Raw genomic sequence first — 55,912 nt, 5'->3', positions numbered from 1 at the left:
TGTTGCACACGGCGATCAAGCCGGCCGCCGACCGGGCCGAGCTGGTCGTGGTCGACGGGCTCGGCAACGAGGTCGGACGTTACGCCATCGACCCGGATGCGGAATCCATCGGATGGCCGTCGGCGGCGCAGGCCGGTTCCGTGCCGCCGGGCCTTTACAATCTGCATGTTGATTCCTGGGCGGGCGACCTGCAGCTCGACCGGACTCCGGTGGCGCATTACGCGTCCGTCAGCGAAGTTGTCCTGGGCGACGACGGCACGGAGATCGTCCTGAAGGGCGGCGTCCGCCTGCCGATGTCGGACATGCAATCGATCCGCGCGGCGCAGTAGGACCCGCCCTGTCGGACACGAACGCGCCTAATAGAGCGCCGCGACCAGTGCCGCGGCGGCGGTCGTGATGACGCCGGCCACGAACCAGACGGCCCGGTCGCTCCGTCTCGGCCGGCGGGGTTCGTCCCGGTCGGGCCGCCGCAGCGCATCCTCGACCGCTTGCGGCAGATGCGGCCCGAAGCGGGCCAGGACACGCGCAGTGCGGGCGAGGTCGCGCGCGAAGGCCTTGGGCCCCAGATTCTCGCGAATGTAGCGCTCCACTTCGGGCCGCGCGGCGGTCCAGAGGTTCATGCGTGGATCGAGCGTCCGCGCCACACCCTCGACCACGACCATCGTGCGCTGCAGGAGGATGAGTTCCGTCCGCGTCTCCATCCCGAACCGCTCGGTCACCTCGAAGAGATAGGCCAGAAGCCGCCCCATCGAGATGCGCGAGGAGTCCATTCCGAAGATCGGCTCCCCCACGGAGCGCAACGCCTGCGCAAAGAGGTCGATGTCGCGATCGGCCGGTACGTAGCCCGCCTCGAAATGGACCTCGGCCACGCGGCGGTAATCCTTCCGGATGAAGCCCATCAGGATCTCGGCGTAGACGCGACGCGTGTATTCGTCGAGCCGGCCCATGATCCCGAAATCGAGCGCCACGATGTCGCCGTTCGGCGCGACCTTCAGGTTTCCCTGGTGCATGTCGGCATGGAAGTAGCCGTCGCGCAGCGCATGGCGCAGGAACATCGCGACCACCCGCTCGGCCAGGGCGACGCGATCGTGGCCGGCGGCGTCGATCGCCGCCACGTCCGACATGCCGATCCCGTCCTCCCAGTCGAGCGTCATCACGGCCCGGCTGGAGAGGGTCCATTCCACCTGCGGCACCCGGAAGCCCGCATCGCGCGCCGTGTTGGCGGCGAACTCGCCCGCCGCGGCGGCCTCCGTGCGCAGATCGAGCTCCTGCCGGACGGTGTTGTCGAAATGGCCGATCACGTCCATCGGACGCAGACGCCGGGTAGAGGGCGAGAGCCACTCGATCATGCGGGCGGCGAAGTAGAACGCGTCGATGTCGCGGCGAAAGGCCCGGGCGATGTGGGGGCGCAGGATCTTGACCGCCACGCGGCGCCCGTCGGCGACGAGCCGGGCCTGGTGCACCTGCGCGATCGAGGCGGCGGCGACCGGCTCGGAGAACTCGGAGAAGATCGTCTCGACCGGCGCCTCGAGCTCGGCCTCGACCGTGGCGCGGGCAATCTCGGTCGGGAACGGCGGCAGCTTGTCCTGAAGGACGCGAAGCTGCACCGCGAGGTCGTCGCCGACGAAATCGGGACGGGTCGACAGGATCTGGCCAAGCTTGATGTAGCTGGGTCCGAGGGCCGTCACCGCGCGCGTGACCGGCGGCAGCGCCGGGTCGCCCTCGTAGCCCAGCCACCGGAACGGCCAGCCCAGCACACGGGCGGCGACGCGCAATTCGCGCGGCGCCCGCATCTGTTCGAGCACGACCTCCATCGCACCGGTCCGTTCGAACGTGCCCGCGGTGCGGATAAGCCGCCAGATGTTGTGCGGGCCGCGCACCTACAGCTTCCAGCCGGAATGCAGCGCGGCGATCCCGAAGGAGAGGTTGCGATAGCGGACCTGCTCGAAGCCGGCATCCACGATCATCGCGGCGAAGCGATCCTGGTCGGGGAACTTGCGAATCGACTCGACGAGATACTGGTAGCTGTCGCGGTCGCCGGCGAGCGCCTCTCCCATCCGGGGAATGACGTTGAAGGAATAGAGGTCGTAGGCACGCTGCAGGAGCGGGTTCGGAAGCTGACTGAACTCCAGCACCATGAGCCGCCCGCCGGGGCGCAGTACGCGATGGGCCTCCGCCAGCGCGTCGCCGATCCGGGTGACGTTCCGGATGCCGAAGCTGATCGTGTAGACGTCGAAGCTCGCATCCGGGAACGGCAGCGCCATCGCGTCGCCCACGACCCAGTCGAGCCGTTCCTCGAGGTTGCCTGCCTCCGCGCGGCCCCGGCCGGAGAGGAGCATGCTCTCGGTCATGTCGCAGACGGTCGCGCTTGCTTCCGGGGCACGGGCCAAAAAGCGGAAGGCGATGTCGCCAGTCCCGCCGGCCACGTCGAGGAGCCGCTGCCCCGAACGCGGGGCGAGCCAGTCGAGCATCGCATCCTTCCAGACCCGGTGGACGCCCATCGACATGGCGTCGTTCATCACGTCGTATCGCGACGCGACCGAAGTGAAGACGCCGTGGACGCGTCCGGCCTTCTCGTCCTCGCGCACGGTCTCGTTCCCGAAATGCGTCGTGCGGGCGGTCCCGTCGGGCGTGTCTTGCGTCATGGTCTGGCCGTCCTCATCTGTCGGGGTGACTTATAGGGCGCGACCGCCCGCCTGCAACGAAAGCCCCGATGCCCGAGCTTCCCGAAGTCGAGACGGTCCGCCGGGGGCTCGCCCCCGCACTCGAAGGCGCGCGGCTTGTGCGTGTGGAGGTGCGGCGCCCCGATTTGCGCTGGCCGTTTCCGGAAGCCATGGCCGAACGGCTGACGGGTGCGACGATCCGCGCGCTCGGGCGGCGGTCGAAATACCTGCTCATGCATCTCGACACGGGCGAGACGCTGATCGTCCATCTCGGCATGTCGGGACGGATGGTGGTCGACGACCTCGCAAGCGCGGCGACGCAGCCTGGAGCGTTCCATCGAGGCGCCGGCTGGCTGACGCAGCACGACCACGTGGTGCTCCACACAGCGACGCATCGCGTGACCTTCAACGATGCACGCCGCTTCGGCGCGATGGATCTCTGGCCCACCGAGGATCTCGAGAACCACTGGCTGATGGCGAAGCTCGGGCCGGAGCCGCTGGGCAACGACTTTCACGACGAATACCTGAACGCCGCGTTCCGGGGTCGCAACACGCCGGTTAAGGCTGCGCTCCTCGACCAGCGGATCGTGGCGGGCCTCGGCAACATCTATGTCTGCGAGGCGCTGCACCGCGCCGGTATCGCACCGACCCGGCGGGCGGGACGCATCGCGGCGAAGCGGATCGAACGACTGGTCCCCACAATCCGCGAGGTGCTGGGCGAGGCCATCGTGGCGGGCGGCTCAAGCCTGCGCGACCATCGGCAGGCGGACGGCACGCTGGGCTACTTCCAGCACGGCTTCCGCGTCTACGACCGCGAGGGGCGCCCCTGTCCCACCCCGGGTTGCAACGGAATCGTGCGCCGCATCGTGCAGTCCGGCCGCTCCACGTTCCATTGCCGGCTCTGTCAAAGGTGACTTGAACCCGGCTCGCGATCCATGCAGGCGTTATGGCTTCATAAGCAGACGCCCCGGGGGAGCGCAGATGGCTTACGAAACTCTGAAGGTCGACGTCACGAACCACGTCGCCGTGATCCGGCTCGATCGTCCCGACGCGATGAACGCGCTCAGTACCCGGCTGCTGGAGGAGCTCGGCCGCGCGCTCGGCGCGGCGCAGGCCAACGAGAAGGTCCGCTGCATCCTTCTGACCGGCTCGGAAAAGGCTTTCGCCGCCGGCGCCGACATCAACGAGATGGCCGAGAAGAGCTTCGTCGACGTCTTCATGGGCGACTTCTTCGGCTCGGAGGCGAAGACGATCTGCGCGACACGCAAGCCGATCATCGCGGCCGTGGCGGGCTACGCACTGGGCGGGGGCTGCGAGCTCGCGATGATGTGCGATTTCATCATCGCCGCCGACACGGCGAAGTTCGGCCAGCCCGAGGTCAATCTCGGCATCGTCGCCGGAATGGGCGGCACGCAGCGCCTCACGCGTGCCGTGGGCAAGGCCAAGTCGATGGACATGCACCTGACCGGGCGGTTCATGGATGCCGGCGAGGCCGAACGCGCCGGGCTCGTCAGCCGCGTCGTGCCCGCCAAGAAGCTTTTGGACGAGGCGATGGCGGCCGCCGGAAAGATCGCCGAGAAGTCGATGGTCACCGTCACCGCGATCAAGGAGGCGGTGAACCAGAGCCAGGAGATGGGGCTTAGCGAGGGCCTGCTCCTCGAAAAGCGCCTGTTCCACGCCCTCTTTGCCACCGAGGACCGCGCCGAGGGCATGGCCGCCTTCGTCGAAAAGCGCGAACCGCAGTTCCGCGACAAGTAACGCCCGGACGCCAGCGGACCGACGGTTGACGCGCCCCGCGCCTGCGGCTAAGGGCCGCCCATCATGCGTGTGAGGCCCGCTCTGGCCGGAATTGGCTTTGCGCCGGATCGGCGCGACAGGTCCTCGGACGCTTACGTTTGACACGAACCTCCGAGGATCAGACCCGACATGGCCAATTCGCCGCAAGCCAAGAAACGCGCCCGTCAGAACGAGCGCCGATTCGCCGTAAACAAGGCCCGCCGCTCCCGCATCCGCACCTACCTGCGCAAGGTCGAGGAGGCGATCGCCTCGGGCGACCAGAGCGCCGCGACCGAAGCGCTTCGCGCCGCGCAGCCCGAACTGATGCGGGGCGTGTCGAAAGGCGTCTTCCACAAGAACACGGCGGCCCGGAAGATGTCCCGTCTGTCGAGCCGCGTGAAGACGCTGGCCGAGTGATTCCGCGGCCGGGCGCCACGCCCGGTCACAGGTCAAGAGATTCGAGAGCCCGCCGAACGGCGGGCTTTTTTATTGTTACGGGACAAGAGCTTGGGGACATCGTAACGGATTTCTGACACCCCCCGGTAGAGTCAACAACGAAGTGTTGTTGAAGCCTCGCGTGACCGGGAGATATTCCAAGGACAGCGAGTCAGATCGCGATGATGGGGATGTCGATGAGCACGGACACGGGTCCGCGCGTGTCCGAGGTGGGACCTCGGGGCGCGTGGGAGATATTGTCGAACGACGCCGATGCCGTTCTGGTCGACGTCCGGACGAAGGCCGAATGGGGCTTCGTGGGGGGACCGGATCTGTCCGCCTTGGGCCGCGAGGCCGTCCGCCGGGAATGGCAGCATTGGCCCGACATGGCGCGCGACCCGGCCTTTGCGCCGGGGCTGCTCGAAGAGGTCGGCCGCGACGCGAGCCGCTACCTGTTCATCTGCCGCTCCGGCGCCCGATCGATGCAGGCCGCGCGGGCCGTGGCGGAGCTTCTGTCCGCCGAGGGTCGGCCCGGGGAATGCCTCAACGTGGCCGAAGGCTTCGAAGGGGACCTGGACGAACATGCGCACCGGGGAACCCTGAATGGCTGGAAGGCTTGCGGTCTGGCCTGGCGGCAGACCTGACGGTGATGAGAGACGGGACAAGGCGGGGGCCGAGACGATGACGAACGAGGCGTGGGACCGGGCGAAAGGCGCGATCCGGGAAGATATCGGTGCGCATAACTACACGACATGGATCGAGCCGTTGTCCTTCGCGTCGCTCGACGACGGGACGCTGACGCTCGCCTCGCCCACGGATTTCATCGGCAAGTGGGTGATGCAGAATTTCGAGGACGTGATCCTGCGCAACGTCTCCGGCGGCGGGGCCGATGTGGCGCGGCTCGTCTGCGGCGCGACCGGCCGCCGGATCGCCGCCACAGCCCGCCCGGTCACGCCCGACGAGTCGACACCGCGCACCCGTGCGCGGACGCTCAACAATCTCGACCGCCGCTTCACCTTCGACAGCTTCATCGTGGGCAAGTCCAACGAGCTTGCCCATGCCGCCGCCCGCCGGGTCGCCGCCGGCGGCTCGGTCAGCTTCAACCCGCTCTTCCTCCACGGCCGCGTGGGCCTCGGCAAGACGCACCTGATGCAGGCCATCGCCTGGGAATTGCAGGTGGCGAGCCCCGAGCGGAAGGTCATGTACCTTTCCGCCGAGCAGTTCATGTACCGCTTCGTGCAGGCGCTGCGCGAGAAGGCGACGATGGACTTCAAGCACCTGTTCCGAACGGTGGACGTCCTGCTCGTGGATGACGTGCAGTTCATCGCCGGCAAGGACAGCACGCAGGAGGAGTTCTTCCACACGTTCAACGCGCTCGTGGATCAGGGCAAGCAGGTGGTGATCTCCGCCGATCGCAGCCCCGCCGAGATCTCCGACCTCGAGGAGCGGATCACCTCGCGCCTGCAATCGGGGCTCGTGGTGGATTTGCACCCGGCCGATTACGAGTTGCGGCTGGGCGTGCTGCAGCACCGCGTCGACACCTACGCGGCGCAGCACCCGAATTTCGAGCTCGAGGACGGGGTGATCGAGTTCCTCGCGACCCGGATCAACGCCTCGATCCGCGTGCTCGAGGGCGCGGTGATGCGGCTCTTCGCCTTCGCCGAGCTCGTCGATCACCGGATCACGATGGAGGAGGCGCAGGATTGTCTGCTCGATCTGCTGAAGCAATCCGAGCGAAAGCTGACCATCGAGCAGATCATGAAGGTCACCTGTGAGCACTACGCGCTTCGGATGTCCGACATGACCTCGTCGCGGCGGGCGCGCAACGTCGCCCGGCCGCGGCAGATGGCGATGTGGCTCGCCAAGAAGCTGACGCCGCGCAGCTATCCCGAGATCGGGCGCAAATTCGGCGGGCGCGACCACACGACGGTCCTCTACGCGGTGCGCAAGATCGAGGAACTGATCGTCGAGGACCCGCAGGTCGCCGAGGACGCCCAGCTTCTGCAAAGAAAACTGGAAGGGTAAGCGCCGATCCGGGCACAGCCCGGCGATCGGTCCAGTGGACCGATCGAGGCGCGAACGGGCGGAGCCCCGAACCACGACTGGCGCCGGCCCCGATGACCGACCTGGCACAACCTCGGCGTGCGGCTTTGGCGGTCCAAGGCCCTCCTTCTCAGCACCGCGCTGACAAGCCAACGCCCCACGAACGCCCTGTCGCGGCCTCGACCGCAACAAGACGTTGCACCCGGCCACTTGCCCGCTATTCTGCGTGTCCGATCAGGCGAGGTTTGACATGAAGTTCTCCATCGAGCGCGCCGCGCTTCTCGACGCGGTCAACCAGGCGCAGGCCGTGGTGGAGCGCCGTAACACGATCCCGATTCTCGCCAACGTGCTGATGCAGGCCGAAGGCGATGGGGTGAGCTTCAAGGCCACCGACCTCGACATCGAGGTGATCGACCGCACCGTGGCGCAGGTGGAGCGCGCGGGCGCCACCACCGTTTCCGCCGTGCTGTTCCACGAAATCGTCCGGAAGCTGCCCGACGGCGCGCTGGTGCAGGTAATCGAGGACGCGTCGCATGGCCGGCTCGAGGTGACGGCGGGGCGGTCGCATTTCTCGCTGGCGACGCTCTCGAAGGACGACTTCCCGGTCATGGCCTCGTCGGATTATTCGGCGACCTTCACCTGCGAGGCGAAGCTCCTGCGCCGCCTCTTCGACAAGTCGCGCTTCGCCATCTCCACCGAGGAGACGCGGTACTACCTGAACGGCGTCTACATGCATGTCGCCGAGGCGGAAGGCGGCCGGACCCTGCGCGCCGTGGCGACGGACGGACACCGTCTGGCGCGCGTGGACGCCCCTCTGCCCGCGGGCGCGGAGGAGATGCCGGGCGTGATCGTCCCGCGCAAGACGGTGGACCAGGTTCGCAAGCTGCTCTCCGACGACGACACCCAGATCGAGGTTTCCGTCTCCGAGACGAAGATCCGCTTCGCCACGCCGCAGATCACGTTGACCTCTAAGGTGATCGACGGCACCTTCCCGGACTACGCCCGCGTCATCCCGACGGGAAACACGCGTGAGATGAAGGTCGACGCCAAGGACTTCGCCAAGGCCGTGGACCGGGTGGCGACAGTGTCGTCCGAGCGGTCGCGGGCAGTGAAGCTCATGCTCGACGAGGACCGGCTGACGCTTTCGGTTAACGCGCCCGATTCCGGCGCCGCCGAGGAGGAACTGGCCGTGGCCTATGCCGACGAGAAGCTGGAGATCGGCTTCAACGCCAAGTACCTCCAGGAAATCGCCGCGCAGGTCGACCACGAGATGGCGGTGTTCCTGTTCAACAACGCGGGCGATCCCACGCTGATGCGCGAGGGCGACGATCAAAGCGCCGTCTACGTCGTCATGCCGATGCGTGTCTGAACCCACGGCCGACAGGGTCGAGACGCTCGCCCTGTCGCATTTCCGCTCGCACCGCCGTACACGGCTCGCCTTCGACGGACGGCCCGTGGCGATCTCCGGTCCGAACGGCGCGGGCAAGACCAACCTTCTCGAGGCGGTGTCGCTGCTTTCGCCCGGCCGCGGCATGCGGCGGGCGGAGGCGGCGGAGATCATCCGTCGACCCGAGGAGATCGGCTGGCGCGTGGTGGCCGGTCTTGCCGGCCACGAGGTCGAGCTGCGCGCCGAGCCGGGTCAGCCCCGCACGACGCGGATCGACGACAAGGCCGCGCCGCAGGTGGCGCTGGCGCGGCTCGCCCGTATCCTCTGGCTCGTCCCGTCGATGGACCGTCTCTGGCTCGAGGGGGCGGAGGGGCGGCGGCGGTTCCTCGACCGGATGACGATGAGCTTTCGGCCCGAGCACGGCGAGGGCGTGCTGGCCTACGAGAAGGCGATGCGCGACCGCAATCGCCTGCTGCGCGACGGGGTGCGGGACGCGCATTGGTACGAAGCGCTGGAGGTGCAGATGGCCCGCCACGGGGCCGGCATCCATGTCCGCCGTCGCGACGCGCTCGAGCGCCTGCGTACGGCACAAATCGCGGACGGCCCCTTCCCTGCCGCCGATCTCAAGCTGATCGACCTGGGGGACGCGCCGGCGGACACCGAGGACGACCTCGCCGCCGCCCTCGCCGCCACCCGTTCGCGCGACATGGGGGCCGGGCGGACGCTCGTCGGACCGCACCGCGCCGATCTGCTGGCCGTCTACAGCGCAAAGGGCATGGAAGCGCGGCTCTGCTCGACCGGGGAGCAGAAGGCGCTTCTCATCTCGCTCATCCTCGCCAATGCCCGCGCGCTCCGCGCCGAGAGCGGCCGCGCGCCGATCCTGCTTCTGGACGAAGTGGCCGCGCATCTCGACGCCGACCGGCGCGCGGCGCTCTACGACGCGCTCCTGACGCTCGACGCGCAGGCCTTTCTGACGGGCACCGGACCGGAACTGTTTGCCGAAATGGGCGGCCGGGCGCATCATCTGCGCATTACGGAAACGGACGGCGACAGCCGGACGGAGGAGACGACCCCATGAAGGCAGACCGCATCAATCTCGTCACCCTCGGTGTCCGCGACGTCGCCGCGGCGCGCGCCTTCTACGAGCGGCTGGGCTTCCGCGCCGAGGAAAGCCCGCCGAGCGTGGCCTTCTTCGATCTCGGCGGCATGAAGCTCGGCCTGTTCGGGCTCGACGACCTCGCCGCCGAGCAGGGGCGGCCGGCGGGGGAACTCGGCCGCGGGGCCACCACGCTCGCGGTGAACTGGCGTTCGGCCGCCGAAGTGGACGCGGCCTATGCGCAAGCGATCGAGGCCGGAGCCACGGTGCTGGCGCGGCCGGTGAAGATGGATTGGGGCGGCTACTCCTCCTACTGGGCGGACCCGGACGGGCATGTCTGGGAATACGCGCACAACCCGTTCTGGACACTCGACGCGGACGGCAGGCTCGCCCCCGCCTGAAGCCACAAAATATGGTGCGTCCAGCGTGACATCGGCGGTTCGTGACCGTATATGTTGCGCAACAGGACGGAAAGCACACGACATGGCCGAGCACGACATGAAGCCGCAGGAATACGGCGCGGATTCCATCAAGGTCCTGAAGGGCTTGGAAGCGGTCCGCAAGCGTCCGGGCATGTATATCGGCGACACCGACGATGGGTCCGGCCTGCACCACATGGTCTACGAGGTCGTCGACAACGGCATCGACGAGGCGCTGGCCGGCCACGCGACGCAGGTGAGCGTCAAGATCCACGCCGATTCCAGCGTCTCCGTCCGCGACAATGGACGTGGCATCCCCGTGGGCATCCACGAGGAGGAGGGCGTCTCCGCGGCCGAGGTCATCATGACCCAGCTCCATGCCGGCGGGAAGTTCGACCAGAACTCCTACAAGGTTTCGGGGGGCCTGCACGGCGTCGGCGTCTCGGTCGTCAACGCGCTGTCGGACTGGCTGGAACTGCGGATCTGGCGCGACGGGCAGGAGCATGTCGCCCGGTTCGAGGGCGGGTTCACGGCCGAGCATCTGAGCGTCGTCGGCCCGTCGGACGAGACCGGGACCGAGGTGCGGTTCATGGCCTCGACCTCGACCTTCTCGAACCTCGATTACGTCTACAAGACGCTCGAGCACCGGCTGCGCGAGCTGGCCTTCCTCAATTCCGGCGTGAAGATCGTGCTGGAGGACGAACGGCCCGCCGAGGCGCTGCGGACCGATTTCTTCTACGAGGGCGGCGTGCGCGAGTTCGTCCGCTACATCGACCGCTCCAAGACCTCGGTGATGGATGCGCCGATCTACATGAACGGAGAGCGCGACGGGATCGGGGTCGAAGTCGCGATGTGGTGGAACGACACCTACCACGAGACCGTCCTGCCCTTCACCAACAACATCCCGCAGCGCGACGGCGGGACCCATCTCGCGGGCCTGCGCGGGGCGCTGACGCGGACGATCAATCTCTACGCGCAATCCTCCGGCATCGCGAAGCGCGAGAAGGTCAACTTCACCGGCGACGATGCGCGCGAGGGGCTGACCTGCGTGCTGTCGGTCAAGGTGCCGGACCCGAAGTTCTCGTCGCAGACCAAGGACAAGCTCGTCTCCTCCGAGGTGCGCCCGGCAGTGGAGAACCTCGTGAACGAGAAGCTCGCCGAGTGGTTCGAGGAGAACCCGACCGAGGCACGGTCGATCGTCGGCAAGATCATCGAGGCCGCACTCGCCCGCGAGGCGGCGCGCAAGGCCCGTGAGCTCACACGGCGCAAGACCGCGATGGACGTGGCCTCGCTGCCCGGCAAACTCGCCGATTGCCAGGAGAAGGACCCGGCCAAGGCTGAGCTCTTCCTCGTGGAAGGCGACAGCGCCGGCGGCTCCGCCAAGCAGGGCCGCGCCCGTCAGAACCAGGCGGTGCTGCCGCTGCGGGGCAAGATCCTCAACGTCGAGCGCGCCCGCTTCGACCGGATGCTGTCCAGTCAGGAAATCGGGACGCTCATCACCGCGATGGGGACCGGCATCGGCCGCGACGAGTTCGCGCTCGGCAAGCTGCGCTACCACAAGATCGTCATCATGACCGACGCCGACGTGGACGGCGCGCATATCCGCACGCTGCTGCTGACGTTCTTCTACCGCCAGATGCCGGAGATCATCGAAAGCGGGCATCTCTACATCGCGCAGCCGCCGCTCTACAAGGTCGGCCGCGGCCGATCGGAGGTCTACCTGAAGGACCAGACGGCGCTTGAGGATTACCTGATCCAGCAGGGCACTGACGGCGCCGTCTTGCGCATGCCTTCCGGGGAGGAGATCGCCGGCCGCGACCTCGACCGTGTGGTGCAGGCCGCGCGCAACTTCCGCCGCATCCTCGAAGCGTTCCCGACGCATTATCCGCGCCACATCCTCGAGCAGGCGGCGCTTGCCGGCGCCTTCGAGGTCGGGCAGGCCGACGCGGATCTGCAGGGCATCGCCGACGCGGTGGCAACCCGGCTCGATCAGGTCGCCGTCGAATACGAGCAGGGCTGGCAGGGCCGCATCACGCAGGATCACGGGATCCGGCTTGCGCGGATTCTGCGCGGGGTGGAGGAGGTGCGTACCCTCGACGGCGCCGTCCTGCGCTCCGGCGAGGCCCGCAAGCTGGCTGAAGTCGCGCGCGAGACGGCGGATGTCTACCGCGACCCCGCGAAGCTCGCCCGCAAGGACCGAGAGACGATCATTCACGGCCCGACCGACCTACTCGACGCGATCCTGACGGAGGGCGAGAAGGGCCTGACGATGCAGCGTTACAAGGGCTTGGGCGAAATGAACCCCGATCAGCTCTGGGAGACGACGCTCGATCCCGAGGCGCGCACCCTCCTGCAGGTGCGGATCGAGGACATGACCGAGGCCGACGACGTGTTCACGAAGCTCATGGGCGACGTCGTGGAGCCGCGCCGCGAGTTCATTCAGGACAACGCGCTGTCGGTCGAGAACCTCGACTTCTGATCCCGGTCCACCTTCTAAGGGAAAGGGCCAAGGCCCTCAGCTGATCAGGAACAGCGTGATCGCCGGAAACGCCACGAGCACGGCGATCCGCACGAAATCCGACGCCACGAAGTAGAGGATCGCGCGGTAGGTCGCGAGGATCGGCGTCTCCTGCGACATCGCGTTGATGACGAACAGGTTCATGCCGACTGGCGGCGTGATCAGCCCGACCTCCACCACGACGAGGACGAGGATGCCGAACCAGATCGCGACCTGCTCCGGCGTCATCCCGAAATTGAGCGCGGAGATCACCGGGAAGAAGATCGGGATCGTCAGCAGGATCATCGACAGCGAATCCATCAGGCAGCCGAAGACGAGGTAGAAGAGCAGCACGACCAGAAGCACGGTGATCGGCGCGAACCCCTGCCCCACCACCCAGGCGGACAGCTCCTGCGGAACCTGAGTGCGCGCGAGGAAGCCGTTGTAGATCGCCGCGCCCAGGACGATGAAGAATATCATCGCGGAGGCCTTGGCCGTCGCCACGAAACTCTCGACCAGGGTGCGCCCGGTCAGCCCGCCATTGGCGAGGGCGATCAGCCCGGTGCCGAGGGCGCCGACCGCCGCGGCCTCGGTGGGCGTGAAGACGCCGCCGTAGATGCCCCCCACGACTGCGACGAAGATCAGCAGCACCGGCCAGACGGCCGCGAGGTGGCGAAACCGCACCCGCATCGGGATCGGCGGCCTGGTGCCGGCGGAGCCGGGGTTCCGCCGCACGTAGATCGCGATCGCGCCCGCGTAGCCCAGGGCGGCGAGCAGGCCCGGCACGAAGGCCGCGAGAAACAGCTTGGCGATGTTCTGCTCCGTCAGGATCGCGTAGATCACCAGCACCACCGACGGTGGGATCAGGATGCCGAGCGTGCCCCCCGCTGCCAGCGTCGCCGTCGAGAAGCCGCCGTCGTAGCCGTAGCGGCGCAGCTCCGGCAGGGCCACGCGCCCCATCGTCGCCGCCGTGGCGAGCGAGGATCCGCAGATCGCCCCGAAGCCCGCGCAGGCCCCCACGGCCGCCATCGCCACCCCGCCGCGCCGATGGCCGAGGAACCCCTCGGCCGCGCGGAACAGCGCTTGGCTCATGCCGCCCAGCGTCGCGAAATGCCCCATCAGTAGGAACATCGGCACGATGGAGAGCGAGTAGGAGGAGAAGGTCGAGTAGGTCTCATTCTTCAGCCGGCTGAACGCCATGTTGTTGCTGCCGGTGACGAGCCAAAGACCGACCACGCCCGCGACGAACATGGCGAGCCCGATCGGCATCCGCAGGAAGATGAGGAGCATCAGCGCGGGGAAGCTCCACAGCCCTATCTCGAAATCGCTCACCGTCCGTCCCCGTCCGGCAGCAGGATCGCCTGCCCCGTCGACAGCTCGACCGCGCGTAGAATGGCGACGTAGACGGCGACGAGCGCGGCTGCCACGGCGCCGGTGAGTGAGGCCGCGTAGGCCCACCAGAGCGGAAACTGAATGAGGTAGGTCGTCTCGCCGTAGCGCATCTTCGCTTCGGTTCCGAGCCAGAGCTGCCAGGCAATGAGGACCAGGACGCCCGCGAAGACGACGGACCACAGAAGCCCGAACACACGGTTCGCCCCCTCCCCCATCCGCGCGGTAAAGACGTCGACCGCCGCATGCGCGCCTCTGAGCTGCGTGATCGGAAGGAAGGCGAAGATCGCGAAGGCCATACCCGCTTCGATCAGTTCGAAATCGCCATCGATCGGCCCGATCCCGAGGGCAAGCAGCGCCTCGGCCGGCCCCGTTCCCGCGAGCGGCTCGAGATAGAGAAGCCCGTTCACGAACCGCCCGGCGATCGACAGACAGGTTATCACGACCAGCCCGGCAAGGACGAGGCCGCCGAGGATCGCCATGATCCGGGCCAGCGCATCGACGAGGCGGGTCAGCATGGCGTGGCCTCCTGCGGTGCAGCGGCGTTCAGCGACCGCCGGACTCCATCAGGGCCCGGGCGTCGTCGATCAGCGCCTGCCCGTCGATCCCGAGCGCCTCCATCCCCGCGACCCAGGCCGTGCGGACCGGCTCCGCCGCCGCGACCCAAGGTTCGAGCGCGTCGCCCTGTACCGTCACGATGGCATTGCCCGCCTCGACTGCGACGGCCCGTGCGGGCGCATCGGCGGCGGCCTGCGTCTCGCCGGCGAAGATTGAGAAGTCGAGGCCGGAATTGTCGTCGATGACCTGCCGCAGATCGTCGGGCAGGCTCTCGTAGCGGTCCCGGTTCATCGCCAGCACGAAGGTCAGCGTGTAGAGCATCGGACCCTCGAACTCGGTATGGTGCGTCACCAGCTCGGGTACGCGGAGCGAGCCGGTCACCTCCCAGGGGATCGTCGTCCCGTCGATCACGCCCTTCGACAGCGCCTCGGGCACGGCCGGCACCGGCATGCCGACGGGCGTCGCGCCGAGCGTCTCGAGCATCGTGTTCACGATCCGCGAGGGGCCGCGAACCTTCATGCCGCGCAGGTCGGACGGGGTCGCGACCTCCCGGTCGGCATGGATCACGCCCGGGCCGTGGACCCATGTGGCGAGCAGGCGGACGCCGGCGAACTCCTCCTGCATGTCGCGCTCGTAGAGCTGCCAGAACGCGCCGCTCGCCGCGCCGGCCTCGGAAACGAGGAACGGCAGCTCGAAGACCTCGGCGCGGGGGAAGCGGCCGGGCGTGTAGCCGGTGGCGGTCCAGACGATGTCGGCCACGCCATCGATCGCCTGGTCCATCAGTTCCGGCGGACGGCCGCCGAGCTGCATCGACGGATAGCGCTCGATCTCGATCCGGCCCTCCGAGGCGGCCTCGATCCGGTCGGCCCAGACGTCGAGGATGAGGCGCGGCACGTTCGCGTCCGCCGGCAGGAACTGGTGCAGCGTCAGCGTCACCTCCTGCGACGCGGCGGGCAGGCCCGTCAGCGCGAGCATGGCCGCGGTCAGAAGCGCGCGTGCGTGTATGATCGGCATCGTCCCGTCCCCCATCGTTCCGGTCCGCGCGGAAGACATCACAAATCCGGCGCGATGCAAGCGGGAATGCGCCCCCGTCGGCTCAGCGGCGCCCTTCGCGCAGCCACGCCCAGGTGGCGAGCCCGGCGGCGAGGAGAAGGAACAGCCAGGCGGGCACGAGCGACAGGATGCGGATGTCGGCGGTCAGGTAGGCGTTCCGCGGCGTCCAGCCGATCCAGCCGCGCCCGGCGGCATTGCGGCCCTCCCGGACGGAGCGCAGGTCCGGTTCGCCGTCCTCCAATGCGATCGCCCCGCCCTCGCGGGCGTCGATGGCGTTCGCGAGGACGGCGTCGGTCGCGATGGTCTCGACGAATTCGCGCGGTGCGGCGGGGCCGAGCCCGATCACCGCGGTCCGCTCGCCCTCGACCATGCGGTAGAGGCCCTGCGCCTCGCCCTCGAAGCGCCCCACATGGCGGCCCGGTGCCTCTTCGGTCAGCTGCAGCACGCTCTCGGTGCCGTCCGGTGCGGTCACGGTCACGGCGCCCGGCGCGTCGCCCAGCGTGCGGCGCGTCACCGTGATCTCCTGACCGAGAGCCTGCGCGGTCAGCGCCTCCTCCTCGAGCTCGGGCTCCTGCATCAGCCAGTGGGCGAGCCGGCGCAAAAGCTCCGCCTGCGGTCCGCCGCCCTCGAAGCCGCGGTCCCAGAGCCAGACATGGTCGGAGCCGAGCAACGCCACGCGCCCCGCGCCGATGCGGTTCAGCACCAGAAGCGGCTCGTCCTCGGCCCCCTCCATCAGCGTCTCGCTGTCCGGGGCCGCCTCGACCTGCACCTGACGGAACCAGCGGCCCCAGGGCGCGCCGTCCTCGCCGTAATCGCGCGGCAGGCCCTCGGTCACGGGGTGCTTCTCACCAGTCTCGGAGATTACCGGCTCGAACCCTTCGTCGAGCACGATCGCCGTCGGTGCGGCGGGCAGGATGGGGGCCAGCGGTGAACGGAAGATGCTGTCGGCGGTGGCGAAGTCCGGACCGGCCGCGACCAGCATCGCGCCGCCCTCCTCCACGTAGCGGCGCACGTTGTCGAGATAGATCGACGGCAGGATGCCACGCCGCTGGTAGCGGTCGAAGATGATGAGATCGAACTCGTCGATCTTTTCGGAGAACAGCTCGCGCGTCGGAAAGGCGATGAGCGACAGTTCGGTCACCGGCACGCCGTCCTGCTTGCCCGGCGGGCGCAGGATGGTGAAATGCACGAGGTCCACCGCGCTGTCGGCCTTCAACAGGTTGCGCCAGGTCCGCTGTCCCGGATGCGGTTCGCCCGAGACGAGGAGCACGCGCAGCCTGTCGCGTACGCCGTTGATCTGGATCACGGCGGCGTTGTTGCGGGGGGTGAGCTCACCCTCGGCCTCCGGCACCGTGAACTCGATGACGTTGAGGCCTCCGTGCGGCAACGTCACCGGAAGTTCGAGGTCTTCGTTGACCGGGATCGTGTAGGTACGCGGCTCGCCGCCGTCGATGGCCAGCACGATCTCCGCCTCGTCGCCCATCGCGTCGGGCACGTCGCCCTGATCCTCGATGCGCAGCGTGATGGTGAACTCTTCGTCGAGGATCGCGAAGCTCGGCGCGTTCGACACGATCAGGCGGCGGTCCCAGTCGGTGTCGTGCCCCGTTTCCAGCAGGTGCAGCGGTGCCGGCAGGTCGGGGGCGAGCTCGGCGTCGTGGACGCGCCCGTCCGAGATGACGACCGCGCCGGCCACCCGGTCGCGCGGCACGTCGGCCAGCATTTCCGAAAGCGCGCCCATCACGAGCGTGCCGCTGTCGCCCTCGCCGTCGCTGACACGGGCGACGCGGGTGTCGAGCCCGTCGCCCTGAGCCTGCTGCAGCAGGTCGGCCAGCGCCGCCTCGGTCTGTTCCGGCCGGTCGGTGAGTTGCTGGCTCGCGCTCTCGTCCACCGCGATCAGGAGGATGTCGGAGAGCGGCTCGCGATCCTCGGTCTGCAAGCTCGGGTCGAGCAGCGCGACGACGAGCGCCACCGCGGCGAGCGCGCGCAGCCACCAGCCGGGCAGGCCCCGGAACGCCGCGAGCAGGCACACGGCCAGCGCCGCAAAGCCCAACGCCGCGATCAGCGGCCAGGGCAGCATCGGATCGAGGATGATCTCGCGGGCCATGAATGCCCTCCTAGTTGCCGAGCCGGTCGAGCAGCGCGGGGACGTGGACCTGATCGGATTTGTAGTTGCCCGACAGGACGTGCATCACGAGGTTCACGCCGAAGCGGTAGGCGATCTCCCTCTGGCGCTCGCCCGCGAATCCGCGTCCCACGGGCAGGGTCGGACGGCCGTTCGCGTCCACCGCCCAGGCCGCGGCCCAGTCGTTCGCGCCGATCACCACCGGGGTCACGCCGTCGTTCAGGTTGCGGAACGGCATGCCCTCGACCGGCTCCTCCGGCGGGGCGGCCTCGACCCAGACGTCGTGGGAATTGTAGCGGCCGGGATAGTCCTGCAGCAGGTAGAAGGAGCGGGTCATCACGTGGTCCGCCGGCAGCGGCTCGAGCGGGGGGATGTCGAGCGGCGCGGCGAGCTCGCGCAGGTGCACCGAGGCCGGCGAGGAGGATCCGAAGCCCCCGATATCGGCGTCGCGGGTGTCGAAGACGATCATGCCACCGCCGCGCAGATAGCGGTTCAGCCGGGCATAGGCCTCGTCGGACGGGATCGGCTGATTCTCGGTCACGGGCCAGTAGAGGAGCGGGAAGAAGGCGAGCTCGTCGGTTTCCAGGTCCACGCCGCGCGGCGCTTCCGGCTCGACCGAGGTGCGTTGCAGCAGGACGTTCGACAGGCCCTGCAGCCCCGCCCCGGAGGTCGCGTCGAGCTGTGCGTCGCCGGTTTGCACGTAGGCCAGCGCGACCTCGCCCGGGAAGGGCGTCCCGCCCTCCTGCGCCCGCGCCTCGGGCGGCGCGACGAGGAGGAGCCCGGCAAGCGCCGCGACCGCCCCGCGGCGCAGGCGTCCGCCGAGAACAAGTGTGGCCAGCGCATCGAAGGCCAGCAGCACGAGGCTCGCGGCAAGGAAGAATGGCATGAGGTCTGTCTCCTCCGCACGTTCGAGGCCCTCCACCACTATCCCCGCGGGCCAGACGGACGGAGCGAGTTCCGCCTCCGCGTCGAGGACGTTGACGGCGAGGCTCTGCCCCGGCCCCTCGTAGATTCCGGGCGGCAGGTCGGCGGAGGGCTCGGGGTCGACGAAAGCCGCGCCTTCGATGCCGCCCAGATTGCCCGCGTCCCGCGCCGTGCCGAACCCGTCGAGCACCACGCGCGGCACCCAGGTCGTGCCCTCCAGCGCCTCGGGCGAGAGCGCGGCAGGGCGGGTGGAGACGGCGAGCCGCTCGAGCATCTGCACGAACAAGCCGGAAAGCGGCAGGGTCGACCACTCGGCGTTGGCGGTGACGTGGAACAGGACGACCTGCCCCTGCCCCAGAGTCTTGCGCGTGACCAGCGGCGTGCCGTCGGCGAGCGCCGCGAGGGTGCGGTCCGCGAGCGTCGGGTCGGGCTGTGCGACGATCTGGCTCGACACCGTGACCTCATCGGGGATTTCAAGCCCCCAGAAGGGCGAGGTCTCGTCGAAAGGCTGCAGCGTCTTCGGCTCGCCCCAACTCAGCGCGCCGCCGACCGAGCGTCCGCCGGAGCGCAGACGGACTGGCAGAAGCGCATCCTCGGTGTCGCGCGACAGGTCGGAGGCGGCGAGGTTCGGACCGGCGAAGCGCAGAAGCAGCCCGCCCTCCTCGACCCATTCGGTCACGTCGCGCGTCTCGGCAGGCGACAGCCGCGCGACGTCGGCCAGGACGAGCACGTCGGGCGAAGCGGGCAGGATCGTGGCAAGATCGCCCTCGATCAGATCGGCCGTCGGCTCCAACGCCTGACGAAGATAGTAGAGCGGCGAGAGCAGGTCCTGCGACTCGTCCTCGGCCTGCGTCAGCAGCGCGACCTCGCGCCGCGACAGGCTGTCATCGGCCAGCGTCACCGCACCGGCGGAGCGTTCGGCGGCGATCTCGAACCGGGTCGTGCGGTTGCGCAATTCGGGTGGCAGCGACAACTCCACCTCCGCTTCCGTCGCACCGGCGGCGAACTCGGCCCGCGCGACGCCCAACTGCGTCAACGCGCCGTTCGGTCCCGGCCCGATGGCGCGCAAGTCGACACCGCGCTCGGTCGTGTCGCCGGCACGGATCGCACGGAGCTGGATCAGCCCATCGGCATAGGTCGCTGGCGCGAGGCCTAGGATCGGCCGACCGCTCTCGATCACCCGCGCGTCGAGCGCGTCGCGCCCCGGCCGGTCGAGCCCGTCGGAGACCCAGACGATCTCCGCCCCTTCGGTGTCGAGATCGCCCAGCGCGGCGTAGTCCGGCGCCCACGGATGCGGCTGGATCGACGGCAGCCGCTCGACCCAGGCGGCGGCCGATTGCCACGGCATCTCCTCGGGCAGCGGTTCGGTCAGCGGCAGGACGGCGGCCAGCCGCCCAGCCCGCGCGGCGTCGCGCAGCATCTGCTCCACCTTCGCCATGCGCGGGGTCCAGTCCCGCGCGGACGCCCAGCTCGCATCCATCAGTACGAGGAGCGGCCCGGTCCCCGTCCCCGCCTGACGCGGGTTCAGGACGGGACCGGCGAAACCCACGATGACCGCGGCGAGCGCCAGCATCCGCAACGCAAGCAGCCACCAAGGCGTCGTCGCCGTCTGGCTCTCGTCGTCCTTCAGCCCGAGCAGGAGCACGATGCCGGGAAAGCGCCGCCGGATCGGCGCGGGCGGCACGGCACGGAGCAGCCACCACAGGATCGGCAGGACGATCAGCGCCAGCAGCAAGAGCGGCGTGGTGAAGGCAAGCCAGCTCAACGCCGCCGTTCCAGCGCGGTGTAGAGCGACAGCAGCGCGGCGCTCGCGGCGCCGTCGCTGTGGTGGAGATGGAAGCGCCAGCCGGTCCGCGCGCAGAGGTCGCGCAGCGCCGCGCGACGGGTGGCGAGACGGTCGAGATAATCGTCGCGGAGGCGCCCGGCCTTCAGCGTCTCGAAGCGGACGGCGCCGGACATGCTCTCGAACAATGTGCGCCCGTCATAGGGGAACGCCTCCTCGTCGGGATCGAGCACCTGCACGAGCACCCCCCCGACGCCCCGATCGGCGGCGGCGGTCAATGCCTCGGCGACCGGCTCCACGGGACCGAGGAAATCCGACAGGAACACGGCGCGGGAGCCCATCGGCATGACGCGCGGACGGGGCGCGCCGTAATCGGGCACGTCGCCCCCCTCCATCAGCGCGTCCGCCATGCGGATGAGCTGCGCCCGCCCGCCCCGTGCCGGTTCCGGTAGCGCGGCGAGGCCAGTCCGCTCGCCGGCCTTCACGGCGAGAACGGCAAGGGCTAGTGCCAGCGTCTGCGCGCGGCGCAGCTTGGAGGGCCTGTCGCCGGCGGCGAACCGCATCGAGGCCGCGTCGTCGACCCACAGCATCAGGGTCTGCGCCGCCTGCCATTCGGTCTCGCGCACGAAATGGCCGTCACTGCGCGCCGATTGCCGCCAGTCGATGCCGCGGCGTGCGTCACCCGGCTGCGCCGAGCGGTACTGCCAGAACGTGTCGCCCGGTCCGGCACGCTTGCGGCCGTGCTCGCCCAGAAGGATCGTCGCCGCCAGCCGCTCCGCCGCCATCAGGAGGCCGGGCAGACCCGCGGCGATCCCTTCCGAGCGCGCGCGCAGCGTCTCGGGCGTATGGAGCGTCGGGGTCAAGCGGCCTGCTCGACGCGGGTCACGCGCGCCGAAACCTCGTCGATGACCTGATCGAGCACCACGCCCTCGGCCCGCGCGGCGAAGGACAGCGCCATGCGATGTCCCAGGACCGGCCGCGCCAGCCGCGCAACGTCGGTCGGGTCGGGCGCGAGCCGCCCCTCGAGCAGCGCCTGCGCCCGTGTCAGCAACATCAGCGCCTGCGCCGCGCGCGGGCCGGGGCCCCAAGCGACGTGACGGCGCACGGAATCCGGCGCGTCGGTGCCCTCGGGCCGGCAGGCGCGGACGAGGTCGAGGATCAGGTCCACGACCGAGTCGCCCACCGGCATCCGCCGCACCACGCCCTGCGCCGCGATCAGAGCGGCCGGATCGAAGACCCGATAGGCCGGCTCGTCACTGGCGCCCGTCGTGGCCAGCACGATGTTCCGTTCCGTCGCGCGGTCGGGATATTCGACGTCGATCTTCACGAGGAACCGGTCGAGCTGCGCCTCGGGAAGCGGGTAGGTCCCCTCCTGCTCGATCGGGTTCTGCGTGGCGAGCACGTGGAACGGCTTCGGCAGGACGCGCGTCTGACCCGCCACCGTGACCTCCCGCTCCTGCATTGCCTGCAGTAGCGCCGACTGCGTGCGGGGCGAGGCGCGGTTGATCTCGTCGGCCATCAGGAGCTGCGCGAAGATCGGCCCCTCGATGTACCGGAACGCGCGGGTGCCGTCGGCAGCGGTCTCCAGCACTTCGGAGCCGAGGATGTCGGCCGGCATCAGATCCGGCGTGAACTGGATGCGACTGCCGTCGAGGCCCATCACCGTGGCGAGCGTCTCCACCAGACGCGTCTTGCCGAGGCCCGGCAGGCCCATCAGGAGCGCGTGACCGCCGGCGAGCATCGCGGCGAGCGACAGCTCGACCACCCGGTCCTGCCCGATGATGCGGGTCGCGACGGCGGTGCGCGCCTCGCCCAGCCGCGTTCCGAGGGCCTCGATCTCGCTCAGAAGGTCGTCTGCCATTGCATTACTCCCGCGCGGCTCATCTGTTAGGTGTCAGGGTATGGCTGACGGATGCGAGGTCAAAGGGCAATGGGCGGACAAGAACACGTGAACCCGTCGCCAGCGTTGGTGATGGACGCCGCGCAGCAGGCCACGAAGGGCAAGCGCGGCCCCGCACCCGTGCATTTGTGGGATCCGCCCTATTGCGGCGAGATGGACATCACCATCCGGCGCGACGGGACCTGGATCCACGAGGGGACGCCGATCGGCCGGATCGCCCTGGTGCGGCTTTTCGCCTCGATCCTGAAGCGCGAGGGGGATCGCCATTTCCTCGTCACCCCGGTCGAGAAGGTCGGCATCACCGTCGAGGACGCGCCCTTCGTCGCCGTCGATTTCGAGGCCGAGGGCGGTGCCATCAGCTTCGAGACCAATGTGGGTGACCGCGTCACTGCCGGGCCGGAGCACCCGATCCGCGTCGAACTCGGGGCGGACGGCGAGCCCTCTCCCTACGTCGAGGTCCGCCACGGGCTCGAAGCGCTGATCGACCGGAAATCGTTCTATCGCTTGGTCGAGATCGGGGAGGAGGAAGACGGCCGCTTCGGTCTGCGCTCCGGCGGCGCGTTCTTCCCAATCATCGACACGGACGCGTTGCCATAGCCGCCTTCCGCCGAACCGCCGCAGCCGGATCCGGGCGGCGCCGTTCTTCTTGGCGGAAATACTCCCGCCGGAGGCTCCACGGCTCTACATGCGATCCGCCGTCCGCGAACGTCTTGCCGGCCGCCTAGGCGGCCAGCGTCCCGCGCGGCGGGTAGTCCTTCTCGCGGATCATGTCGATCTTCGACAGGAGCAGCTTGAGGTCGGGGCGCAGGAACGGCGCGCTCGACGCTTCGGCAATGTAGAGCGTCCCGTCGGGCGTCACGAGCGCCAGGCCCGGCTCGCTGAACGTCTCCGGCTCCGCATCGGTGCGGCCCTCCGACAGGTAGAGGCCCCAGGCGCGGGCTTGCTCCTCGGTCAGGGCGTAGCCCATCGGGATCGGGTCCAGGCCCCATTCCTCGTGCGCCTTCGTCGCCTTCTCGTGCGTGTCCATCGAAACGTTGATGACCTCGACACCCTTCGACAGGAAGTCGTCGTACACGCCGCGCAGGTCGGTCAGGAAACTCCGGCAGATCGGGCAATGCACGCCGCGGTAGAACACGATCATCGTGAAGGCACCGGGATCCTGTTCGGCCAGATCCCATTTGGCGTCGATGATGAGGTCGAGCTTCAGGTCGGGTGCGGGTCGGCCGGGAACGGGTCGCGTATCGGGCATGTCGGGGCTCCTATCTGTCGCGGGGCAACGGGTGCGGCCCGGGCCGGTTCCGTTCAGAGCCTGCGCCATTCCCCCGCAGGCAGGCCGTCGAGGGTCCAGTCGCCGACCGACCAGCGGATCAGGCGCAGGACCGGCAGGCCGACATGCGCACACATGCGCCGGACCTGCCGGTTGCGCCCCTCGGTGATGGTGAGGCGCAGCCAGGCGTCCGGCACGGACTTGCGGAACCGGACCGGCGGGTCGCGCGGCCAGAGCCAGTCCGGCGCCGCGACCTCCGCCACCTCCGCCGGGCGGGTCGGCCCGTCCTTGAGCGCGACTCCGCGCCGCAACGCGTCGAGCGCGGCGGTGTCGGGCGTGCCCTCGACCAATGCGTAATAGGTCTTAGGCGTCCGGGAACCCGGCGCGGTGATCCGCGCCTGCAGCCGGCCGTCGTCGGTCAGAAGCAGCAAGCCCTCGCTGTCGCGGTCGAGACGTCCCGCGGCGTAGACGCCGGGCACGTCGATCCAGCGCGCGAGCCCGGGCCAGCGCCCCTCGTCGGTGAACTGGCTCAGCACGTTCATCGGCTTGTTGAAGGCGATCAGCGTCAATGCCCGATGGCCGCGGCATCCGGCGGGCAGTCGCCCGGCCGCTCGACCTCCAAAGTCGCGTGCTCGACCCCGAACGTGTCATGGAGGAAACGGCCCATCCGCGCGCGCAACTCGGCGGGATCGCCGGTCGTCACGACATGCGCGTCGACGGCGGGCTGGCCCTCCTGCACCTCCCACAGATGGAGGTGGTGGATCGCCCGGACGCCCGCGACGCCCTCCATGCCCGCCAGCACCTCGTCCGCGTCGAGCCCCGGCGGCGCGCCGAGCATGAGCATCCGTACCACCCGCGGCGCCCCTTCCCAGACATGCCAGAGGATGTAGGCGGCGATGGCCAGCGTGATGATCGGATCGACGATCGTCCAGTCGAAGAGGAGGATGAGCGTCCCCGCCACGATCACGCCCACGGAACCCAGCGCGTCGGCGAGGTTGTGCAGGAACGCCGCGCGGATGTTGGCCGAGGATTTCGACATCCCGTACACCAGGAGCGCGGTCGCAACATCGACGACGAGGGCGATGGCCGCGACGATCACGATGATCCAACCCGCGACCTCGGTCGGGTGGATCATCCGGTCGATCCCCTCCCAGACGAGCCAGAGCGCGATGATGGCGAGCGTCGTGTAGTTCACCAGCGCCGCGACCATCTCGGCGCGTCCGTAGCCGAAGGTCATCTGCGCATCGGATGGCTTGCGCGCGATCCGGCGGGCCGCGAAGGCGATGACGAGCGAGAGCGCGTCCGAGAGGTTGTGGACCGCGTCGGCGATCATCGCGAGGCTGCCGGAGACGATCCCGGCCACGATCTGCGCGACGGTCAGGCCGAGATTGATGGCGATGGCGACGAAGACCTTCCGGTCCCCCGCCTTCGGATCGATATGGGCATGGGAATGGCCATGATGGGAGTGGTCGTGGGACATATTCGTTTACCTCGTCCCCTTCATTTCGCTGACGTTGCTGGAACCCTCAGGTTCAACAGCTAACGGCTTCAGATTGTGGAGGGCCGCAACGACGAAGAATACGAACGTCACCGCATCCAGACTACCATCCGCCAGAATCCGCACCAGCGTAGCCCAAGTAAACTCATTCAGGATCGGACGGTGGAGAATTCCGATAAAGGACGGGACTACCAAAATGGCGATTGCGAGAACCCATCGCAGCATTGCGAAGAGAAGGACAGGCACAAGGTACGGGATGAACCCTGCCGTCCTGCATTCCGTCGTGACGACGAAATAGACCCTGACGATCAACGGGACGAACAAGGCAAGCGACAGCACAAAGCAGAACTCCGAAAGCGTCCAGTCGATCAGGGGGTCGGTCCGACCTACGGCAGATACAAACAGGAAGGACGCGAACATCATTATGAGAATAGCGGCGAAGCCGAAGAGGCTGGATCCTATCCGCCTTCTCTTCGTCGTTTCATCGACCACCACGAATCCGGGTAGAGAACCTAGGATAACGCCAAACGCCAAGAATCCCGAACCCCAACCCATATGAACCACGAAGCCCAGAACGGCAAAGATGAGGATGAGTGTTCTGCTGGTCCTCACGGTGTCACGAAACAGCCGCCCGAAGCCGGGCATACCGTCGTTTCGCGCGAAATGTGAGAGCGGCAGTCGCAAGGCAGGCCCTTCGCACTCATGTGGCCTTCGGCTAAAGGTACCAGCGCGACAGGCGAGAACTCAAGGTTGACAAGATCTTCCAACCTTGACGATCTGACCGGCAATCGCGCGGCGGCGTCGTTACGTGCACCGTTTGACCCGAAAAAAATGGTCACGTTTCGCCGCAGGACTACTCGATCAACTGATCGACCGGATCCGGACTATTGCGGAACATATAGGTGTCCCGGGACGATCCCCACTTGGCTGCATCGAAGGGCCCAGGCAGCGAATGCACCGCCGCCTGGGCTTGGACTCAGATCTGTTCCTTCTGCGCGCCGGAGCCGGGGCGCGCCTTGCCGAGATCGGGCTTCTGGCCCAGCGGCTCGACCTTCTCGCGAGCCGTGAAGGTGCCGCGCCCGTCGAGCGACTGGCCCCCGTTGGTCCAGACGCCTTCCGGGGTCGGCTCGTCGAGCGAGGTGTTGAGGAAGTAGTAGCTGTGCTCCGTCGCCTCGTGCTCCTCCGGCGTGGCGTTCGGGATCGGGAGCGCCGCGCCGATGCCGCCCAGCTCCTCGATCACGGCCAGCCATTGCTGCTGGTGCATCGTGTCGCGCGCGATCAGGAAAGACAGCATGTCCTTCATCCCCGCATCGTCGGTCATGTTGTAGAGCCGCGAAGCCAGCACGCGTCCGCCCGCCTCCGCCGTGGCATTCGCCAGCATGTCGGCGGCGATGTTGCCGGTCGCGTAGATGTGACTCATGTCGAAGGGCACGCCGTTAGCGTTCACCGGCATCGCCGACAGGCCCGACGACAGGACGTGCCGCGGGTTCATTCCGCCCAGGATCGCGCCGACGACGCTGTCCTGCGCGGCGGCCTCCTGCTGCGAAAGCGGCGCCTTCTCGAGGTTGAGCGCGACGGCATGGCCGAGGAACTCGATATGGCTGAGCTCCTCGGTGGCCGTCATCATCAACATGTCGCGGAACCGTGCGTCGCCGCGGGCGCCCATCGCCTGGAAGAAATACTGCATGGCGACGCGGATCTCGCCCTCGATCCCGCCGATGGCCTGCTGGAGATACTTGGCGAAGACCGGATCGGGATTGTCGACCCGGACCTCGTATTGCAACTTGCTGGAATGATGAAACATGATCTGCTCCGTTTGGTCATGTCGTACGCAACGAACAGACCGACCTTTCGGACCCGCAGTTCCATTAACTTTTCCTAATGCGCCGCCGCCCAGGTCGGTCCGCGGCCGGCATCGACGGTCAGCGGCACCGAAAGGTCGACCACGGGCATGTTCGCCCCCTCCATCACCTCGCGCGCCCGTTCGATCAGCGCGTCCACGGCGTTCTCGGCGACTTCGAACAGCAACTCGTCGTGGACCTGCAGCAGCATCTTCGCATCGAGATCCGCGATCGCCGCGTCCATCCGCACCATCGCCCGCCGGATCACGTCGGCCGCCGTGCCTTGGATCGGCGCGTTGATGGCGGCGCGGCGGGCGAAGCCGGCGCCGGGCCCCTTGGCGTTGATCTCGGGCGTGTGGATGCGGCGGCCGAACAGCGTTTCGACCCGGCCGTGTTCCTTCGCGAAGCGGATCGTGTCGTCCATGTAGGCACGGATGCCGGGGAAGCGTTCGAAATAGGTGTCGATGAAGGCCTGCGCCGCGTCGCGCGGGATGCGCAGGTTCCGCGCCAGTCCGAAGCCGGAAATGCCGTAGATCACCCCGAAGTTGATCGCCTTGGCCTGCCGGCGCACGTCCGGCGTCATCTCGTCCAGCGGCACGCCGAACATCTGGCTCGCGGTGATCGCGTGGATGTCCTGCCCCTCGCGGAACGCCGCCTTCAGCGCGTCGATCCCGGCGACGTGGGCGAGGATGCGCAACTCGATCTGGCTATAGTCGAGGCTGACCAGCACCCGGCCCTCGGGCGCGACGAAGGCCTCGCGGATGCGGCGGCCCTCCTCGGTGCGGATCGGGATGTTCTGCAGGTTCGGATCGGTCGAGGCGAGCCGCCCCGTATTGGCGCCTGCGATGGAATAGGAGGTGTGGACCCGTCCCGTCTCGGGGTGGATATGGGTCTGCAGCTTGTCGGTATAGGTGGACTTCAGCTTGTCGATCTGCCGCCAGTCGAGGATCAGCCGCGGCAGGTCGTGCACCGTCGCCAGATCCTCCAGCACGTCGGCCCCGGTCGCGTAGGCGCCGGTCTTCGTCTTCTTGGCGGGCTTGCCGTCGGGCAAGGTGAGGCCCAGCTCGTCGAACAGCACCTCGCCAAGCTGCTTGGGAGAGCCGATCTTGAACGCCCGCCCCGCCTTCTCGGTGATCTCCTCCTCCAGCGCCGCCATCTTCTGCGCGAAGGCGCCCGACATCCGGCTCAGCACCTCGCGGTCCACCAGCACGCCGGCCATCTCCATCCGCGCGAGCACCGGGACGAGCGGCCGCTCCAGCGTCTCGTAGACCTGCGTGACGCGCGCGGTATGCAACCGCGGCTTCAGCATCCGCCAGAGCCGCAGCGTCACGTCGGCGTCCTCGGCGGCGTAGGGCGCAGCCTTCTCGATGGCGACCCTGTCGAAGGTGACGGCGGACTTGCCCGTCCCGATCAGCGTCTTGATCGCGATGGTCTGGTGGTTGAGGTAGCGGTCGGCGAGCAGGTCCATCCCGTGGACGTGCAGCCCCCCGTGCTGCGCGTAGGAGAGCAGCATCGTGTCGTCGATCGGGTGCAGCGTGACGCCCTCGCGCGCGAGGATCTTGAAATCGTACTTCAGGTTCTGGCCGATCTTCAGGACCGCCGGATCCTCCAGCATCGGCTTCAGCATCTCGAGCGCCCGGGCCTTCGGCATCTGCCCCTCGGCCAGCGCGTCGCCCGCGAAAAGGTCGCTGTCGCCCGTGCGGTGCGCGAGCGGGATGTAGCAGGCCACGCCCGGCTCGGTGGCGAGCGAGATCCCGACGAGCTCCGCCTGCATCTCGTCGAGGGAGGTCGTCTCGGTGTCGACCGCGACGTAACCCGTCCGCGCGATCCGGTCGAGCCAGCCCTGCAGCGCGGCCTCGTCCCGCACCGTCTCGTAGGTCTCGTGGTCGATGATCGGGTCTTCGGGCAGGTCGGGCGCCGCCGTGTCCGGCGCGCTCTCCACGGCGGCGGGGGGCGTCCGGTTCAGCCGTTCGGCGATGCGCCGCGTGAGCGTGCGGAACTCCATCCGGTTGAGGAAGTCGAGCAGCCGCTCCGGCTCCGCGTCGCGGATTTCGAGGTCGTCGAGCCCGAAGGCGAGCGGCGTGTCGCAGTCGAGTGCGACGAGCCGCTTCGACGTCTCGATCTGGGCGCGGAACTCGATCAGCGTCTGCCGGCGCTTGGGCTGCTTGATCTCCTCGGCACGGTCCAGAAGCTCCTCGAGCGAGCCGAATTCCTGAATGAGTTGCGCGGCGGTCTTGATGCCGATCCCCGGGGCGCCGGGCACGTTGTCCACGCTGTCGCCGGCGAGCGCCTGCACGTCCACGACCCGATCGGGGCCGACGCCGAACTTCTCGAACACGCCGTCCGCATCGATGCGGCGGTTCTTCATCGGGTCGAGCATCTCTACCCCGTCGCCGACGAGCTGCATCAGGTCCTTGTCCGAGGACAGGATCGTGACCCGCCCCCCGGCCTCCCGCGCGCGGCAGGCAAGCGTGGCGATGATGTCGTCGGCCTCCCACCCCTCCATCTCCTCGCAGGCGATGTTGAAGGCGGCCGTCGCCTCGCGGGTGAGCGGGATCTGCGGGCGCAGGTCCTCTGGCATCTCCGAGCGGTTCGCCTTGTAGAGGTCGTACATGTCGTTGCGGAAGGTGTGGCTGCCCTTGTCGAAGATCACCGCCACGTGGGTTGCCGCGTCCGACCCGGAATTGCCCTCCACGTAGCGGTCGAGCATGTTGCAGAACCCCGCCACCGCCCCGATCGGCAGGCCGTCGGACTTCCGGGTGAGCGGCGGCAAGGCGTGGAAGGCGCGGAAGATGAAGGCCGAGCCGTCGATCAGGTGAAGGTGGTGGCCCTTGCCGAATGTCATCGCACGTCCTCCGGGAAATCGTCGGGCATGTCATGCCACGAACGCCGGGGGGGTGCCACACCGGGGCGGGCGGTCAGACGACGCGGGTCGCCAGGACGTGCAGCAGGATCGCCACGAAGAAGATGACCGAGGCCGCGACCACGAATCCGTGCCAGATCGCGTTGTGGAACCGCAGACGCTCGAGCACGAGGAACGGCGTGCCCAGCGAATAGAGCAGACCGCCGGCCAGCATCAGCACGAAGACCGGCCAGGAGGTCGTGGCGATCACCTCGTCACCGCCGATCAGCACGGCCCAGCCCATGCCGAGGCCGATCCCGATGGAGAGCGCGGTGGACCGCCGCCGCCGGAGGAAGGCCGTGGCCGTCGCGATGATCGCCACGGTCCACATCGCCGCGAGAAACAGCGTTCCCGTCCCCGACAGGAGCGCGAAGGGCGTGACCGTCCCCGCGATCTTGAGGTAGATCGCCGACAGGTCGAGCCGGCGCAGCCGATCCTTCCAGTCGGGATTGTCGATATGGTTGTAAGCCAGGGACGCAGAGAGCATCGCGATCAGGGTCGCGCCGTAGACCGAGACCGCGACGATGCCGAGCGCGTCACCGCGCAGCGTCGCGGTCAGCGTGATCAGCGTCGGGACGGCCGCCAGCGCGAGCACGAGCCCCGCCAAATGGACGACAGCGTCGCTGCGCAGTTCGGCCCGGTCGTAGACGCGGGCGGCATCCTCAAGATGGCGTTCGAGACTATCGGTCATGCGAGCGATCATAGCGCGACTTCGTTCACCCTTTCGTAACGAATCGTGGAAGCTACGCCGCGTCATGCAGGACGCGGCGCCGCAGGAATCCCACGGTTCAGGGACGATCAACGCATGAGGCGCGAATTGTTTCCGGCTCAGTGCCCGCCGTCGCCTTCGAGCTCGAACCGCTTGTCGCAATAGCCGCAATCGACATGCCCGATCTTCGGGTCGATCGTTAGCCAGACCCGCGGGTGGCCCAGCCCGGCCTCGCCGCCGTCACAGGCGACGCGCAGCGAGGTGACCTTCTCCACCTCGGGGGGCGGCAGGTCGTGCTGACGGTGCGGATAGCGCGGGGTTCCGTGGGTCATGTCCGGGCCTCGGGGGGTCGCTGGGTTGTCGCTGGATCGAGCCCGCAATAGGTGGGCCGTGACCGGCTTATGCCTGAGCGGCCGGGGCACGCGCAACACCCGGAGCCCGACATGACGAACGCAATCGAGATCGAAGCTCTGCGCAAGGTCTATGCCGGCGACGGGAAGTCCCCCGCGAAGGAGGCGCTGAAGGGCCTCGACCTGACGATCCCGACCGGCAGCATCTTCGGTTTGCTGGGCCCGAACGGGGCGGGCAAATCGACGATCATCAACATCATGGCCGGCCTCGTCCGCAAGACCTCCGGCAAGGTCCGCATCTGGGGCTTCGACCAGGACGTGAACCCGCGCCAGTCCCGCGCCGCCATCGGCGTCATGCCGCAGGAGCTCAATCTCGACCCGTTCTTCACGCCGCAGGCGGCGCTCGAGGTGCAGGCCGGCCTGTACGGTGTGCCGGCCCGCGACCGGACGACGAAGGACATCCTCGAGCTCGTCGGCCTCGCCGACAAGGCCGATGCCTATGCGCGCACGCTGTCGGGCGGGATGCGGCGGCGTCTCCTTCTGGCCAAGGCGCTCGTCCACCATCCGCAGATCCTCGTCCTCGACGAGCCGACGGCGGGCGTGGACATCGAGCTCAGGCAGATGCTCTGGCGCAACGTCCGGATGCTCAACCGCGAGCGCGGCATGACGATCATCCTGACGACGCATTACCTCGAAGAGGCACAGGACATGTGCGACGAAATCGCCATTATTGCCGAGGGGGGTTTGGTGGCGCGCGACCGGACAAAGAACCTTCTCAACCGGCTCGACGGCAAGACGATGGTGATCGTCCCCGAAGAAGCGCCGGGCGATTTCGCCCTGCCCGAAGGGGTGGAGCTCGACCGTCGCCCCGACGGCGCGCTGGCGCTGACCTACAACCGCGAAACCGTGTCCGCCGAGCGCCTGCTCGCGGCGGTCCATGCGGCCGGCATCTCGATCCGCGACGTGCGCACCGAGGAGGCCGACCTCGAGGACGTCTTCGTCTCGCTGACGCATCGCGACTAGCGCGTCGCGAGGCTTGCGCATGCCCGTGCGAGAGGTAGCGTCACCGTAAAGGAGGCGGTGCCATGTCCGAACGCGTCGTGATCGTCGGCGGGGCCATCATGGGCTCCTCGCTCGCCTGGTGGCTGACGGAACTCGGCCACCCGCCGGACCGGATCACCGTGGTCGAGCGCGACCCGACCTACGCCGCCTGCGCCACCGCCTTCACCAACAGCTGCATCCGCCAGCAATTCGGCAATCCGCTCAACGTCGCGATCAGCCAGTTCGGCGTGCGGTTCCTTCGCGAGTTCCGGGAGCGGATGGGCGACGACCGCGTGCCGCCGATCCACCTGCATGCCTTCGGCTATCTCTACCTCGCCGCCGATGCGGCGAAGGCCGCGCAGTTGCGGCAGGCGCATGCGGTGCAGGTCGCCGCCGGGGCGGGCACACGGCTGATGACGCCGGAAGAGATGGCGGCGCGCTGGCCGTTCTACGACCTCGACGGCATCCTGCTCGGCTCGCACGGTACGCGGGACGAGGGCTATTTCGACGGCACCACCATGTTCGACTGGTGGCGCCGCATCGCGCGCCAACGGGGCGTGACCTATCTCGACGGCGCGGTCGCCGGCATCGACACGCGGGGCGGCCGCGTCGGTGGCGTGACGCTCGCCGACGGTCGCGCCCTGCCCGCCGGCATCGTCGTGAACGCCGCCGGCACGCGCGGGGCGGAGGTGGCGCGCATGGCCGGGCTCGACCTGCCGGTGGAGCCGCGCAAGCGTTACACCTGGGTGTTCGATGCGGAGCGGCCGCTGGGACAGGACCTGCCGCTCACCATCGACCCGAGCGGCGTCCACGTCCGCACCGATGGCGCACTCTACATGGCCGGTTGCACGCCCGCGCTCGACCCGGCGGTCGATCCCGACGATTTCGCCGGCGAATGGGACCTGTGGGAGGAGCATGTCTGGCCCATCATCGCCACGCGCGTGCCGGCCTTCGAGCGCATACGGGTCAAGCGATCCTGGGTCGGGCATTACGATCTGAACGTGCTCGACGCCAATGCCATCGTCGGGCCGCATTCCGAACTGGACGGCTTCGTGATCCTTAACGGCTTCTCCGGCCACGGGCTGCAGCAATCGCCCGCGATGGGCCGGGGCGTGGCTGAATGGATCACGACCGGCGGCTACCGGACGCTCGACCTGTCGCCCTTCGCGCCGGACCGGATCCTGCGGCAGGAGCCGTTCCCGGAGCTCGCGGTCATCTAGCTCGTCTCGGAACCTGCGGATCGGGCGGGACGTTGGCGGACCAAGCAAGCCACGGAGACAACCATGCTCGAACTTATCCTCATCCTGCTCGCCGTCGCCGCCATCGCGGCCTTTCTCGGGATGGGACGTGTCTCCGGCATGGCCCTCACCGGCGCGAAGATCCTCATCGTCATCGCGCTCGTGATCTTCCTGCTCGTCGTGCTCGGCATCATCGCCATCGCGTGACGCTTCCGCTCGGTGCCGGTCCGTTATAGGGCCGGCGCATGGACGACGCTTCACGATCCCACGGCCGCAAGTCGATCCGCGCCTCCACGCGCCCGCGCGATCTCATGGCGGACGAAGTGCCGGCCGGAGCCTGGCAGGCACGCGTCGTCACGCTCCTGCCCGACGCCTTTCCGGGCATCCTCGGGCAAAGCCTGACCGGCACCGCGCTGAGAAACGGGATCTGGTCGCTCGAGGTGACCGACCTGCGAGACTACGGCCTGACCCGGCACCGCAACGTCGACGACACGCCCGCCGGGGGCGGCCCCGGCCTGGTGCTGCGACCGGACGTGGCGGGCGCGGCGCTCGAGGCGGCGCGCGGCCCCGGCCCGATGCTCTACCCCAGCCCGCGCGGCCGGCGCTTCGATCAGGCGATGGCCCGCAACCTCGCGCGCGGGCCCGGCGCCACGTTCCTCTGCGGGCGGTTCGAAGGACTCGACGAACGGGTGATCGAACATTTCGGCCTGATCGAAGTCTCGCTCGGCGATTTCGTCCTGACCGGGGGGGAACTTGCCGCGCAGGCGATGCTCGACGCCACGATCCGTCTCCTGCCCGGCGTCCTGGGCAACGCGGCCTCGACCGAGGAGGAGAGCTTCTCGCACGGGCTTCTGGAGCACCCGCATTATACCAAACCCGCCGAATGGGCCGGGCGCGGCATTCCCGAGGTGCTGACTTCCGGCCATCACGGCCGCGTCGCGGAATGGCGTCGGGCGGAGTCGGAACGACTGACCCGTGAGCGACGCCCCGATCTGTGGGAGACCTACGCCGCCCGCCACGCCCCCCTTGATCGGGGGACGGACTCGCAGTAGAGGCGCGCTACGCATCGCCCCGGTCCGCCGGGGCGCACTGCGTTGCAACAAAGAACAGCCGCGCCACCGGGCGCAGGACATCATCCGCGGGCAAACCGCGTCGTAGCCATAGGAGGGTCCAATGGACCTCATCGCACAGCTCGAGGCGGAGCAAGTCACCGCGCTCGATCACAAGATTCCGGACTTCAAGGCCGGCGACACCATTCGCGTCGGCTTCAAGGTGACCGAAGGGACGCGCACGCGGGTGCAGAACTACGAAGGCGTCTGCATCAGCCGCAAGAACGGCCACGGCATCGCCGGCTCCTTCACCGTCCGCAAGATTTCCTTCGGCGAGGGCGTGGAACGCGTCTTCCCGTTGCACTCGACCAATATCGACGAGATCACCGTGGTCCGCCGCGGTCGCGTCCGCCGCTCGAAGCTCTACTACCTGCGCACCCGCCGCGGCAAATCGGCCCGGATCGTGGAGCAGACGAACTACCGTGCCCCGAAGACCGAAGGAGAGGCGTCGTGAAGAAGGACCTGCATCCCGAATACCACACGATCGACGTGAAGCTCGTCGACGGCACGGTCGTCCAGATGCGCTCGACCTGGGGCAAGGAGGGCGACCAGCTCACCCTCGACATCGACCCCAGCGTGCATCCGGCTTGGACCGGCGGCACCTCGCGCCTGATGGATACCGGCGGCCGCGTGTCGAAGTTCAAGAACAAGTACGCGGGCCTCGGCTTCTAAGCACCTGCCCCGCGCAGCGAAGCGAAGCCGCCCCTCGGGGCGGCGTCTTACGTTCCGGGCGCGACGTTTTTGCTATCGGCCGGGCTTTTCCGTGGCGCCGGGGCTGGCGGATTCTGGGCATCGCGGGGCCGGGCGTCTAAGACGGGCGCGCGGGCGACGACCGGGGATCGCGGCATGGCGCACATCATCGTGTTCGGCAACGAGAAGGGCGGCTCCGGCAAGTCCACCTCCTGCATGCACACGGCCACCGCGCTCGCCCGGTCCGGCCAGCGGGTCGGCGCGCTCGACCTCGACCTGCGGCAGCGGACTTTCACGCGCTACCTTGAGAACCGGACGGATTACGCGGCGAAACACGACGTCTCCCTGCCCACGCCGCGCGTCATGGGCCTGCCCAAGGTGGACCGGGCCGAGCTCGACGAGGGCGAAAACCCGTTCGACAAGTCGCTCGCCCTCGCCGTGGCGGAGCTCGAGGCCGATTGCGACTTCATCGTCATCGACTGCCCCGGCAGCCACACGCGACTGAGCCAGGTCGCCCACAGCCTTGCCGACACGCTGGTGACGCCGCTGAACGACAGCTTCGTCGATTTCGACCTTCTCGCGCGGATCGACCCGGAAACGCAGCAGATTCTCGGCCCCTCCGTCTATTCTGAGATGGTCTGGCACGCCCGGCAGCTTCGCGCGAAGGCCGGGCTCCGGGCCATCGACTGGATCGTCCTGCGCAACCGGCTCGGCGCGCAGGAGATGCACAACAAGCGCAAAATGGGGCGGGCGCTCGATGAGCTGTCCCGCCGCATCGGCTTCCGCGTCGCGCCGGGCTTCTCGGAACGGGTGATCTTCCGGGAGCTGTTCCCGCGAGGCATGACGTTGCTGGACCTCCGCGACATCGGCATCTCCAACCTCAACCTGTCGAACATCGCCGCAAGACAGGAGGTCCGCGACCTGATCCGGGCGCTGAACCTGCCGAGCGTGGAGGTCGCGTTCTGACCGGACCTTGGCGCAAAGCTGGTTGACCTCTCGCCGGACGCTTGCGACGTTCCGCGCGAACCCCCGGACAAACATGGGTTTGCAACAGGCCGCCGGAACACGGTGGCGCCTCCGGTCGCCCAGAACGCGCGGAGGTCATCCTCGACAGGGAGTACGCGACAAATGAAGACATTGCTCACGACCGCCGCGCTCGCGGCCGGCACGGCCTTCGGCGGCGCCGCCTTCGCGCAGCAGGATTGCGGCGAGGTCACCATCACCGAGATGAACTGGGCCTCCGCCGCGGTCGTCACCAGCGTCGCCGACTTCCTGATGGCGCAGGGCTATGGCTGCGACGTGCGCGTCGTCCCCTCCTCCAACGTTCCGGCGCTGGTCTCCGTGGCCGAGACCGGCGAGCCCGACATCGTGACCGAGCTCTGGACCAACGGCACGCCGGTCTACGACGAGATGAACGAGGAGGGCACGATCGCGACGCTGACCGACGTGCTCTCGGACGGGGGTGTCGACGGCTGGTGGATCCCGAAATACCTGGCGGATGCGCATCCCGAGCTGACCACGATCGAAGGGTTGATGGCCAACCCGGAACTGGCCGGCGGACGCTTCCATCAATGCCCCGAAGGCTGGGGCTGCAAGAACATCAACAACGGCATCTTCCGCGCCACCGGCTTCGAGGATGCGGGCTTCGAGATCTTCCAGCACGGCTCCGGCGAGACGATGGCGACCTCGATCGCCTCGGCCTACGAGAACGAGGAGCCCTGGCTCGGCTATTACTGGGCGCCGACCTCGATCCTCGGCCAGTACGAGATGGTGCAGGTCGATCTGGGCCCCTACAATGCCGAGGCCCATGCCTGCAACGCCGACCCCGATTGCGACGAGGTCGGAATGTCTTCCTTCCCGCCCGCGCCGGTCAAGACGGTCGTGACCCCCGACTTCGTGGAGAGCCACCCCGAGGTGACGGAGATGCTGTCGAACCTCGCCTTCACCAACGAGCAGATGAACGGCCTGCTCGCCTGGCAGGAGGAGAACAACGCTTCCGCCGACGAGACCGCCGTGTACTTCCTGAGCAACAACTCGGACGTCTGGTCGCAATGGGTGGATGATGCTGCGCGCGAGAAGCTCGCGGCGCTGATTCAGTAACGTAGCGGGCGGGTCCTTCGGGACCCGCCTTCGCATCCGGTGCAGGGCGGCGGCTCGGGGCCGGAGAACCATCGAGACTGGGGACGTGAATGGCGACCTATGACGGGCTCTTCGAGACGCTGGGTCTCGAGACGTGGTGCGGCGGCGGCGCGACCGACGGCCCGATGACGATGGCGGAGCTGCTCGCCCGCGCGAATGGCAGCCAGGCAGCGGAGGGAGCCGATCCGTCCGTTCCGCTCATGCAGACGCCCTTCCCCTCGCTCGACGCGCTCAACCGCTCCTGCGCGGCGATCCCCCGCTCCCGCGACATGACGGAGGCGGTCGAGAACGGTTTCCTCTCCGTCAAGGACCCGCTCAAGACCGTCCTCGACCCGCTCACGCAGCCGCTGAGCTGGATGCTCGACCTGTCGCTCGAGCTCTTCCAGGACATTCCGTGGTTCATCATGATCCCGCTCCTCGTGGCCGCCACGTGGTTCGCCTCGCGCCGGATCGGCGTGACGCTCTTCGTGCTCGTCTCGTTCCTGTTCATGGCATTCATCGACTATTACGACGACGCCATCCGCACGCTGTCGATCATCTTCGTCTGCACCATCGTCTCGATCGTGCTGGGCATTCCCATCGGCATCGCGATGTCGCGCTCGAACGCGCTCCAACGGACGGTGATCCCGATCCTCGACATCCTCCAGACGTTGCCGACCTTCGTCTACCTGATCCCGCTCATCTACCTGTTCTCGGTCACGGAATCGAAGATCTACGGGATCGCGATCATACTCTACGCCGTCGTACCGGTGATCCGCCTGACCGATCTCGGCATCCGTCTCGTCGACCGCGATGTGATCGAGGCGGCGGACGCGTTCGGCATGTCGCAGCGTCAGAAGCTCTGGGGCGTACAGATCCCGCTGGCGCTGCCCAACATCATGGCCGGCGTGAACCAGACGATCATGATGTCGCTCGCCATGGTGGTGATCGCCTCGCTTATCTCCGCGCCCGGGCTCGGGGTGAAGGTGCTGGCCGGCATCCGCAACCTCGAGCTCGGCGTCGGCTTCGTCGCGGGCTTCTGCATCGTGCTGCTGGCGGTCCTGCTCGACCGTTCCACCAAGGCTGCGCTCAGCCGCATCGACGCGAGCGTGCGGTCGTGAGCGGCGAGGGGGACGTGAAGGTCGCGATCCGGCGGCTCTACAAGATCTTCGGGCCGAACCCGAAGACGATGATGCGGCATGTCGAGGGGGGCATGTGCAAGACCGACCTGCTGGAGCAGTACAACCACGTGCTGGGCTTGCAGGACATCAATGTCGACATCCGCGCGGGCGAGATCACGGTGATCATGGGCCTGTCCGGGTCGGGCAAATCGACCCTGATCCGGCACCTGAACCGCCTGATCGACCCGACCGCGGGCGAGGTGCTCGTCGACGGGGAGAATGTGCTCGACTACGGCGATGCGCGCCTCGCCAAGCTCCGTCAGAACACGATGTCGATGGTGTTCCAGAAATTCGCCCTGTTCCCGCACCAGACGGTGCTGGCCAATGCCGGCATGTCGCGCCGGGTTCGTGGCGAGCGCGCCGAGATCGCCGATACCGAGGGGCGGCGCTGGCTGAGCCGCGTCGGGCTCGACGGCTACGAGGACCACTATCCCGGCCAGCTCTCGGGCGGCATGCAGCAACGTGTCGGCATCGCCCGCGCGCTGTCCTCGGATTCCGAGATCATGCTGATGGACGAGGCGTTCAGCGCGCTCGACCCGCTTATCCGTACCGACATGCAGGACCTGCTGCTCGAGCTTCAGCGCGAGCTGCACAAGACCATCGTCTTCATCACCCACGACCTCGACGAGGCGCTGAAGATCGCCGACCATCTGGTGATCCTGAAGGACGGCACGATCGTGCAGCAGGGGGAGCCGCAGGAGATCCTGCTGCAGCCGAACGATCCCTACATCGTGGACTTCATCTCCGACATCAACCGCGCCCGCGTTCTGCGCGTCCGCTCGGTGATGGAGGTGACGGATCGCGCAGGCGAGGGCGTGGCCGGCGAGGTGGAGGCCGACACGAACCTCGAGCGGGTGATCGCATTGTCGGGCGGGGATACGAATCTCAACTACCGGGTGATGGAGGACGGTCGGCAGGTCGGTTTGCTGCACATGCGCGATCTAGTTCGCGCGCTGGTGCCGGTGGAGGCCGCCTCGGAGGATCGCCGCGTCGCCTGAGCCCTTGCGCGACGCATGATGGGGTCGAGACGGGGGCTTCACGCCCACCCGGAGCCGAGCGCCGCCTCCCCGCCTTCGGCGAAGCCGGCCTCAGCGCCGCATCGCCCGCTCCAGCCGTCGGAGCCCGAGCGAAAGCAGCAGCGTCATCGTGAGGTAGAGAAGCGCGACCACGTTGTAGGTCTCGAGATACCGGAAGTTCGACGCCGCCGTGAGCTTGCCCAGCTGCGCGATGTCGAGCACGCCCACCACCGAGACGAGCGAGCTGTCCTTCACCATCGCCACGAAGTCGTTGCCGAGCGGCGGCAGGATCGTGCGGATCGCCTGCGGCAGCACGACGAACCGGAACCGATGGCCGCGCCCGAGCCCCAGCGCCTCCGCCGCCTCGATCTGACCCTTGTCCACCGATTGCAGCCCGGCGCGGAACACCTCTGCGATGAAGGCAGAATAGGCGATCACCAGCGCGAGGATCGCCCGCCAGAGCAGCGTGAAGTCCCGCGTCCGGATCTCCGGAAGCCCCGCCCAGTTCCAGAGCGCGACCAACCCCGGCGCGAAAACGAAGGCCACGTAGAGCAGCAGGACGAGGATCGGGATGCCGCGCACGATCTCGATGTAGAATCGCGCCACCTGCCGCAAGACGACCGAACGCGACAGCGACATGAGCGCGAGGCCCAGCCCACTGGCGCAGGCGGCCGCGAAGGCGACCAGCGTCACGAAGACCGTGATCCGCACCCCCTTGCCCAGCGTGGCCAGCACCTGCCGCGCGCCGTCGTCGAGCAGGATCGCGGCATAGGCACCGCCGAGCAGGAGCGCGATGGCGAGCAGCCACCACGGAAACTCGCGCGACGGCCTCTGCACGGGCGGCGTCAAGCGCCTCCGCCCGCTTCCCGCAGGCACTGCACCTCCCAGTAGAGCGCGCCCGCACGGGGGGCGTCATCGGCCATCGCCCGGACGCAGCGGCCGTGCGGCGAGAGCCAGGCGGCGAGGAACACCGAGGCCAGCATGGCGGCGCCGACGATCGCGGCACCGAGCAGGATCGCGTAATCGGTGCGCAGCGCCCCGACGGCCACGCTCACTCGCCCATGCTGTAGTCGAGGAACCACTTCCGGTTCAGCGCGTCGAGCGTCCCATCCGCCCGCATCGACGCGATCGCCGCGTTCATCGCCGGGACGAGCTCGCTTCCCTTCGGAAAGATGAAGCCGAAATCCTCGGTCCCGAGCGGCGCGCCGACGAGCTTCAGGCCCCCGCCCGAGGCCGCGACGTAACCCTCCCCCGCCGTCCCGTCGGTCAGCACGAGATCGACGTCGCCCGTGCCCAGCGCCTGCACGCTCGCGCCGAAAGTCTCGAAGAGCCTGATGCGCGGGTTGGCCTCGTCCCCGTCGAGAACGTCGTAGACGCCCACGTAGAAGGGCGTCGTCCCCGCCTGCGCACCCATCAGAAGGTCGGAATCGGCGGCGAAGCTTTCCGCGTCGTCGAAGCGATCCTCGTCGCCGCGCACCATCATCACCATCTGCGAGCGCATGTAGGGCGCGGAGAAGTCCACCGCCTCCCGCCGGTCGTCCCGGATGGTGATGCCGGTCATGCCCATGTCCATCTGCCCCTCGGAGACGGCGGGGATCATCGCGTCCCAGCTGATCTTCTCGTAATCGGGCTCGAAGTCGAGGCGCGCCGCGATCTCGGCCATGGCGTCGTATTCCCAGCCGATCGCCTCGCCCGAGGCCGGGTCGCGGAACTGGAGCGGCGGATAGGCGTCCTCGGTGGCGATCGTGACGATCCGGCCGCCGAGGTCGGGCAGGTCCTGCGCGGCGACGGGTCCGGCCAGCGCGAGCAGGGCGCCGAGCGCGAAGGCGGGGGCGAAAGGCTTCATGGCGTCTCTCCTCTGATCCGACGCGATGATGCACCGCCCGCCGCGGGACGCAAGCTCACTGGCGTGCCGCCGCCGCCCGCGCCTCCGCCACCGCCGCATCGAACCGCGCCTCGAGCGCCGGATCGAGTCCCCGCACCGGGTCGATGACGCGCAAGGCCCAGTCGATGTAGCCCTGCATCCGTTCGGCGCTCCAGTCCGGCGGCGTGCGCGCGATCGCGGTCAGGTTGCTGGCCTTGTCCGCCATCTTGAGCCGCTTCGCCCGGTCGGAGGCGTGGCGGATGTGTTCCTCCTGCTGCCGGCGCTGCTCGGCCTTCGGCAGCGAAGTGTCGTCCGTCACCTCCATGACGAGCGCGGCGACCTCCGGCCCGAACCGCACCGCCAGATCGGCCTCGGTCACGTCGCAATCCTCGACCGTGTCGTGAAGGAGCGCCGCGAGGATCAGCACCTCGTCCCCGGCATGCACCTCCGCCAATCGGGCGGCGACGTCGAGCACGTGATCGACGTAGGGAATGTCCGCGCCGCCCTTACGCCGCTGTCCGTGATGCGCCCGCGCCGCGAAGCGCGCCGCCTCGAGGAGGGTTGCCGTGCTCATCGCGCCTCCGCTCGCTCAGATACCGCCGCAGACCGGGCAATCGGGCCGGCGCGACACCGCGATCCGCCGCGCATCGGCGTCGAGCCCGTCCCAGAGCAGCATCGTGCCGCGCAACGTCGTGCCGGCGCCGGTGATCTCCTTGATCGCCTCCAGCGCCATGATCGAGCCGACGATTCCGGGCAGCGCGCCGACCACGCCGGCCTCCGCGCAGGACGGCGCCAGACCGGGCGCGGGATCGTCGGGGAACAGGCAGGCGAGGCACGGCGCGCCGGCGGCGGGGTCGTAGATCGTCACCTGCCCCTCCCACTGCGTGATCGCCCCCGCAACGAGCGGCGTGCCGGTCTCGACCGCGGCATCGTTGACGAGGCGGCGCGTGGCGAAGCTGTCGGAGCCGTCGATGACGAGATCGTACTCGCCGAGCAGGTCTGCGGCGATCTCGGCGGTCAGGCGGCGGTTGTAGGATCGGATCTCGACATGGGGGTTCAGCCCCCGCAGACGCCGCTCCGCCGAGAAGACCTTGGGCAGACCGCCCGACGCGTCATCGTGCACGATCTGCCGTTGAAGGTTCGACAGCGACACCGTGTCGTCGTCGATCACCCCGATCCGCCCCACCCCGGCCGCTGCGAGGTAGAGCAGCACCGGCGAACCCAGACCGCCCGCCCCGACCACGAGAACCCGCGCGTCCTTCAGCTTCCGCTGTCCCGGCCCGCCGATCTCGCGCAGGACGATGTGCCGGGCGTAGCGGTCGAGCTCGACGGCCGAGAACGCGTCGCCCGGCCCCGTGGCCCCGTCCGCCACCGCGTCCCGCTCGGCCTCCACCGCGCGGGCCCGGGCCCGGACGCGGATCAGCCCGGCGCGGTAGGCGAGCACCAGCGCGACGAGGCCGCCCAGCACCAGCCACTCCCCCGGCCCGCCCCCCAGGGAGTCGCGGAGCGGATGGGCATTGGGCAGCGCGAACTGCACGAAGAGGACGGCGACATAGAGCAGCGCGAGCATGATCGCCCGCGCCTGCAGCGGCGTGCCGAGCCAGCTCCCGATCGCCCAGATCGCGGCCGCGAGGATCAGGACGAGGATCATTCGTCCCCAGTCCCGGTGGAGCCGAACCCGCCCGCGCCCCGCGCCGTGTCGGGCAACGTCTCCGCCACATCCCACGTCGCCTGCACGACCGGGGCGACGACGGCCTGCGCGATCCGCATGCCGTGCGTCACTTCGAAGGGCGCGTCGCCGAGATTGATCAGGATCACGCCGAGGGGCCCGCGATAGTCGCTGTCCACGGTGCCCGGCGCGTTCGCGACCGTGACCCCGTGCTTCAGCGCGAGACCGGAGCGCGGACGGACCTGCATCTCGTAGCCCTCCGGCACAGCGACGCGGAGGCCCGTCTGGATCAGCGCCCGCGCCCCGGGCGCCAGCGCCACCGACGCGCCGCCGGTATCGGCGCGCAGGTCGGCGCCCGCCGCGCCGGTCGTTGCGTAATTCGGCAGAGGAAGATCCGGGTCCGCCCCCTCCGCGCGCATCACCTCGAGCCTCATGCGAGGCGCTCCGCGATCCGGGCCGCCAGCCGCCGCGCCGTCTCGACCTTGCTGAGCCGCGGCCATTCCTCGGCCCCCGTTTCGGTGACCAGCGTCACCGCGTTCTCCGTCCCGCCCATGATGCCGGTCGCCGGCGAGACGTCGTTCGCGACGATCCAGTCGCAGCCCTTGCGCGCGCGCTTGGCCGTCGCATGCGCCACGACGTCGTGCGTCTCGGCTGCGAAGCCCACGACCAAAGCGGGACGGTTCGTGGCCCGCGACACGGTCGCGAGGATGTCCTGATTCTCCGCGAAGATCAGGTCCGGCGCGCCGCCCTCACCCTTCTTCATCTTCCGGTCCGCCGCATTCTCCACGCGCCAGTCGGCCACCGCCGCCGCCATCACCGCCACGTCCGCCGGCAGCGCCGCCTCGACCGCCGCCATCATCTCGGCCGCGCTTTCTACCCGGATCACCTCGACGCCCGCGGGCGGGGCCACCTGCGCTGGACCGGACACGAACGTCACCCGGGCTCCCAGGTCGCGCAGGGCGGTGGCGATCGCCGTGCCCTGCGCCCCGGACGAGCGGTTGGCGATGTAGCGCACCGGGTCGATCGCCTCGTGCGTCGGGCCGGATGTGACGATGACGTGCCGTCCGCGCAACGGCCCGTTCGCGAAGAACGCCTCCACCGCGGCAACGATCTCCGGCACCTCGGCCAGCCGCCCGGCCCCGTATTCGCCGCAGGCCATCGCCCCCTCTTCGGGGCCGATCAGCCGGATGCCCTCGCCCTCAAGCGTCGCGAGGTTGCGCTGCGTCGCCGGATGCTCCCACATGCGGACGTTCATCGCTGGTGCGATCATCACCGGCGTGTCCGTCGCCAGAAGCAAGGTCGAGGCGAGGTCGTCGGCCATCCCCGAAGCCATCTTCGCCATCAGGTTGGCCGTCGCCGGCGCCACGAGGATCAGGTCGGCGGAGCGACTGAGTTCGATATGGCCCATCTCCGCCTCGTCAGTCAGGTCGAAGAGGTTGCGGTAGACCTTCGCCGCGGCCAGCGCCGAGACCGAGAGCGGGGTCACGAACTGCTCGGCCCCGGAGGTCAGGACCGGCGTCACCTTCGCCCCGCGCTCCCGCAGGCGGCGGATCACCTCGAGCGCCCGGAACGCCGCGATGCCGCCGCCGATGATGAGAAGGATCGTCTTGTCGGACAGCATGGAAGCCCCGCGCTTCGGATCGTCGGGGCCTGTCTAGGCCGTCCGCCCGCTCAGCGAAAGGCGTCGCAGGGATCGCCCCGGTCCTGCGGTGGGGCCTGCAGGACAAGATCGCCCGGCACGGTCGGATCGCCCTCGCCCTGCACGACGGCCACGACCTCGAGCTCCGGCCGAACCCGCGCGATCGCCGCCGGCACGCCCCAGTCGGTCCGCGCATGTCCGTTGCCGGCGATGAGGACGACCGGCGCGCCGTGGGCGTCGAGCGCGGCGAGCGTACGCGCTGCGAACTGCGCGTCGATGTCACGCTGGCGGGCGACGAAGTCGGGCAGCATGTCCTCGGGCAGCGCGCCGCAATGCGCCTCGGCCTGAAGCCGCTCCCGCGCGGCCTGTTCTTCGACGGACAGTGCCACGTCGAGGCCGTAGGCCGACAGATCCCCTGCTGCCCCCGCGGCGCCGAGGATCACCGCATCGCTCGCCGCCATGATCGGCGCGTAGAGCGCGATGTCCGGCCAGCCGCTCTCCGCCCAGTCGAGGAGCGGGCCGAGCGTCGCGGCATCCCGTGGCGTGTCGGGCCCGATCCGCGCGGCCTGCTCGTCGCTGAGCATCTCGAAGACGACCGCCTCGGGATCGAGGCGCGCGACGAGATCGGCCTGCACCGCATGATGCACCGGATTGTCGTGGATCTCGCCGATCACGTAGATGTCGGCCGGAGGCAGATCCTGCGCTCCGGCCGTACCGGCGATCGCCAGAAGGACGAAGGCAAGTGCCCTCACCCGAGGAAGTCCATTACCTCGCGGCTTTCCCTCTCGAGCGACTTGCGCATCTTCGCGAAGGCCGCGGCCTCGAGTTGGCGCACACGCTCCTTGGACAACGAAAGCTCGTTGCCGAGCGATTCCAGGGTCCGCGGATCCTCGCGCAGCTTGCGCTCACGGATGATGAACCGCTCGCGCTCGTTGAGCGAGCCCAGCGCGTTCAGCAGCCATTGCCGGAGCATCGCGTTGTCGTGCCGCAACGCCACCGTCTCGTCGGCCTGCGCGCTCTCGTCCTCGAGCGCGTCGATCCACTCGCGGCCGTCCTCGTCGGAACTCTGCGTCGCGTTCAGGCTGAAATCGGAGCCGGAAAGCCGCCCTTCCATCATCTCGACATCGTGGATGGGCACGCCGACCTCGGTCGCGATCCGGGCCCGCATCGTGTGCCGGTCAAGCGTGACGCCTTCGGCCTGTGCCTCGCGCTCGAGCCGCGCCTGAACCCGGCGCAGGTTGAAGAACAGCGACTTCTGGCTGGAGGTCGAGCCGGTGCGGACCATCGACCAGTTCCGCATGACATGATCCTGGATCGACGCCTTGATCCACCAGACCGCGTAGGTCGAGAAGCGGACGCCGCGGTCGGGATCGAACTTCTCCGCCGCCTTCATCAAACCCAGTCCGGCCTCCTGGATGAGGTCGTTCATCGGCGCGCCGTAACGCCGGAACTTCGCCGCCATCGAGATCGCCAGCCGCATGTAGGCCGTGATCAAGCGGTGCAACGCCGCCTCGTCGCGATGGTCGCGCCAGGCATAGGCGAGCCGCAGTTCCGTCTCCGCGTCAAGCAATTCGGCCTTCATGGCACGCCTTGACAGGGACGTGTCGCTGTTGAAATCGAATGGCATATTCGAAGCCCTTCCCATCGGATCGTAGCGGCGGCCGTTCGGCGCGGCTCTTGAAAGCGAACTTGTCTGGACTACGCCTTTAAATGAGCAAAAGTTCCTCCACTGTGTCAGATTGGCGCGGCCTGTTGGTGCTCGGCCATGCGGCGTCGGGAAAATCAGCCTGGGCGGAGGCCGAAACGCTGCGACAGGCAGGGGATCCCGTCTACGTGGCCACGGCGCGCGTGCTCGATGCGGAAATGCGCGCGAAGGTCGATCAGCATGCCGCGCGACGAGGGCTCGACTGGACGCTGATCGAGGCGCCGACAGAGCTTGCCGCGACCTGCGCCCGGGCCGCAGCAGGGCAGGTCCTGCTCGTCGATTGCGCCACGATGTGGCTCACCAACCTAATGATGGATGCGGCCGACTGGAAGGCGCCGGCCGAAGCCTGGATCGCCGCGATGGCCGCCTCCCCCGCCCGGTTCGTCGTGGTGAGCAACGATGTCGGCGGCGGCGTGACGCCCGACAACCCGCTGGCGCGCAGGTTCCAGCGGGCGCAGGGCGCGTTGAACCAGCGGCTGGCGGCCGCGATGGACGCCGTCGTGCTCGTCACCGCCGGCCTGCCGCAGCGGCTCAAGTGACGCGGCTCTGGCTGGTCCGTCACGGGCCGACCCATGCGAAGCGCATGGTGGGCCATGTCGATCTGCCCGCCGACCTGTCGGACACGGTCGCGCTGGCCCGCCTCGCCGCCGCCCTGCCGAGGGCGCCTGTCGTCAGCAGCGACCTGATCCGCGCCGCCGCCACCGCCGACGCGATCCAGGACGACCGTCCCCGCCTGCCCCACGAGCGCGATCTGCGCGAGTTCGATTACGGCGACTGGGACCACCGTCCCTTCGAGGAGATCGAGGGTCCGGAGCTGCGCGCCTATTTCGAAGATCCGGGCCATCGCCGCGCGCCGAACGGGGAATCGTGGAACGACGTCTCCGCCCGGGTGACCGCCGCGCTCGACCGGCTCGCCAGCGGTCCGGACCTGATCGTGGTGGCGCATATGGGCGTGATCCTGACGCAATGGGCGCGCGCGACCGGAAAGCGCCCCTACGACGCGCTGGCGCAGCGGATCGACAACCTGAGTCTCACGCGGATCGACCTCACACCCGGCGGCCCACGCGCGGTCTTCGCCAACCGCATCGCTTGATCGCGCTTCCCACGGGCGGGCGGCGGACGTAGTCGAAGGCCATGACCTACGACATCCTGATCGGCGACCGGTCCTACTCGTCCTGGAGCCTGCGCGGCTGGCTCCTCTTCGCGGCCTTCGACATCCCGGTGAGCGTGCATCTGAACGAGATGTACGTCCCTGCCTTTGCCGAAACGCTCAAAGACTGGGGTCCGGCCCGAACCGTGCCCGTCGCACGGGCGGCGGACGGCGCGCTCTGGACCGACAGCCTCGCCATCGCCGAGGGACTGGCCGAGCGCCATCCGGCGGCAGGCCACTGGCCGTCCGAGCCCCGCGCCCGCGCGCTGGCCCGCTCGCTCGCCGCCGAGATGCATGCAGGCTTCGGCACGCTGCGCGGGGCCTGCCCGATGAACCTGCGCGTGCAGTGGCGCGGCTTCGAACCGTCGCAGAAGGTTCGCGCCGACCTGGCCCGCGTCGAGACGCTCTGGGTCCATGCACGCGGTCTCGCGATCGCCGACGGCCCATGGCTGTTCGGCACCTATTCCGCCGCCGACGCCTTCTTCGCGCCCGTCGCCATGCGCATCGCCGGCTACGCCTTGCCTATGGGCGATGCCGCGCGGGCCTATGTTGACGCGCACCTGTCGCATGCACCCTTGCGCGCATGGCGGGCGGAGGGCGAGGCGGCGGACCGGACGCTCGAGAATTACGACATGGGCCTGCCCACCGCGCCCTTTCCCATGGCCTGAGCCGTTAACCGGACCGCAACGCCGCATCCGCTAGCCCCACCGGGCACAGGCGGAGACGGACATGCTCGCACGCACCACCACGGTGGCCTTCGAGGGGCTCGAGGCGCGGCCCGTCGACGTGCAATGCGCGGTCACGCCCGGTCTGCCGGGCTTCTCGGTGGTCGGACTGCCCGACAAGGCCGTATCGGAGGCCAAGGATCGCATCCGCACCGCGCTCTCCGAACTCGGCATCGCGCTTCCGTCGAAGAAGGTGACGATCAACCTCTCGCCCGCAGACCTGCCGAAGGAGGGCGCGCATTTCGACCTGCCCATCGCGCTGTCGCTCCTCGCGGCGCTGGAGATCGTGCCCGCCGGTTCCGTCGCCCGCGCCGTGAGCCTTGGCGAGATGTCGCTCGACGGCGCGCTCGTCGCGGTGACGGGCGCCCTGCCTGCCGCGATGACGGCGGCCTCGCTCGACGCCGACCTCTACTGCCCCGAGGCCTGCGGTCCGGAGGCGGCCTGGGTCGGCGCGGCCTCGGTCTACGCGGCGCCGTCGCTGAAGGTGCTCATCGATCACCTGACGGGTAACAACCCCCTGCCGGAGGCCCGGCGCGGCCACGTCCCCGCGGCGCCGGACGGGCCCTGCCTGCGCGACGTGCGCGGACAGGGTCGCGCCAAGCGCGCGCTGGAGATCGCGGCGGCCGGACGCCACCACCTCTTCATGGTCGGCCCGCCCGGCGCGGGGAAGTCGATGCTCGCCGCCCGCCTGCCCGGCCTTCTCCCGCCGCTCTCGGCAATGGAGTCGCTCGAGACATCCATGATCCACTCGCTGGCCGGCACGCTCGACGAAGGCGGCATCCTGCACGCCCGCCCGTTCCAGGAGCCGCATCACACCGCCTCCGTCGCGGCCATCGCCGGTGGCGGCAAGCGCGCCGGACCGGGGCAGATCAGCCTCGCGCATCACGGCATCCTCTTCATGGACGAATTTCCCGAGTTCCCGCGCGCGGTTCTGGAGACGTTACGCCAGCCCATCGAGACGGGCGAGGTCGTCATCGCGCGGGCCAACGCGCATGTGCGCTATCCCTGCCGCTTCCTGCTCGTGGCCGCCGCGAACCCGTGCCGCTGCGGCATGCTGTTCGACGCCGAGCGCGCCTGCACCCGGGCGCCCGTCTGCGGCGAGGACTACATCGGCAAGATCTCCGGCCCCCTGATGGACCGCTTCGATCTCCGCCTCGAAGTGCCCGCCGTCGAAGTGTCGGACCTGTCGCTTCCCGCTTCGGGCGAGACCTCCGCCACGGTCGCCGCCCGCGTCGCCGCCGCCCGCGAGGTGCAGGCGGCGCGCTACGACGGGATGGCGGGCGTCACCGTCAACGCCGACATCGCGGGCGACGCGCTGATGGAAGTCGCCGCGCCGGACGCGGAGGGCCGCGCGATGCTTCTACAGGCGGTCGAGCGCTTCAACCTCTCGGCGCGCGGCTACCACCGCGTCATCAAGGTCGCGCGCACGATCGCCGACCTCGACGGGGCCGAAACGGTACGCCGCCCCCATGTCGCCGAAGCGCTGTCCTACCGGCTGGTCGCCAGCGGCTAGGGCGGAGCGAGGGGCCTGCCCCTCGCGCTCCCCGGAGTATTTCGGCCAAGAAGAAGAGGCTCAGGCCCGCCGCCGTTCGATCGCCTCCCAGATCAGCGCCGCGCCGTTGGTGCCGTCGAAGCGTTCGAGCTCCTGCAGGCCGGTGGGCGAGGTCACGTTGATCTCGGTCAGGTACTCGCCGATCACGTCGATGCCCACGAAGATCTGGCCCGCATCGCGCAGGCGCGGGCCGATCGCCGCGCAGATCTCGCGGTCGCGGTCGGTCATCGCGACCTTCTCCGCGCGGCCGCCGACATGCATGTTCGACCGCGTCTCGCCCTTCGCCGGCACGCGGTTGATGGCGCCGATGGCCTCCCCGTCGACGAGGATGATGCGCTTGTCGCCCTTCGTCACGGCGGGCAGGTATTTCTGCATCACCAGCGGCTCGCGCGTCATCTGGCTGAAGAGCTCGTGCAGCGAGTTCAGGTTCCGGTCCAGCTCGCTCAGGTGGAACACGCCCGCGCCGCCATTGCCATAGAGCGGCTTCAGGATGACCTCTCCGTGACGTTCGCGAAAGGCCTTGAGGCGGGTCAGGTCGCGAGCGATGGCCGTCGGGGGCGTCAGCTCCGGGAAGTCCAGCACCATCAGCTTCTCGGGCCAGCCCCGCACCCAGGTCGGGTCGTTCACGACCAGCGTCTCCGGGTGGATGCGATCCAGCAGGTGCGTGTTGGTGATGTAGGCCATGTCGAAGGGCGGGTCCTGACGCAGCCAGACGACGTCGAGCTCCGAGAGATCGAGATCCACAGGCTCGCCCAGCGTGACGTGGTTGCCCCGCTCGCGGCGCAATTCCATCGGCCGCGCGCGCGCTCCGATGCGCCCCTCGTCGTAGATGAGTTGGTCCGGCGTCCAGTAGACGAGCGAATGGCCGCGATCCTGGGCTTCGATGGCAATGCGGAAGCTGCTGTCGGCGTCGATGTCGACGCGTTCGACCGGGTCCATCTGGAAGCCGACCTTGAGGGATTTGGGCATGGGGCGTCTCCTGCGCGTTCGGTCCCGCGCTAGATGGCGCAGCCGGCGGCCCGGGGCAATCAGGCGGAGAGCGCGTTCTCCATCACCTCCACCCGCCCGGTCCCGTCGACGAGCGCCACGTCGAAGCGCACGGCGCTGTCCTGCCCGCCCGGCAGGGCGCCCATGTATTCGGCAGCCGCGTCGAACAGGCGCCGGACCTGCCGCGGGCTCACCCGCCACGCGGCAGCGGCGTGGGTCGCGCTGGACTTCACCTCGACGAAGACCGTCTCCGCCTCCCGCGCGACGATCACGTCGATCTCGCCGCCCTGCCCACGCCAGCGCCGGGCAATGACGCGGTAGCCCTCGGTTTCGTAGAGGCGGGCGACGATCTCCTCGGCGGCACGCCCGGCATGGTACGAACCGGAGCCGCTCACGTCTCGTCCTTGAGGGCGAGTGCCATTTCGTAGACCTGCCGGCGGGGCACGCCGAACGCGTCCGAGATCTCCTGCGCGGCATCCTTGACGGAACCCTCCGCCATCGCGGCCCGCAGCGCGTCGCGCAGGGTGTCCGGGTCCGCGTCCCGAACCGCAGGCCGGTCGATCACGACGACGATCTCGCCACGCGGGGCCTCGTCCCCGTAGGCCACGGCGAGCGCGTCGAGCGGACCGCGCCGCACCTCCTCGAACCGCTTGGTCAGCTCCCGGCAGATGGCTGCTTCCCGCGCGCCCAGCACCTCCGCCGCGTCGCGCAGCATCGCGGCGAGCCGCTTCGGCGATTCGTAGAGGACCAGCGTCGCGGGCACGGCGGCGAGCTCCTGCAGCGCTGCCTTCCGCGCGCCAGATTTCGGCGGCAAGAATCCGGCGAAAAGGAACCGGTCGGTCGGCAGGCCGGCGACGCAGAGCGCGGCCAGCACGGCGCTGGCCCCCGGCGCCGCGCGGACGGTGAGGCCCTCGGCCCGTGCCGCGACGCCGAGCTGGAACCCCGGATCGGCCACGAGCGGCGTGCCTGCCTCGGACGCGTAGGCCACCGACTTGCCGTCCCGGAGCAGGGCGACGAGCTTGGGTCGCACCGCCGCGCCGTTATGATCGTGGTAGGCCAGAAGCGGCCGGTCGCCGAGCGGGATGCCGTGGATCTCCATCAGCCGGCGCAGCGAGCGCGTGTCCTCGGCGGCGAGCACGTCCGCGCCTGCGAGCAGGTCGAGCGCGCGCAGCGTGATGTCGCGCGCGGCACCGATTGGCACCGCGACGAGGTGCAGCGCCGCCTCGATCCCGCCGATCTCCGCCATTCGCGCACGCTCCTTCATCCACCGTTTACTCGCCCGGTCGGCCGCACTAGCGTCGCCGCGACGTCACGCGCCCGTGAGGGTGCGATTCCGGGAGATCACGCCATGTCCATCCGCGGCCTTCGCGCCAGACTCGTCTCATTCATGCGCCGGGCGCGCAAGGGCGCGGCCCTTGTCGCCGCCTCCGCCACGCTCGCGGCCTGCAACGTCGGCGGCCCGGTCCTCTCCGGCTCCGGCGCGGGCGGGGTCCAGGGCGACGGACCGGTCCGGGTGGCGCTGCTGGTGCCGCAGGGTTCGGCGCGGCCGACCGACGATCTCATCGCGCGCAACCTCGAGAACGCGGCGCGTCTCGCCGTGGCCGATCTGGGCGGCGCCACCGTGACGCTGAACGTCTATCCGACGCAGGGCACGCCCGCCGGCGCCACTGCCGCCGCGGAGGCCGCGCTCTCGGCAGGCGCCCAGGTCATCCTCGGTCCCCTTTACCAGGACAACGCCGTGGCCGTGGGCAACGCCGTGTCCGGGTCGGCCGTCCCGGTGCTGAGCTTCTCCAACAACACCGCCATCGCCGGCGGCAATGTCTGGGTTCTGGGCAACACGTTCGAGAACACCGCCCGCCGTGTGCTGGGCTTCGCGGCGGCGCAGGGCCGCAACCGTGTCCTCGTCACCCATGCCTCCGACGAGGCCGGAACCGTCGCCAACGCCGCCATCGCGCGGGCCGCGGGCGGCACGGGCGCGCAGATCACCGGTTCCGTCCCCTACCAGTTGAGCCAGCAGGGGATCGCCGCCGCCGCGCCCCAAATCGCTGAGCGGGCTGAGGCGACGGGTACGAACGCCGTCTTCCTGACCGGCAACACCTCCGCCGACCTTCCCGTCATCTCCCAGCTCCTGAGCGAGCAGGGACTGGGCGACGAGGAGACCCGTTTCCTCGGCCTGACCCGCTGGGACATCCCGACCGACGCGCTGTCGCTGCCGGGGCTGCAGGGCGGCTATTTCGCGCTGCCCGACCCGGCACCGCTGGCGCAGTTCAACGCCCGCTACGCCGGCGCCTACGGCGCGCAGCCGCACCCGCTCGCCAGCCTCGCCTATGACGGCGTGGCGGCGATCGGCGCGATCGCCGGACGGGGCCAGACCGTGGGCCGCGGAACCCTGACCGCGAACGCTGGCTTTGCCGGCACGGGCGGGGTATTCCGCCTGCGCGGCGACGGCACCAACGACCGGGCGCTGGCCGTCGCACAGATCGTGAACCGACAGATACAGGTGGTCAGCCCTGCCCCGAACAGCTTCGGCGGCGCCGGATCGTAACGGACCGGCCCCGGCCTTCAACACAAACGACCTGCCCGAGGCTGCGCCCGACACGGCGCTGATCGTCGCGCCGGACGCCCTCTTCGACGACGCGGCCGTGCTCGCCGCCCTCGACGCGGCCATCGCCGGCGGCGAGGGCATCGCGCTGCGCCGCGCCGTGGTCGGCGTGCTGGCCGATGCGCAGGCGCGCGGGCGGGAGACGATCGCGGCGGCGTTCCGGGCCGATCCTGTCCGTGCCCGGACCGTGACCCGGTCCTACGCACACCTGACCGACCGCCTGGTGCAATGCGCCTGGCTCGTGGCGAGCCGCGTGCTGCATCCCTGCCCGAACCCCACCGAAGGCGAGCGCTTCGCCGTGCTCGCCGTCGGCGGCTACGGACGCGGCGAGATGGCGCCGTTCTCGGACGTGGACCTGCTGTTCCTGACGCCGTGGAAGCTGACGCCCTGGGTGGAGAGCGTCATCGAATCGATGCTCTACATCCTGTGGGACCTGAAACTGAAGGTCGGCCATTCCACCCGGACGGTGAAGGACTGCATCCGCCTGGGCACCGAAGATTACACGATCCGCACCGCCCTCCTCGAACGGCGGCAGATCTGCGGCGACGCGGCGCTGCCCGGCACGCTGACGGTAAGGCTCTGGAAGGACCTGTTCCGCAGCACCGCCTCCGACTTCATCGAGGCCAAGCTCGCCGAGCGCGACCAGCGCCTGCAGAAGCACGGCGGTCAGCGCTACATCCTCGAGCCGAACGTGAAGGAGGCGAAGGGGGGCCTGCGCGACCTCCAGACGCTCTACTGGATCGCCAAATATCGCTACAACGTCCGGAGCACCAGGGAACTCGTCCGGCTCGACGTCTTCACCGCCGACGAGTTCGACGCCTTCGAGGGCGCGGAGCGATTCCTGTGGTGCGTGCGCTGCCACATGCACCTGATCGCCGACCGCGCCGCCGACCTCCTGACCTTCGACATGCAGGTCGATGTGGCCGGCGCGATGGGCTACCGCGACCATGCCGGCCGCCGCGCCGTCGAGCATTTCATGCAGGACTACTTCCGCCACGCCACCCGCGTGGGCGAGCTGACGCGCATCCTGCTGGTCGCGCTGGAGGCGGACAATGTGAAGCGGGAGCCGGCGCTGCTGGGCCTGTTCAAGCGCCGCCGCCGGATCCGGGCGCCCTTCGCCGAGCGTCAGGGCCGGCTCGACGTGGCGGACGAAGCGGCGTTCCTCGCCCAGCCGATCAACATGCTGGGCGTCTTCGACGAGGCGCTGCGGCTCGGCATGTTCCTGCATCCGCACGCGATGCGTCTGGTGGCGGCGAACCGGCAACTGGTCGACCGCGAGCTGAGGGATTCCCCGGCCGCGGCGCGGATCTTCATGAACCTGCTCCTGAAGCACGGAAACCCGGAGCGTGCCCTGCGCCGGATGAACGAGCTCGAGGTCCTGTCGGCCTTCATCCCCGAATTCGCGCCCATCGTCGCGATGATGCAGTTCAACATGTATCATGCCTACACGGTGGACGAGCACACGATCCAGGTGATCTCCAACCTCGCGCAGATCGAGCGCGGCGAGCTCTCCGAGAGCCTGCCCCTCGTCACCTCGATCCTCGATGCGGGGATAAGCCGGCGCATCCTCTACATCGCGCTGCTCCTGCACGACATCGGCAAGGGCCGGCAGGAAGATCACGCGATCCTCGGTGCCCGCATCGCCCGCAGCGTCGCGCCCCGCCTCGGCCTGCGTCCGCGCGAGGCGGAGACGGTGGAATGGCTGGTGCGCCACCACCTGCTGATGTCGGACATGGCGCAGAAGCGCGACATCTCCGACCCGCGCACGATCCGGGACTTCGCCAAGGCGGTGAAGACGCGCGAGCGGCTGGACCTGCTCACCGTCGTGACCGTCTGCGACATCCGCGGGGTCGGACCGAACGTCTGGAACAACTGGAAGGCGCAGATGCTGCGCGCGCTGCACCGCGCCACCGCCGCTGCATTGGAGAACGGTCTCGAGGACGTCAACCGCGAGACCCGCGAGAAGAAGGCCAAGCAGCTCTTCCGGGAGGCGATGACGGACTGGACCGAGGGCCGGAAGCGCGCTGAGATCGCCCGTCATTACGGCCCCTACTGGCAGGGCATCCCGACCGCCGCGCAGGTCGCGTTCGCCAGCCTGCTCGTCGGGCTGGGCGAGGACGAGATCCGCTTCGACCTCGAGGCCGACGAGGAGCGGGACGCGACCCGCGTGCTGATGGCCTGTCAGGACCATCCCGGCATCTTCTCCCGGCTGGCCGGCGCGCTGAGCCTCGTGGGCGCGAATATCGTGGACGCGCGGACCTACACCTCGCGCGACGGCTATGCGACGAGCGTGTTCTGGCTGCAGGACGCCGACGGCCACCCCTACGAGCCTTCCCGCCTGCCGCGCCTGCGTTCGATGATCGAGCGCATCCTGCACGGCGAGGTCGCCACCCGGCGCGAGCTCGAGGGCCGCGAGATCAAGAAGCGCGAGCGTCGGTTCCGTGTGGCCACCAATATCAGCTTCGACAACGAGGGGTCGGACATCTACACGATCATCGAGGTCGACACCCGCGACCGGCCCGGCCTGCTCTACGACCTGACGCAGGCGCTGGCCAACGCCAACATCTACATCGCGCAGGCCGTCATCGCGACCTACGGCGTGCAGGTCGTCGACAACTTCTACGTGAAGGACCTGTTCGGCCTGAAGATCGTGTCGAAATCCAAGCAGGACGCACTGACGCGCAAGCTCCACGCCGCCATCGACCGCGCGGCCGAACGCGCCGGCGCCTGACATGGCCCCACGCCTCGTCAAGGGCTTCCTCACCGTGGGAGGCTGGACCCTCCTGTCGCGCATCCTCGGCTTCGCGCGCGACATCCTGATCGCACGGTTCCTCGGCACGGGGGCGGCGGCGGAAGCGTTCTTCGTGGCCTTCTCGCTGCCCAACATGTTCCGCCGCTTCTTCGCCGAGGGCGCGTTCAACATGGCCTTCGTGCCGCTCTACGCCAAGAAGCTCGAGGGCGATGCGGGCGAGGCCGACGCCTTTGCCCGCGATGCGGTGGCCGGCATGGTCGTG

At 69.0% G+C, this 55,912-nt stretch carries 57 protein-coding genes (2 of these 57 only partly in view); 28 read left to right on the top strand and 29 right to left on the bottom strand.

The window, feature by feature from the left end:
• On the top strand, window positions 1-329 hold the 3' portion of the coding sequence (locus tag Q1A87_RS10095) for a flagellar hook capping FlgD N-terminal domain-containing protein (protein ID WP_299650610.1). The gene continues 343 nt to the left of window position 1, outside the view; the window shows 329 of its 672 coding nt (coding positions 344-672); its start codon lies beyond the left edge, outside the window; the stop codon is at window positions 327-329.
• A gap of 27 nt (window positions 330-356) precedes the next feature.
• Here Q1A87_RS10095 and ubiB read toward each other — a convergent pair whose 3' ends face one another.
• Entirely contained in the window at window positions 357-1,880 is a 1,524-nt protein-coding gene (gene ubiB, locus Q1A87_RS10090) for a 2-polyprenylphenol 6-hydroxylase (RefSeq protein ID WP_299650607.1), read from the bottom strand.
• Window positions 1,881-2,645, bottom strand: coding sequence for a bifunctional demethylmenaquinone methyltransferase/2-methoxy-6-polyprenyl-1,4-benzoquinol methylase UbiE (ubiE, locus tag Q1A87_RS10085; protein WP_299650603.1), 765 nt, complete (start codon window positions 2,643-2,645; stop codon window positions 1,881-1,883).
• A 68-nt stretch (window positions 2,646-2,713) separates the two neighbouring features.
• Between ubiE and mutM the strand changes: the two genes are divergently transcribed.
• The 9 genes from mutM to gyrB all read left to right on the top strand — a co-directional run bounded on the left by mutM (window position 2,714) and on the right by gyrB (window position 12,298).
• Complete coding sequence (mutM, locus tag Q1A87_RS10080) at window positions 2,714-3,577, top strand: bifunctional DNA-formamidopyrimidine glycosylase/DNA-(apurinic or apyrimidinic site) lyase (protein WP_299650600.1); 864 nt, start codon at window positions 2,714-2,716, stop codon at window positions 3,575-3,577.
• A 67-nt stretch (window positions 3,578-3,644) separates the two neighbouring features.
• A complete protein-coding gene (locus Q1A87_RS10075; RefSeq protein WP_299650597.1) occupies window positions 3,645-4,421 on the top strand; it encodes an enoyl-CoA hydratase-related protein in 777 nt (258 codons plus the stop codon).
• A gap of 168 nt (window positions 4,422-4,589) precedes the next feature.
• The gene (rpsT, locus tag Q1A87_RS10070; RefSeq protein WP_299650594.1) at window positions 4,590-4,856 is read left to right on the top strand and encodes a 30S ribosomal protein S20; all 267 of its coding nucleotides are present in this window, start codon (window positions 4,590-4,592) and stop codon (window positions 4,854-4,856) included.
• A 215-nt stretch (window positions 4,857-5,071) separates the two neighbouring features.
• Window positions 5,072-5,518 carry a rhodanese-like domain-containing protein gene (locus Q1A87_RS10065; protein ID WP_299650591.1) on the top strand — a complete coding sequence of 149 codons (447 nt, stop codon included), beginning with the start codon at window positions 5,072-5,074 and terminating at the stop codon, window positions 5,516-5,518.
• 37 nt (window positions 5,519-5,555) lie between these two features.
• Window positions 5,556-6,899 (top strand): chromosomal replication initiator protein DnaA, encoded by a 1,344-nt coding sequence (dnaA, locus tag Q1A87_RS10060; RefSeq protein WP_299650588.1) that lies wholly within the window; start codon window positions 5,556-5,558, stop codon window positions 6,897-6,899.
• Between the two features lie 268 nt (window positions 6,900-7,167).
• The gene (dnaN, locus tag Q1A87_RS10055; protein WP_299650584.1) at window positions 7,168-8,286 is read left to right on the top strand and encodes a DNA polymerase III subunit beta; all 1,119 of its coding nucleotides are present in this window, start codon (window positions 7,168-7,170) and stop codon (window positions 8,284-8,286) included.
• Entirely contained in the window at window positions 8,279-9,382 is a 1,104-nt protein-coding gene (gene recF / locus Q1A87_RS10050; RefSeq protein WP_299650581.1) for a DNA replication/repair protein RecF, read from the top strand. The genes dnaN and recF overlap by 8 nt, the downstream gene beginning before the upstream one ends.
• A complete protein-coding gene (locus Q1A87_RS10045) occupies window positions 9,379-9,801 on the top strand; it encodes a VOC family protein (protein WP_299650578.1) in 423 nt (140 codons plus the stop codon). The genes recF and Q1A87_RS10045 overlap by 4 nt, the downstream gene beginning before the upstream one ends.
• A gap of 82 nt (window positions 9,802-9,883) precedes the next feature.
• Window positions 9,884-12,298, top strand: a complete 2,415-nt coding sequence (gene gyrB, locus Q1A87_RS10040; RefSeq protein ID WP_299650575.1) for a DNA topoisomerase (ATP-hydrolyzing) subunit B — start codon at window positions 9,884-9,886, stop codon at window positions 12,296-12,298.
• 36 nt (window positions 12,299-12,334) lie between these two features.
• On the opposite strand, the gene Q1A87_RS10035 is transcribed toward gyrB, so the two are convergent.
• The 7 genes from Q1A87_RS10035 to Q1A87_RS10005 all read right to left on the bottom strand — a co-directional run bounded on the left by Q1A87_RS10035 (window position 12,335) and on the right by Q1A87_RS10005 (window position 22,006).
• Window positions 12,335-13,648 carry a TRAP transporter large permease gene (locus Q1A87_RS10035; RefSeq protein ID WP_299650572.1) on the bottom strand — a complete coding sequence of 438 codons (1,314 nt, stop codon included), beginning with the start codon at window positions 13,646-13,648 and terminating at the stop codon, window positions 12,335-12,337.
• Window positions 13,645-14,223 carry a TRAP transporter small permease gene (locus Q1A87_RS10030; protein WP_299650569.1) on the bottom strand — a complete coding sequence of 193 codons (579 nt, stop codon included), beginning with the start codon at window positions 14,221-14,223 and terminating at the stop codon, window positions 13,645-13,647. The genes Q1A87_RS10035 and Q1A87_RS10030 overlap by 4 nt, the downstream gene beginning before the upstream one ends.
• A 28-nt stretch (window positions 14,224-14,251) precedes the next feature.
• A complete protein-coding gene (locus tag Q1A87_RS10025; RefSeq protein WP_299650697.1) occupies window positions 14,252-15,238 on the bottom strand; it encodes a TRAP transporter substrate-binding protein in 987 nt (328 codons plus the stop codon).
• Between the two features lie 121 nt (window positions 15,239-15,359).
• Complete coding sequence (locus Q1A87_RS10020) at window positions 15,360-17,420, bottom strand: hypothetical protein (RefSeq protein ID WP_299650566.1); 2,061 nt, start codon at window positions 17,418-17,420, stop codon at window positions 15,360-15,362.
• A gap of 10 nt (window positions 17,421-17,430) precedes the next feature.
• On the bottom strand, window positions 17,431-20,127 hold the full coding sequence (locus Q1A87_RS10015; RefSeq protein ID WP_299650563.1) for a DUF4159 domain-containing protein: 2,697 nt from the start codon (window positions 20,125-20,127) through the stop codon (window positions 17,431-17,433).
• A complete protein-coding gene (locus tag Q1A87_RS10010) occupies window positions 20,124-21,008 on the bottom strand; it encodes a DUF58 domain-containing protein (RefSeq protein WP_299650560.1) in 885 nt (294 codons plus the stop codon). Before Q1A87_RS10010 ends, Q1A87_RS10015 begins: the two co-directional genes overlap by 4 nt.
• Complete coding sequence (locus Q1A87_RS10005) at window positions 21,005-22,006, bottom strand: MoxR family ATPase (protein ID WP_299650557.1); 1,002 nt, start codon at window positions 22,004-22,006, stop codon at window positions 21,005-21,007. Before Q1A87_RS10005 ends, Q1A87_RS10010 begins: the two co-directional genes overlap by 4 nt.
• A gap of 69 nt (window positions 22,007-22,075) precedes the next feature.
• Here Q1A87_RS10005 and Q1A87_RS10000 point away from each other — a divergent pair, with 69 nt between their 5' ends.
• Complete coding sequence (locus Q1A87_RS10000; protein WP_299650554.1) at window positions 22,076-22,642, top strand: DUF1285 domain-containing protein; 567 nt, start codon at window positions 22,076-22,078, stop codon at window positions 22,640-22,642.
• A 124-nt stretch (window positions 22,643-22,766) separates the two neighbouring features.
• On the opposite strand, the gene Q1A87_RS09995 is transcribed toward Q1A87_RS10000, so the two are convergent.
• The 8 genes from Q1A87_RS09995 to Q1A87_RS09960 all read right to left on the bottom strand — a co-directional run bounded on the left by Q1A87_RS09995 (window position 22,767) and on the right by Q1A87_RS09960 (window position 30,594).
• Window positions 22,767-23,294: a redoxin domain-containing protein gene (locus Q1A87_RS09995; RefSeq protein WP_299650551.1), complete on the bottom strand. Its 528-nt coding sequence runs from the start codon at window positions 23,292-23,294 to the stop codon at window positions 22,767-22,769.
• A gap of 53 nt (window positions 23,295-23,347) precedes the next feature.
• Window positions 23,348-23,881 (bottom strand): pseudouridine synthase, encoded by a 534-nt coding sequence (locus Q1A87_RS09990; RefSeq protein ID WP_299650548.1) that lies wholly within the window; start codon window positions 23,879-23,881, stop codon window positions 23,348-23,350.
• Complete coding sequence (locus tag Q1A87_RS09985) at window positions 23,878-24,792, bottom strand: cation diffusion facilitator family transporter (protein WP_299650545.1); 915 nt, start codon at window positions 24,790-24,792, stop codon at window positions 23,878-23,880. Before Q1A87_RS09985 ends, Q1A87_RS09990 begins: the two co-directional genes overlap by 4 nt.
• A 6-nt stretch (window positions 24,793-24,798) precedes the next feature.
• The gene (locus Q1A87_RS09980; protein ID WP_299650542.1) at window positions 24,799-25,494 is read right to left on the bottom strand and encodes a hypothetical protein; all 696 of its coding nucleotides are present in this window, start codon (window positions 25,492-25,494) and stop codon (window positions 24,799-24,801) included.
• 292 nt (window positions 25,495-25,786) lie between these two features.
• Window positions 25,787-26,614 carry a manganese catalase family protein gene (locus tag Q1A87_RS09975; protein ID WP_299650539.1) on the bottom strand — a complete coding sequence of 276 codons (828 nt, stop codon included), beginning with the start codon at window positions 26,612-26,614 and terminating at the stop codon, window positions 25,787-25,789.
• 74 nt (window positions 26,615-26,688) lie between these two features.
• Complete coding sequence (polA, locus tag Q1A87_RS09970) at window positions 26,689-29,496, bottom strand: DNA polymerase I (protein WP_299650536.1); 2,808 nt, start codon at window positions 29,494-29,496, stop codon at window positions 26,689-26,691.
• 73 nt (window positions 29,497-29,569) lie between these two features.
• Window positions 29,570-30,244: a hemolysin III family protein gene (locus Q1A87_RS09965; RefSeq protein WP_299650533.1), complete on the bottom strand. Its 675-nt coding sequence runs from the start codon at window positions 30,242-30,244 to the stop codon at window positions 29,570-29,572.
• Window positions 30,245-30,381: 137 nt separating this feature from the next.
• Window positions 30,382-30,594, bottom strand: a complete 213-nt coding sequence (locus tag Q1A87_RS09960) for a zinc-finger domain-containing protein (RefSeq protein ID WP_299650530.1) — start codon at window positions 30,592-30,594, stop codon at window positions 30,382-30,384.
• A 111-nt stretch (window positions 30,595-30,705) separates the two neighbouring features.
• Here Q1A87_RS09960 and Q1A87_RS09955 point away from each other — a divergent pair, with 111 nt between their 5' ends.
• From Q1A87_RS09955 to Q1A87_RS09910, 10 genes are all read left to right on the top strand, one after another.
• Window positions 30,706-31,635: an ABC transporter ATP-binding protein gene (locus Q1A87_RS09955; RefSeq protein WP_299650527.1), complete on the top strand. Its 930-nt coding sequence runs from the start codon at window positions 30,706-30,708 to the stop codon at window positions 31,633-31,635.
• Between the two features lie 62 nt (window positions 31,636-31,697).
• A complete protein-coding gene (locus tag Q1A87_RS09950; RefSeq protein ID WP_299650524.1) occupies window positions 31,698-32,873 on the top strand; it encodes an FAD-binding oxidoreductase in 1,176 nt (391 codons plus the stop codon).
• A gap of 63 nt (window positions 32,874-32,936) precedes the next feature.
• Entirely contained in the window at window positions 32,937-33,098 is a 162-nt protein-coding gene (locus tag Q1A87_RS09945; protein ID WP_299650521.1) for a DUF1328 family protein, read from the top strand.
• A 38-nt stretch (window positions 33,099-33,136) separates the two neighbouring features.
• The gene (gene trmD, locus Q1A87_RS09940) at window positions 33,137-33,943 is read left to right on the top strand and encodes a tRNA (guanosine(37)-N1)-methyltransferase TrmD (RefSeq protein WP_299650518.1); all 807 of its coding nucleotides are present in this window, start codon (window positions 33,137-33,139) and stop codon (window positions 33,941-33,943) included.
• Between the two features lie 121 nt (window positions 33,944-34,064).
• Window positions 34,065-34,454, top strand: coding sequence for a 50S ribosomal protein L19 (gene rplS / locus Q1A87_RS09935; protein ID WP_299650515.1), 390 nt, complete (start codon window positions 34,065-34,067; stop codon window positions 34,452-34,454).
• Entirely contained in the window at window positions 34,451-34,672 is a 222-nt protein-coding gene (gene rpmE, locus Q1A87_RS09930) for a 50S ribosomal protein L31 (protein ID WP_299650513.1), read from the top strand. The genes rplS and rpmE overlap by 4 nt, the downstream gene beginning before the upstream one ends.
• Before the next feature lie 174 nt (window positions 34,673-34,846).
• Window positions 34,847-35,656, top strand: a complete 810-nt coding sequence (locus tag Q1A87_RS09925) for a division plane positioning ATPase MipZ (protein WP_299650511.1) — start codon at window positions 34,847-34,849, stop codon at window positions 35,654-35,656.
• A gap of 162 nt (window positions 35,657-35,818) precedes the next feature.
• Entirely contained in the window at window positions 35,819-36,790 is a 972-nt protein-coding gene (locus tag Q1A87_RS09920) for an ABC transporter substrate-binding protein (protein WP_299650509.1), read from the top strand.
• 89 nt (window positions 36,791-36,879) lie between these two features.
• Complete coding sequence (locus tag Q1A87_RS09915; RefSeq protein ID WP_299650507.1) at window positions 36,880-37,929, top strand: ABC transporter permease subunit; 1,050 nt, start codon at window positions 36,880-36,882, stop codon at window positions 37,927-37,929.
• Complete coding sequence (locus Q1A87_RS09910; protein WP_299650505.1) at window positions 37,926-38,987, top strand: ATP-binding cassette domain-containing protein; 1,062 nt, start codon at window positions 37,926-37,928, stop codon at window positions 38,985-38,987. The genes Q1A87_RS09915 and Q1A87_RS09910 overlap by 4 nt, the downstream gene beginning before the upstream one ends.
• A gap of 90 nt (window positions 38,988-39,077) precedes the next feature.
• Here the strand turns inward: Q1A87_RS09910 and Q1A87_RS09905 are convergent, their stop codons facing one another.
• From Q1A87_RS09905 to Q1A87_RS09865, 9 genes are read right to left on the bottom strand one after another with little or no spacing between them, the layout of a single operon-like run.
• On the bottom strand, window positions 39,078-39,854 hold the full coding sequence (locus Q1A87_RS09905; protein WP_299650503.1) for an amino acid ABC transporter permease: 777 nt from the start codon (window positions 39,852-39,854) through the stop codon (window positions 39,078-39,080).
• Window positions 39,851-40,060: a hypothetical protein gene (locus tag Q1A87_RS09900; protein WP_299650501.1), complete on the bottom strand. Its 210-nt coding sequence runs from the start codon at window positions 40,058-40,060 to the stop codon at window positions 39,851-39,853. The genes Q1A87_RS09905 and Q1A87_RS09900 overlap by 4 nt, the downstream gene beginning before the upstream one ends.
• Window positions 40,057-40,851: a transporter substrate-binding domain-containing protein gene (locus Q1A87_RS09895; RefSeq protein WP_299650499.1), complete on the bottom strand. Its 795-nt coding sequence runs from the start codon at window positions 40,849-40,851 to the stop codon at window positions 40,057-40,059. The genes Q1A87_RS09900 and Q1A87_RS09895 overlap by 4 nt, the downstream gene beginning before the upstream one ends.
• A gap of 55 nt (window positions 40,852-40,906) precedes the next feature.
• The gene (locus tag Q1A87_RS09890; protein ID WP_299650497.1) at window positions 40,907-41,443 is read right to left on the bottom strand and encodes an HD domain-containing protein; all 537 of its coding nucleotides are present in this window, start codon (window positions 41,441-41,443) and stop codon (window positions 40,907-40,909) included.
• Window positions 41,444-41,458: 15 nt separating this feature from the next.
• A complete protein-coding gene (locus Q1A87_RS09885) occupies window positions 41,459-42,520 on the bottom strand; it encodes a HesA/MoeB/ThiF family protein (protein WP_299650495.1) in 1,062 nt (353 codons plus the stop codon).
• Entirely contained in the window at window positions 42,517-42,972 is a 456-nt protein-coding gene (gene dut / locus Q1A87_RS09880; RefSeq protein WP_299650493.1) for a dUTP diphosphatase, read from the bottom strand. The genes Q1A87_RS09885 and dut overlap by 4 nt, the downstream gene beginning before the upstream one ends.
• Window positions 42,969-44,159 (bottom strand): bifunctional phosphopantothenoylcysteine decarboxylase/phosphopantothenate--cysteine ligase CoaBC, encoded by a 1,191-nt coding sequence (gene coaBC / locus Q1A87_RS09875; RefSeq protein WP_299650491.1) that lies wholly within the window; start codon window positions 44,157-44,159, stop codon window positions 42,969-42,971. Before coaBC ends, dut begins: the two co-directional genes overlap by 4 nt.
• Before the next feature lie 50 nt (window positions 44,160-44,209).
• The gene (locus Q1A87_RS09870) at window positions 44,210-44,929 is read right to left on the bottom strand and encodes a ChaN family lipoprotein (RefSeq protein ID WP_299650489.1); all 720 of its coding nucleotides are present in this window, start codon (window positions 44,927-44,929) and stop codon (window positions 44,210-44,212) included.
• Window positions 44,926-45,804: an RNA polymerase factor sigma-32 gene (locus tag Q1A87_RS09865; RefSeq protein WP_299650487.1), complete on the bottom strand. Its 879-nt coding sequence runs from the start codon at window positions 45,802-45,804 to the stop codon at window positions 44,926-44,928. Before Q1A87_RS09865 ends, Q1A87_RS09870 begins: the two co-directional genes overlap by 4 nt.
• Window positions 45,805-45,887: 83 nt before the next feature.
• Between Q1A87_RS09865 and cobU the strand changes: the two genes are divergently transcribed.
• From cobU to Q1A87_RS09845, 4 genes are all read left to right on the top strand, one after another.
• Complete coding sequence (gene cobU, locus Q1A87_RS09860; RefSeq protein WP_299650485.1) at window positions 45,888-46,421, top strand: bifunctional adenosylcobinamide kinase/adenosylcobinamide-phosphate guanylyltransferase; 534 nt, start codon at window positions 45,888-45,890, stop codon at window positions 46,419-46,421.
• Window positions 46,418-46,975, top strand: a complete 558-nt coding sequence (locus Q1A87_RS09855; RefSeq protein ID WP_299650483.1) for a histidine phosphatase family protein — start codon at window positions 46,418-46,420, stop codon at window positions 46,973-46,975. The genes cobU and Q1A87_RS09855 overlap by 4 nt, the downstream gene beginning before the upstream one ends.
• Before the next feature lie 41 nt (window positions 46,976-47,016).
• Complete coding sequence (locus Q1A87_RS09850; protein ID WP_299650480.1) at window positions 47,017-47,700, top strand: glutathione S-transferase; 684 nt, start codon at window positions 47,017-47,019, stop codon at window positions 47,698-47,700.
• A 61-nt stretch (window positions 47,701-47,761) separates the two neighbouring features.
• A complete protein-coding gene (locus Q1A87_RS09845; protein ID WP_299650478.1) occupies window positions 47,762-49,270 on the top strand; it encodes a YifB family Mg chelatase-like AAA ATPase in 1,509 nt (502 codons plus the stop codon).
• 60 nt (window positions 49,271-49,330) lie between these two features.
• On the opposite strand, the gene gshB is transcribed toward Q1A87_RS09845, so the two are convergent.
• From gshB to rsmI, 3 genes are read right to left on the bottom strand one after another with little or no spacing between them, the layout of a single operon-like run.
• Window positions 49,331-50,278: a glutathione synthase gene (gene gshB / locus Q1A87_RS09840; protein WP_299650476.1), complete on the bottom strand. Its 948-nt coding sequence runs from the start codon at window positions 50,276-50,278 to the stop codon at window positions 49,331-49,333.
• 59 nt (window positions 50,279-50,337) lie between these two features.
• The gene (locus Q1A87_RS09835) at window positions 50,338-50,691 is read right to left on the bottom strand and encodes a YraN family protein (RefSeq protein ID WP_299650474.1); all 354 of its coding nucleotides are present in this window, start codon (window positions 50,689-50,691) and stop codon (window positions 50,338-50,340) included.
• Window positions 50,688-51,542 (bottom strand): 16S rRNA (cytidine(1402)-2'-O)-methyltransferase, encoded by an 855-nt coding sequence (rsmI, locus tag Q1A87_RS09830; protein WP_299650472.1) that lies wholly within the window; start codon window positions 51,540-51,542, stop codon window positions 50,688-50,690. The genes Q1A87_RS09835 and rsmI overlap by 4 nt, the downstream gene beginning before the upstream one ends.
• A gap of 102 nt (window positions 51,543-51,644) precedes the next feature.
• Here rsmI and Q1A87_RS09825 point away from each other — a divergent pair, with 102 nt between their 5' ends.
• The 3 genes in view from Q1A87_RS09825 to murJ are tightly spaced (at most 31 nt apart) and all read left to right on the top strand, a layout consistent with a single transcriptional unit that may run on beyond the window.
• On the top strand, window positions 51,645-52,841 hold the full coding sequence (locus Q1A87_RS09825) for a penicillin-binding protein activator (RefSeq protein ID WP_299650470.1): 1,197 nt from the start codon (window positions 51,645-51,647) through the stop codon (window positions 52,839-52,841).
• Between the two features lie 31 nt (window positions 52,842-52,872).
• On the top strand, window positions 52,873-55,629 hold the full coding sequence (locus tag Q1A87_RS09820) for a [protein-PII] uridylyltransferase (protein ID WP_299650694.1): 2,757 nt from the start codon (window positions 52,873-52,875) through the stop codon (window positions 55,627-55,629).
• Between the two features lies 1 nt (window position 55,630).
• Window positions 55,631-55,912: the 5' end (the start) of a murein biosynthesis integral membrane protein MurJ gene (gene murJ / locus Q1A87_RS09815; protein WP_299650467.1), read on the top strand. It continues 1,299 nt past the right edge of the window; only the first 282 of its 1,581 coding nucleotides appear in the window; its start codon is at window positions 55,631-55,633; its stop codon lies off the right edge, out of view.

The organism is uncultured Jannaschia sp. (genome assembly GCF_947494055.1).
Lineage (GTDB): Bacteria > Pseudomonadota > Alphaproteobacteria > Rhodobacterales > Rhodobacteraceae > Jannaschia.
Note: the sequence above shows the minus strand (reverse complement) of the source record. Positions and strands in the feature narration are given on the sequence as shown.

Coding starts and splice junctions, on each gene's coding strand:
- ubiE (WP_299650603.1), bottom strand. CDS start 2,645: ATGACGCAAGACACGCCCGACGGGACCGCCCGCACGACGCATTTCGGG.
- mutM (WP_299650600.1), top strand. CDS start 2,714: ATGCCCGAGCTTCCCGAAGTCGAGACGGTCCGCCGGGGGCTCGCCCCC.
- Q1A87_RS10075 (WP_299650597.1), top strand. CDS start 3,645: ATGGCTTACGAAACTCTGAAGGTCGACGTCACGAACCACGTCGCCGTG.
- rpsT (WP_299650594.1), top strand. CDS start 4,590: ATGGCCAATTCGCCGCAAGCCAAGAAACGCGCCCGTCAGAACGAGCGC.
- Q1A87_RS10065 (WP_299650591.1), top strand. CDS start 5,072: ATGAGCACGGACACGGGTCCGCGCGTGTCCGAGGTGGGACCTCGGGGC.
- dnaA (WP_299650588.1), top strand. CDS start 5,556: ATGACGAACGAGGCGTGGGACCGGGCGAAAGGCGCGATCCGGGAAGAT.
- dnaN (WP_299650584.1), top strand. CDS start 7,168: ATGAAGTTCTCCATCGAGCGCGCCGCGCTTCTCGACGCGGTCAACCAG.
- Q1A87_RS10045 (WP_299650578.1), top strand. CDS start 9,379: ATGAAGGCAGACCGCATCAATCTCGTCACCCTCGGTGTCCGCGACGTC.
- gyrB (WP_299650575.1), top strand. CDS start 9,884: ATGGCCGAGCACGACATGAAGCCGCAGGAATACGGCGCGGATTCCATC.
- Q1A87_RS10030 (WP_299650569.1), bottom strand. CDS start 14,223: ATGCTGACCCGCCTCGTCGATGCGCTGGCCCGGATCATGGCGATCCTC.
- Q1A87_RS10025 (WP_299650697.1), bottom strand. CDS start 15,238: ATGCTCGCGCTGACGGGCCTGCCCGCCGCGTCGCAGGAGGTGACGCTG.
- Q1A87_RS10020 (WP_299650566.1), bottom strand. CDS start 17,420: ATGGCCCGCGAGATCATCCTCGATCCGATGCTGCCCTGGCCGCTGATC.
- Q1A87_RS10005 (WP_299650557.1), bottom strand. CDS start 22,006: ATGGCAGACGACCTTCTGAGCGAGATCGAGGCCCTCGGAACGCGGCTG.
- Q1A87_RS10000 (WP_299650554.1), top strand. CDS start 22,076: ATGGGCGGACAAGAACACGTGAACCCGTCGCCAGCGTTGGTGATGGAC.
- Q1A87_RS09995 (WP_299650551.1), bottom strand. CDS start 23,294: ATGCCCGATACGCGACCCGTTCCCGGCCGACCCGCACCCGACCTGAAG.
- Q1A87_RS09985 (WP_299650545.1), bottom strand. CDS start 24,792: ATGTCCCACGACCACTCCCATCATGGCCATTCCCATGCCCATATCGAT.
- Q1A87_RS09975 (WP_299650539.1), bottom strand. CDS start 26,614: ATGTTTCATCATTCCAGCAAGTTGCAATACGAGGTCCGGGTCGACAAT.
- polA (WP_299650536.1), bottom strand. CDS start 29,496: ATGACATTCGGCAAGGGCCACCACCTTCACCTGATCGACGGCTCGGCC.
- Q1A87_RS09965 (WP_299650533.1), bottom strand. CDS start 30,244: ATGACCGATAGTCTCGAACGCCATCTTGAGGATGCCGCCCGCGTCTAC.
- Q1A87_RS09960 (WP_299650530.1), bottom strand. CDS start 30,594: ATGACCCACGGAACCCCGCGCTATCCGCACCGTCAGCACGACCTGCCG.
- Q1A87_RS09955 (WP_299650527.1), top strand. CDS start 30,706: ATGACGAACGCAATCGAGATCGAAGCTCTGCGCAAGGTCTATGCCGGC.
- Q1A87_RS09950 (WP_299650524.1), top strand. CDS start 31,698: ATGTCCGAACGCGTCGTGATCGTCGGCGGGGCCATCATGGGCTCCTCG.
- Q1A87_RS09945 (WP_299650521.1), top strand. CDS start 32,937: ATGCTCGAACTTATCCTCATCCTGCTCGCCGTCGCCGCCATCGCGGCC.
- trmD (WP_299650518.1), top strand. CDS start 33,137: ATGGACGACGCTTCACGATCCCACGGCCGCAAGTCGATCCGCGCCTCC.
- rplS (WP_299650515.1), top strand. CDS start 34,065: ATGGACCTCATCGCACAGCTCGAGGCGGAGCAAGTCACCGCGCTCGAT.
- Q1A87_RS09925 (WP_299650511.1), top strand. CDS start 34,847: ATGGCGCACATCATCGTGTTCGGCAACGAGAAGGGCGGCTCCGGCAAG.
- Q1A87_RS09920 (WP_299650509.1), top strand. CDS start 35,819: ATGAAGACATTGCTCACGACCGCCGCGCTCGCGGCCGGCACGGCCTTC.
- Q1A87_RS09915 (WP_299650507.1), top strand. CDS start 36,880: ATGGCGACCTATGACGGGCTCTTCGAGACGCTGGGTCTCGAGACGTGG.
- Q1A87_RS09895 (WP_299650499.1), bottom strand. CDS start 40,851: ATGAAGCCTTTCGCCCCCGCCTTCGCGCTCGGCGCCCTGCTCGCGCTG.
- Q1A87_RS09890 (WP_299650497.1), bottom strand. CDS start 41,443: ATGAGCACGGCAACCCTCCTCGAGGCGGCGCGCTTCGCGGCGCGGGCG.
- Q1A87_RS09885 (WP_299650495.1), bottom strand. CDS start 42,520: ATGATCCTCGTCCTGATCCTCGCGGCCGCGATCTGGGCGATCGGGAGC.
- dut (WP_299650493.1), bottom strand. CDS start 42,972: ATGAGGCTCGAGGTGATGCGCGCGGAGGGGGCGGACCCGGATCTTCCT.
- coaBC (WP_299650491.1), bottom strand. CDS start 44,159: ATGCTGTCCGACAAGACGATCCTTCTCATCATCGGCGGCGGCATCGCG.
- Q1A87_RS09865 (WP_299650487.1), bottom strand. CDS start 45,804: ATGCCATTCGATTTCAACAGCGACACGTCCCTGTCAAGGCGTGCCATG.
- cobU (WP_299650485.1), top strand. CDS start 45,888: ATGAGCAAAAGTTCCTCCACTGTGTCAGATTGGCGCGGCCTGTTGGTG.
- Q1A87_RS09850 (WP_299650480.1), top strand. CDS start 47,017: ATGACCTACGACATCCTGATCGGCGACCGGTCCTACTCGTCCTGGAGC.
- Q1A87_RS09845 (WP_299650478.1), top strand. CDS start 47,762: ATGCTCGCACGCACCACCACGGTGGCCTTCGAGGGGCTCGAGGCGCGG.
- gshB (WP_299650476.1), bottom strand. CDS start 50,278: ATGCCCAAATCCCTCAAGGTCGGCTTCCAGATGGACCCGGTCGAACGC.
- rsmI (WP_299650472.1), bottom strand. CDS start 51,542: ATGGCGGAGATCGGCGGGATCGAGGCGGCGCTGCACCTCGTCGCGGTG.
- Q1A87_RS09825 (WP_299650470.1), top strand. CDS start 51,645: ATGTCCATCCGCGGCCTTCGCGCCAGACTCGTCTCATTCATGCGCCGG.